Consider the following 56,217-nt stretch of genomic DNA (forward strand, 5'->3'; position numbering starts at 1 on the left):
AGGAACGAACGCATCTTGCGGCTGCGGCTCGGGTGCTTGAGCTTGCGCAGCGCCTTGGCCTCGATCTGGCGGATACGTTCGCGCGTCACCGAGAACTGCTGGCCGACTTCTTCCAGCGTGTGGTCGGTGTTCATGCCGATGCCGAAGCGCATGCGCAGCACGCGTTCTTCGCGCGGGGTGAGGCTGGCAAGGACTCGGGTGACCGTTTCCTTGAGGTTCGCCTGAATCGCCGCGTCGACCGGGATAATCGCGTTCTTGTCCTCGATGAAATCGCCAAGGTGCGAATCTTCTTCGTCTCCGATGGGCGTCTCGAGGCTGATCGGCTCCTTGGCGATCTTCATCACCTTGCGCACCTTTTCGAGCGGCATGGAGAGCTTCTCCGCCATCTCTTCAGGTGTCGGTTCGCGGCCTTGGTCGTGCAGAAACTGGCGCGAGCAGCGGACTAGCTTGTTGATCGTCTCGATCATGTGGACCGGGATACGGATCGTGCGCGCCTGGTCGGCGATCGAGCGGGTAATCGCCTGGCGGATCCACCAGGTCGCATAAGTGCTGAACTTGTAGCCGCGGCGGTATTCGAACTTATCGACCGCCTTCATCAGGCCGATGTTGCCTTCCTGGATCAGGTCGAGGAACTGCAGGCCGCGGTTGGTGTATTTCTTCGCGATGGAGATCACGAGACGCAGGTTCGCCTCGACCATTTCCTTCTTGGCGATACGCGCCTCGCGCTCGCCCTTCTGGACCATGTTCACGATGCGGCGGAATTCAGGCAGGGCCATGCCGGTGGCGCTGGCGATGTCGCTGATTTCCGTGCGAATACGGTCGATCGCATCGCCTTCCTTCTCGGCGAAGGCAGCCCACTTCTTGTCCTTGAGACGACCGTCCATCCAGTTGTCGTCGAGCTCGTTGCCGATATAGGCGTCGAGGAAGTCGACGCGCTTCACCTTATGGCGTTCGGCAAGGCGCAGCATCTGGCCGCCGAGCGCGGTGAGGCGACGGTTGAAGGCGTAGAGGTTGTCGACCAGGAATTCGATCTTGGTCGCGTGGAACTGGACGCTCTCGACCTCGGCGGTGAGCTGGTCGGACAGCGCTTCGTACTTCTTTTCCTTGGCGGCCGGGAAGGTCTCTCCGCGGCCCAGGACCTCGACACGCTCGGCCTGGAGCTTCTCGAACTTGCCGAAGAGGTCCTTGATGCGGGCGAAACGTTCGATGGCGTCGGGCTTGAGGGCCGCTTCCATCTGGGCGAGCGACATGGTGTTGTCCTCGTCCTCGTCCTCGTCCGACTTCGAGGAACCTTCCTCGCCGTCTTCGCCTTCGGAATCCTCGTCCGAATCGTCGTCATCGTCGTCCCGGATGGTGGGGCCGGCGGTCTCTTCCGAGATCTCGCCGTCGTCATCATCGTCTTCGGCGTCGTCGTTGAGCTTGTCGGCCGGAGGCTCCTTGGACAGCATGGCGTCGAGATCGAGGATCTCGCGCAGCTGCATTTCCTCGTTGTTGAGCGCTTCGGACCACTGGATGATCGCGTGGAAGGTAATCGGGCTTTGGCACAGGCCCATGATCATCATGTCACGGCCGGCCTCGATACGCTTGGCGATGGCGATTTCGCCCTCGCGGCTGAGCAATTCGACCGCACCCATTTCGCGCAGGTACATGCGGACCGGATCGTCGGTCCGGCCTTCCGAAGCGGCTTTCTTAGCAGGCGCCTTCTTGGCGTCCTTTTCCTTGGCCGACGGGGCAGGCGCGATTTCCTCGACCTCGTCCTCGGGCTCGGCGTCCTCGTCATGCTCGACGATCTGCACGCCCATTTCGGAAAGCGCGGACTGGATGTCCTCGATCTGGTCGGAACTCATCTCGCCCTGGGGCAGCGCGTCGTTGAGCTCGTCATAGGTGACGTAGCCCTTTTTCTTCGCCTTTGTGATGAGCTTCTTGATCGACGCCTCGTTGAGATCGATCAGGGGTGCGTCGTCCTTGTCGCCAGACTTCGATTTGGTGGCCATAAACTGCAATCGGTCCGTTTTATGCGTCGCCTTCGGGCTGGTTGCCCTCGGCGCCTGAATTCGTGTTGGCCGGCTTAGCGGCCTTTCGACTTGCCATTTTTCCGAGTCGTGCCTCGAACTCGAGCTTCCGTTTCAACAAACGCTGTTGTTCGGCGAAAGCTCCCTCGGGGTCGGTCTCGAATCGCGCAGTCGCCGCAGCGAGCGCAGCTTCGAGGGCCGGTCTTTCGACCAGCAACGACACGGCTTCAGCCAGATCCTCGCGCGCATCAACCGGGTCTGTGCCTTTGTCGAGAAAGGCGAAATAAGTGTTTGCCGGTGGGGCGGGAAGGCCTCCGGGCAGGGATATGGGCGATTCGGCGTGCGAATCAAGCGTTTCCGCAGCGGCAATCAACGAATCTATCGCAGGGCCGACATTCCGGTCACTCGCGGCAAAGCGAGAAAGCGCCGCTTCATGGCTCAGGATAGTATCTGGAAAGCGCAGCAATCCGTGGATGACCGCTACCGCGAGCGCATCGCGCGACCCGCCCGCCATGGCCCTTTTGAGCCGCGCTTCGGTCTCAGGCGAAAGGCGCGGGGGAGGGGCGTTGAAGCCGCCCTTCTTCCACTCGCCCCGCGGCTTGAATTCGCGTGGTGCTCGCGGTGGAAAGGCAAAGGCGGAGAAGCGGTCGAGCAGTTCCTTGCGGTAAAGCGCGCGAATATCGTCGTGCTGGATTGTCTCGGTATGCGCGAGCAGCCGCGCTTTGAGGCCCGCCTTCTCTTCCGGCGAGGTGAGGGGTTGGGCGTCGCGCTCGAACGCCCAGAGCGTATCGAGCAGGCTGGCGGGCGAGGACAGCAATTCCTCCATCGCGCCAACGCCGCTTTCCTTGAGGAGGTCGTCCGGGTCCTTGCCCGCGGGCATGCGGACGATGGAGAGCGAATGGCCGGGCCGCAGCATGGGCAGGACGCGCCCGATCGCGCGCATGGCAGCGCGCTGTCCGGCGTTGTCGCCATCGAAGCACAGGATCGGCCGCTCGACCTGACGCCAGAGCAGCTCGATCTGGTTCTCGGTCAGGGCCGTTCCGAGCGGGGCGACTGCTTCGGCGATGCCTGCGTTGGCAAGCGCGATGGCGTCCATATAGCCTTCGACCACAACGATCCGTCCGCTCTGGCGCGCGGCGGGAGCGGCGCGGTGGAGGTTGTAGAGCGTGCGCCCCTTGTCGAAGAGCGGCGTATCGGGACTGTTGAGGTATTTGGGCCCGTAGGCGTCGCTGTCGAGGATACGGCCACCAAAGGCGATCACCCGGCCGCGCGTGTCCTGGATCGGCAGCATAAGGCGACCGCGAAAACGGTCGTAGGGATCCTTGTCCTCGACCTCGATCCGCATACCCGCCTCGATCAGCATGCGCTCGTCGAACTGCGAGAGGGCGGATTTCAGCGCCTGCCGGTCCTCCGGCGCGAAGCCGAAGCCGAATTCGCGCACCACGCTATCGGAAAAGCCCCGCCGCTTGAGATAGGCTCGCGCTTCCGCTCCTTGCGGAGTGGCCAGTTCGCGTACGAACCATTCCTGCGCTGCGGCGGTGACATCGTGGAGGCTGGCGCGCTTCTCGGCGCGTTCGGCCGCGCGCGGATCGGGGGCGGGGACTTCCATCCCAGCCTCAGCAGCCAGTTCCTTCACCGCGTCCATGAAGGGCATGCCTCGCTGGTCGGTCAGCCAGCGGATTGCATCGCCATGCGCTTCGCAGCCGAAGCAGTGGTAGAAGCCCTTCTCGTCGTTGACGTAGAAGCTGGGCGTCTTCTCGTTGTGGAACGGGCAACAGGCCTTGAACTCACGCCCCGCCTTGGTGAGGCGCGTGGTCCGGCCGATCACGGCGGACAGCGTCGTCCGCATGCGCAATTCGTCCAGCCATTGGGGTGAGAGGGCCATCGGCCCCCTCTATAGCGACAGGGCGATGATCGCTAGTTCGCGGCCGGTGCCTCTGCCGGTTTTTCTTCCGCAGGGAAGGGGCCCATTGCGCTGATCTGGTTGCCCATAACTTCCAGAAGAAACGCATCTGCGGGTCCAGCCGGGGGCTGGGTGGTCTGCCACCAGAAGGTGACGGTCGAACCCTGCTGCCAGTCGGGCGTACCAGTGACGCGCCAGATCAGCCGGCCATCGTCGACAGTCACGCCGACCGCGTCCTCGCTGCCGAAGGCGGTCTGAGCCTGGCTGCGCGAATAGCCGATGGAGCCATTAAACCCGTGGGCGCGCTCCGTAGTCCTAAACAGGGTGGGCGGGGCTTCCACGACCTCGGGCCCCGAAGTCGGTTCCGCGGCGCTGACGCCGTCGAGGGTAATCTGATGGACGAAGGTGTAGACCGTGCCTTGCGGCATTTCATCGGGGAGGCACTCCTTAACACCTTCGGGGCAGGCCACATAGCTGACGATGCGACCGATCTCACCGCCGCCTAGCATCAGGGGGGCTTCCGGCTCGGGACCCTGCGGGCCTTCGATCTTCGCGCCGAGGCTGTCGATGTCGAGTTCCGCAGGCACGAGAGTGCGCGGTTCAGCAACTGTCGGGGAGGGCGTAGGCGTCGGTTCGGGTTCGCTCTGCGAACAGGCCGCGAGCGCCAGCGGAGCGATCAGCAGGACGCGCTTCACGATAGGGCCTCCTTAACGAGGCCGCTCGCCTTGGTCATGTCGAGCGTCGCGCCATGGCGCGCCTTCAGCTCGCCCATGACCTTGCCCATGTCCTTCATGCCGTCGGCACCCGTATCGGCCTTGATCTGGGCGATGGCCGCGCGGGTTTCCTCCTCGCTCATCTGCTGGGGCAGGAACTCCTCGATCACGACGAGCTCGGCCTTTTCCTTTTCGGCCAGCTCCTGTCGCCCGCCGTCTTCGTACATGGCGATCGATTCCTTGCGCTGCTTGGCCATCTTCATCAGCACGTCGGTGACGAGTTCGTCGTCCTCCGGCTTCTTGTCGGCGGTGCGCAGTTCGATGTCGCGATCCTTGATCTTCGCGCCGATCAGGCGGAGCGCGGCGGTGCGTTCCTTGTCCTTGGCCTTCATGGCGGTCACGGTCTCGGACTGGATTTTTTCGCGGAGCATTGTGTCTCTTCTATTGTCTAAGCTGTGGAAGTTTCTCGGCCCATGTAATGGAAGGCCGCAGAAAGCCAAGTGTTCCACCGCATGGCGGCTTGACGGGAATCGCTGCGGTCCCTAGCGGCTGGGACTTAGCACACATCGCTGGAAACCCCTGACCCGGAGCGCCCCATGGCCCTGTCCGCATTCTCGCACGCGCAACCCAAAGGCGCGACTGGCGTCATCGTCTTTGCGGATGGTACCTGTATTTGGGGGAAAGGCTTTGGTGCCAGCGGAAGCGCGGTAGGCGAAGTCTGCTTCAACACCGCCATGACCGGCTATCAGGAGGTGATGACCGATCCCTCCTACGACAGCCAGATCGTCACCTTCACCTTCCCGCATATCGGCAATGTCGGCGCGAACGAGGAAGACGTCGAAAGCCGCGGTCTCGGCGCCGTAGGCCTGGTGGTACGGCAGGACGTCACCCGCCATTCCAATTTCCGCGCCCGCGACGAGTTCGTCGAATGGTGCGTGCGTCATGGCAAGATCGGCTTGTCCGGCGTCGACACGCGCGCGCTGACCCGCCGCATTCGCATCCAGGGCGCCCCTAACGCGGTGATCGCGCACAATCCGCGCGGCCAGTTCGACATGAAGGCGCTGAAGAAGCAGGCCGCCGAATGGAGCGGTCTCGAAGGCCTGGACCTCGTGCCCGGCGTGACGCGCGACGCGCATGAGGAATGGAAGGGCGGTTACTGGCAGCTTGGCACAGGCTATTCTGAGGCCGACAACGCCAAGCCGCATGTCGTCGCCATCGACTATGGCGCGAAGGATAACATCTTCCGCAACTTCGTGAAGGCGGGTGCGAAGGTGACGGTGGTCCCTGCGCGCACGAGCCTCGAAGATATTCTCGCGCTCCAGCCGGATGGCGTGTTCCTCTCCAACGGTCCGGGCGATCCGGCGGCCACGGGCGAATACGCCGTGCCGGTGATCAAGGGCCTGCTGGACCGCGACATCCCGCTCTTCGGTATATGCCTCGGCCACCAGATGCTGGCACTGGCGGCGGGTGCGAAAACGGCCAAGATGTTCCAAGGGCACCGCGGTGCGAACCATCCCGTGCAGCGGGTCGGGGAGGGCTGGGGCGAGAGCACCGGCCTCGTCGAGATCACCAGCATGAACCACGGTTTTGCCGTCGACGCCGAGACACTGCCCGAAAACGTCCAGCAGACGCATGTCTCGCTTTTCGACGGGAGCAATTGCGGCATCTCGATCCGTGGCAAGAAGGCCTTCGGCGTGCAATACCATCCCGAAGCTTCGCCGGGGCCGCAGGACAGTTTTTACCTGTTCGAGAAATTCGTGGGGATGTTGGGATGACGGGTTTGACGCGCTTGGCAAAAGGCACGTTTGCTGCCGCTCTTGTTTTCGGCCTTGGCGCCTGCGGAAACGACGCCGAAACGCAGGTAAGCCGCAACGCCGATGGGATGCCGCAGGGCGACACCGGCTGGCAGGTGCGCGAGGAAGGTGAAGGTCTTCGCATGCGGCGCCAATTCGACCAATTGACGCTTGTCTACGCACTCGAACCCAAGACCGGCGGTGTGGGCGCGACGCTGACTGCGCGCGCTGCTCCCTGTCTTGGCGGTAAGGGCGAATTCGAAGTGGAAGACAAATTTACCCCGCTCTCCGCCGACGAGGCCAGCGAACTCACCGATATCCGCGATCGCATGGAAGGCCTGGTAGGCCGGGTCGCGGATCGCTGCGATATTCCGGACAAGGTCCGCAACCAGATCACCGCCGGTTTCGACGGCCTGTTCTTCCGCACTTCCGGCCAGCGCGCGGCCGTTTCCGGCTCCTAGACGAAAGCTCCCATGCCCAAACGCACCGACATCTCCTCGATCCTCGTAATCGGCGCCGGCCCGATCATCATCGGCCAGGCGTGCGAGTTCGACTATTCCGGCACACAGGCGATCAAGGCGCTGAAGGAAGAGGGCTACCGGGTCATCCTGGTCAACTCGAACCCGGCCACGATCATGACCGATCCGGAAATGGCCGACGCGACCTATATCGAGCCGATCACGCCCGAAATCGTCGCCAAGATCATCGACAAGGAACGCCCCGACGCCGTCCTGCCGACGATGGGCGGGCAGACCGCGCTCAACTGCGCGCTCGCGCTGTTCAATAACGGCACGCTGGAAAAGTACGGCGTGCAGATGATCGGCGCCAACGCCGACGCAATCGACAAGGCGGAAAACCGCCAGCGTTTCCGCGAGGCGATGGACAAGATCGGCCTCGAAAGCGCGCGCAGCGGCGTAGCCAACACGGTCGACGAGGCCTTCGCGGTTCTGGAGCGTACGGGCCTCCCCGCCATCATCCGCCCCAGCTTCACGCTCGGCGGGACGGGCGGCGGCATCGCCTACAACAAGGCCGAATTCGACAAGATCGTGCGCGAAGGTCTCGACGCCTCGCCCACCACCGAAGTCCTGATCGAGGAATCGCTCCTCGGCTGGAAGGAATTCGAGATGGAGGTGGTGCGCGACCGCAAGGACAATTGCATCATCATCTGTTCGATCGAAAACGTCGATCCGATGGGCGTGCATACCGGCGACAGCATCACCATCGCGCCCGCGCTGACGCTGACCGACAAGGAATATCAGATCATGCGCACCGCCTCGATCGAGGTGCTGCGTGAAATTGGCGTGGAAACAGGCGGTTCGAACGTACAGTTCGCAGTCAATCCAAAGGATGGCCGCCTGATCGTGATCGAGATGAACCCGCGCGTTTCGCGGTCCTCGGCGCTGGCATCGAAGGCCACCGGCTTCCCCATCGCGCGGGTGGCCGCAAAATTGGCCGTGGGCTACACTCTAGACGAGATCCAGAACGAGATCACCGGAGCTACCCCTGCCAGCTTCGAGCCGACCATCGACTATGTAGTGACCAAGATCCCGCGCTTCGCCTTCGAGAAGTTCAAGGGCGCGAAGAATGAGCTTTCGACCGCGATGAAGTCGGTCGGCGAGGTCATGGCCATCGGCCGGTCCTTCGCGGAATCGATGCAAAAGGCGCTCCGGGGCCTCGAAACCGGCCTCGACGGGTTCAACCGCGTGCCCGAACTCGAAGGCGTCAGCCGCGAGAAGATTACCGCTGCGCTCAGCCAGCGCACGCCCGACCGCATCCTCAAGATCGCGCAGGCGTTCCGCGAGGAATTCACGGTCGAGGAGATCAACCAGATCACCGGTTTCGATCCGTGGTTCCTGCGCCAGATCGAGGCGATCATCTACGAAGAGAAGATGCTCGGCCATAACGGCCTGCCGCGCGACGAGGCGGAAATGCGCCGCCTCAAGGCCATGGGGTTCTCCGACAAGCGCCTTGCAACGCTGGCCGTGCGGTCTGTTGGTGTTGCGGGCGGCCTCGCCGAAACACAGGCGCGCCGGTCGGGCCTCCTTCACGATGCCCTGCGCGCCATGGCCGGTGCCACCAGCGAAGAGGAAGTCCGCAAGCTGCGCCACAAGCTGGGTGTCTATCCGGTCTACAAGCGCATCGACAGCTGCGCGGCCGAATTCGAAGCCATCACGCCCTATATGTACTCGACCTACGAAGCGCCCAGCTTCGGCGAGGCGGAGGACGAGGCCGATCCGAGCGACCGCAAGAAGATCGTCATCCTCGGTGGCGGCCCGAACCGGATCGGGCAGGGCATCGAGTTCGACTATTGCTGCGTCCATGCCTGCTTCGCGCTGGCCGAAGCCGGGTTCGAGACCATCATGGTCAACTGCAATCCGGAAACGGTCTCGACCGATTACGATACCTCCGACCGCCTCTATTTCGAGCCGCTGACCGAGGAAGACGTGCTCGAGATCATGCGCGTCGAAATGTCCAAGGGCGAAGTGGTGGGCGTGATCGTCCAGTTTGGCGGGCAGACCCCGCTCAAGCTTGCCGCAGCGCTCGAACGCGAAGGCATTCCGATCCTCGGCACCTCGCCCGATGCGATCGACCTTGCCGAAGATCGCGAACGTTTCGCCAAGCTGGTAAATAAGCTCAACCTCAAGCAGCCGCTCAACGGCATCGCCAAGAGCCGCGACGAAGCCGCCGCTGCCGCCGCTCGCATCGGCTATCCGGTGCTTCTGCGCCCGAGCTATGTGCTGGGCGGTCGCGCGATGGAGATCGTCGACAGCGAACCGCAGCTCGACGATTACATCAACACCGCCGTCAACGTCTCGGGCGACAGCCCGGTGCTGGTCGACCAGTACTTGCGCGACGCGGTGGAGTGCGATGTCGATGTCGTCTCGGACGGCAATGAAGTGCGCATCGCAGGCGTCATGCAGCATATCGAGGAGGCCGGCGTGCACTCAGGCGACAGCGCCTGCACCCTGCCGCCCTACAGCCTGCCCGCCGACATCGTCGAGGAAATGGAACGCCAGGCCAAGGCGCTGGCCGAAGCGCTTAGCGTGCGCGGCCTGATGAACGTCCAGTTCGCGGTGAAGGACGGCGAGGTCTACCTGATCGAGGTCAACCCGCGCGCCAGCCGCACCGTGCCTTTCGTGGCCAAGGCCATCGGCCAGCCGGTCGCCAAGGTCGCCGCGCGCGTGATGGCGGGCGAACCGCTGTCGAACTTCGAGCCCTTCGATCTCAAGCCCGACCACATGGCCGTGAAGGAAGCTGTCTTCCCCTTCGCGCGCTTCCCGGGTTCCGATCCGGTCCTTTCGCCCGAAATGAAGTCGACCGGCGAAGTGATGGGCATCGATCGCGGCTTCCCCGCCGCCTTCTACAAGTCGCAGCTGGGAGCGGGGATGACGCTGCCGACCGGCGGAACCGTGTTTGTGTCGGTGAAGGACAGCGACAAGGACGTCATCCTGCCCGCCGTGAAGACAATCCTCGACCAGGGCTTCAAGGTCATCGCCACCGGCGGCACGCAACGCTTCCTGTCCGAACAGGGGCTGGAGGTCGAGCGGGTCAATAAGGTCGCCGAAGGGCGCCCGCACATCGTCGACGCCATTATCGACGGCGAAGTGGCGTTGATCTTCAATTCGACCGAGGGCTGGCAGTCGCTGCTGGACAGCCAGTCGATCCGCGAAGCCGCGCTTGAAAAGAAGCTGCCCTATTATACGACCGCCGCCGGAAGTCTTGCCGCGGCCCGTGCAATTGCGGAGGTTTCGACCGAGCAGCTTGAAGTGCGCTCCCTGCAGGACTATTATAGCTCCTAAGAACTAGACGCGTACCCTTCCTCACATTCGGCCATCAGAGGTTCCGCACTTCGCGGACCGGGGTCGAATTGTCCGGGGAGGGACGCTTTGCAGGAAGGACAAAGGGGTCCCATGGATAAGGTGCCGATGTTGGCCGAGGGCTATGAGAAGCTGACCGCAGACCTGAAGGTCCTGCGCGCCGAGCGCCCGAAAATCGTCGATGCAATCGAGGAAGCGCGCGCGCATGGCGACCTTTCCGAGAACGCGGAATACCACGCGGCCAAGGAGCGCCAGGGCCAGGTCGAAGCCATGATTGGCGACCTCGAAGACAAGATCAGCCGCGCGCAGATCATCGACCCGACCACGCTTTCGGGCGACAAGGTGATCTTCGGGGCGACCGTGACCCTGCTCGACGAAGAAGACAAGCCGGTGAAGTACCAGATCGTCGGCCAGACCGAAGCCGATGCGAGCAAGGGCCGCATCAGTTACACCTCGCCTATCGCGCGCGCGCTGATCGGCAAGCAGGTGGAAGAAGAGGTCGAGGTCACCGTGCCGAGCGGCGACAAGTTCTACCTCATCGACAAGATCGAATTCGTCTGATCGAGCGGGCGGTTGCTGCGCGCACCGCCTTTCACAGACAGCCTTCGCTAATCAGGTGTTGGAGAGCCGGCCCGTCTTTTTCGGGGCGGGCTTCGCCTGTTCGATCTCGCGCACCATCGCCCAATTGGTGATGTCGACGCCGTCGATTTCGAAGGTGCGCTTCTTCATCGCCGTGTAGCCTGCGCTTTCGAAGGCGGGCTTGGCGATTTCGCTCGCCTCGGTGAAGAGGTGGGTGATCCCGTGATACTTGGCGTAGAGCGCGGCCGTCGCCAGCAGGCTGGAGGCAATGCCTTCGTCCGTATGGTCGGGATGGCAATAAAGGTGGTCGAGATGGCCGGTCAGCTCCAGCATCGCATAGGCGACGGGCGTATCGTCCTCGTCGGTGGCGATGAAGATCTGGGTGCCGGCATCGGCCTGCGCCTGGTAGACTTCGGGGCCGGCGAAATTGGCCAGCCAAGCCTCCACCTGTTCCTCGGTATAGGCTTCCGGTCCGATGGCCCCGATCGCCGCGCGGCCGAGCTCGGCGAGCGCTTCGGCGTCACCTTCCTCGAAAGAGCGGATCGAATAGGCCATCGGTTCTCGGGTCCTTATGCGTCCGGATCGAGCAGCTTGTGCAGGTGGACGATGACGTATTTCATTTCCGCATCGTCGACCGTGCGCTGGGCGTTGCCGCGCCAGGCGCTCTCTGCGTCGTCATAGGTGGAGTAAACGCCGGCGACGTGGATGCTTTCGGGATCCGAAAAGGTGACGCTGCGCGGGTCGGTCACGCGGCCGCCCATCACCAGGTAGAGCGTCTGCTTGCTCTCTTTTTCTTCCATTGGTCCGTTCTTCCGTTTGGGGAGGGAGATAACGGCCACGCCCCATAGCGGAAGCGGCGCGACAGGCAACCCTGTCACGCCGCTACGCGAAGTTGGTTTAGGAAGAGTTTAGTTGGTCAGGCGCGCACGAAGATCGCGATAGGCACGCGACGATTTTCGGCTCGCACGGCGACCGCTCGACCGCAGGCTGTCGCCCATCGAGTCGAGGCGATAACCGGCGTCACGCTTCAGGCGACGGCTCTGCGTACCGGCCGCGTCGGTCATATCTTCGAACTTGTCGCCTGCCCCTTCGATCATCGAAAGACCGTAGGCGAGCGCAGTATCGGCGGCGTAAGACGCCCACGAGCCGCCACGACGGCCAAGTTCGCGGCCACGGCGCGTCATCGCACCAATGGCGAGACCGACGGCAACGGCACCGGCGACGGTGGCAACCGGGTGCTTCTTCGCGAATTCAACGGCGCTGTCGGCAACGTCCTTGGCCTGGTCCATCAGCGACCGCTCTTCGTTGCGGCGTTCGCCTGCTTCGATGCGGGCGCGCAGCTGATCACGCTTTTCCTGATCGGTCAGCTGACTGTCGGCGCTGATGGGGGTGACGTTGGTCTGCGGGGTTTTGGCGGTGTCTACCATTGGGTACATCCTTGAATAAGTGTTCGATAAACCAACGGGTTTACCGACCCAATCGTTCCTCCAACTCGTCGCGGAGGTCCCACCCGCTGTCGTCTTCCTCGTCCTCGTCGTCCGGCGCAAGGCCGAAAGCAGAGAGGATCGGATTGCGTGCGAACCAAACAACCACCGCCGCAATCAGGGCTGCAAGGGCGCCCTTATTGTCCTCGGCCACCTCGATGGCTTCCTCGTACAGATCCATCGCGCCTTCGGTGACACGATCCATGGCCCTCTGGCCCAGGCCCTTGTGCGCGAAATCGGCCTTGATGTGCTGGATATCGGCGTCGACGAGCGCACGCGCGGAATCGCGCAGGTAGCGGTCGGCAAGCATCTGCGCCTTGCGGTCACTCATCGCCCTTCTCCTTTTCCGCAAAGGCATCGCGAATATCGTCGATCCGGCCCTTGAGCATTTTCAGGAGGACTACGCCGATGACCAGCAGCGCGATGGTGACGATGGCCGTCGCGATCCACGGACCCACGAGGGGAACGAGGGCGATAACCAGACCGACCACAAAGGCGATCAGGGCAAGGTGGAAAACGCCAAAGGCACCAAGCCCGATGGCAATGGCGCCCTTTAGACGGTTGGCGGTATAGCTAGCGCGGCTCTTCTGATAAGCGATCTCCGCCTCGGCATAGGTTTTGCCGTCTTCGAAAAGCGCGAGGACATCTTCGGCGAGCGAAGGGCCATGAGCACCTTCATCCTCCTCGATGTCCTCGTAATCGTCGGGCAGGTCGAGCGGACCTTCGTAGTCCGCCCGTTCCCTGGTGTCTTCGTCCCGCATCATTTCCCCTGTTATCGCTAGATCTTAGCGACGGAAAAGACGCGAGAGCATGAAGCCGGCGACAGCAGCGATGCCGATGGCCGTGCCCGGGCTTTTGCGAACGAACGCGCGGCCGTCTTCGACCAGATCATCGACGCTCTTTTCGTCGAGCTTCGCGGCGTAATCGTTGAGCGCACCCGAGGCGCTGCGGGCGTAATCGCCATATTTGGCGCCGAGCTTTTCATCGACCTGATGGGCGTTTTCGCTGATCGAACGGCTGAGCGAGCGCAGGCCTTCACTAGTCTTCACCTTGCCTTCGGTGGCGAGTTCCTTGCCCTTGACCTTGGCGTCGGTGCCATAGGTCTTGGCATCGCTGACCCAGTCCTGGCTCTTGCCCTTGGCCTGGCCGCGATAGGCAGCAGCGCGTTCCTTTCCTTCGGCCTTGAGCGCGGCAGCGCCCGCCTTGGCTTCTTCCAGAGCGGCGTTGAAGCGGCTCTTGGCTTCGGCGCGGTGCGGATTGGTTGCGGTGGTTTCGGTTGCGGTAACGGTGTTGGTCACGGGGACTGTCTCCTTGGCTGCACCCTTCTTCGCCACGGTCTTGCGCGGCTTCTTCGCGGTGCTGGTTTTTGTCTTGGGGGTGGTCTTGGGCTTTTTCGGCGCGCCCGACGCGGTGTTTTCTGCCATTGCTCTCGTCCTTGCCCTCAATTCGTATTCATTTCCCGGCGGTTGGCGTGAACCGGGGGTTCTATGGTGCAACGCAACTTGCGCCGTGATGTTCCGACGCATAGAGCGCTTTCCGAGCCCTCGATCTGGGGGTGTTTTACTGAATTACAACACCTGTCACCGGAGTCCATCCTTCCCATGACCGCCATCATCGATATCCACGCCCGCGAAATCCTCGACAGCCGGGGCAATCCCACGGTGGAGGTCGATGTCTTGCTCGAGGATGGCAGCTTCGGGCGCGCCGCCGTGCCCTCGGGCGCGTCGACCGGTGCGCATGAGGCGGTGGAACTGCGCGATGGCGACAAGGGCCGCTATCTCGGCAAGGGCGTGACCAAGGCGGTGGACGCGGTGAACACCGAAATCCGCGACCTTCTGGTCGGCAATTTCGACGCCGAGGACCAGCGCGACATCGACTTGTCGATGATCGCGCTCGACGATACGCCCAACAAGGGCCGTCTCGGCGCAAACGGCATCCTCGGCGTCAGCATGGCGACCGCCAAGGCCGCCGCCAATGCGCGCGGCCTGCCGCTCTACAGCTATATCGGCGGCGTTTCCGCCCATGTCCTTCCCGTTCCGATGATGAACATCATCAACGGCGGCGAGCACGCCGACAATCCGATCGACATCCAGGAATTCATGGTCATGCCGGTGGGAGCGGACAGCCTCGCCGAAGCCGTGCGCTGGGGCGCGGAGATCTTCCACACGCTCAAGAAGAAGCTGAGCGAGAAGGGTCTTGCCACCGCCGTAGGCGACGAGGGCGGCTTCGCCCCGAACCTTGCCGGCACGCGCGACGCGCTCGACTTCATCATGGCCTCGGTCGAACAGGCTGGCTTCAAGCCGGGTGACGATGTGGTGCTGGCGCTGGACTGCGCGTCGACCGAGTTCTTCAAGGACGGCAAGTACGAAATCTCGGGCGAGAACCTGTCGCTCGACGGGCATGAGATGGCCGAATATCTCGACAAGCTGTGCCGCGACTATCCGATCCGCTCGATCGAGGACGGCATGGCCGAAGACGATTTCGAAGGCTGGAAGGCGCTAACCGACCGCATCGGCAATTCCGTGCAGCTGGTGGGCGACGACCTGTTCGTAACCAACCCCCAGCGCCTGCGCGAAGGCATCGACCAGGGGCTCGCCAATTCGCTGCTCGTGAAGGTCAACCAGATCGGCACGCTGACCGAGACGCTGGACGCCGTCGCCATCGCCAACCGCGCGAGCTACACGGCCGTCATGTCGCACCGTTCGGGCGAGACCGAGGACGCGACCATCGCGGACCTCGCCGTGGCGACCAATTGCGGGCAGATCAAGACCGGCAGCCTCGCGCGCAGCGACCGGCTTGCCAAGTACAACCAGCTGATCCGCATCGAGGAAGAGCTGGGCGACAGCGCGTTCTACGCGGGCCGCGACTGCTTCGGAAAAATCGTCTGCTGACCGGTTAATCGCCCGCCCGGTTTTTCGGGTGGAACCAGTATTGCCACACGCCCCAGCCGTTGATGAGCAGCAGCAGGCCGTTCATCGCGGCCAGCGGCATCGCGTCCTCGGTGAGCCCGATATAGATCCAAAGCGCCGAAACAGCGCAGAACAGCACGAAGCCCCATGCGGTGGCCCGGCGTCCCATGTCGAAAGCAATCATCGACGCGGCGGCCACCGTTCCTACGGACGCGATCCATTCGATGGGTCCGTTCATGCTTTACTCTTCCTCATGTTTGCCACGACGAACCTGGCAGGTTAGCGTTCCAAAACTGCTCTTTGTGGGAGAGGGGCCTTGAGCGGATTTCCGGTCCATCCTGACGAGGTCACGCCTGCATGGCTGTCCGAGACACTCGGCGCACGCGTCCGATCGGTCACGTGGGAGCCGATCGGGACCGGGCAAGTCGGCGATAGCGTGCGATTCCATCTCGACGTCGAGGGCGTCCCGGACACGCTGGCAGGCAAATTCCCCGCCGCCGACGAGACCAGTCGCGGGACGGCGGCGATGTTCGGGCTTTATCGCAAGGAGGTTGAATTCTACCGGCAGGCAGCCCCGCTGCTCGACGTACGCGTGCCGCAAACCTTCGCCGCGGAAGCGAGCGAGGACGGGGCCAGCTTCGTCTTGATTTTCGAGGACCTCGGCCCCGCGCGTCAGGGGGACCAGATCGCGGGCTGCACGCTGGAGGAAGCGAAATCAGCCATCGCGCAAGCCGCTGCGATCCATGCGCCGAGTTGGAGAAGGCCGGAGATTCTCGATGCTGGGTGGATCCAGCCTCCCGAAGACTTGGGCGCGAAGGTCGGCGCCATGTACCCGCAGGCGCAGGCGCTCTTTCGCGAACGCTATGCCGATACGCTCGAGCCGACTTACATGATCGTCTGCGAGCAATTGGCGGAACATGCTGCGACTTATTTCCGGCGCGACCCCGACATTCAATGTCTCGTCCACGGGGATTTCCGGCTCGACAACATGCTGTTCGATATCCGCGGCGGTTCCGAGCCCATCGCCATCCTCGACTGGCAGACGGTGACCATCGGCAAGGCGATGACCGACATCGGTTATTTCCTCGGCTGCGGGATCGGGCAGTTGGGTCTCGATCACGAGGAGGAACTGCTCGACCTCTATCTCGCCGAAATGGCGGCAAGGGGTGTGCACCTGACCCGCGCGGACCTTGCCGAGGATTACCGCGTCGGCATCCTGCACGGCGTTTCGACCGCCGTATTCAGCGCCGCCTTTGTCGAACGCACCGAGCGCGGGGATGCCAACTTCCTGTCGATGGCGCGCGGGGCCTGTGCGCTGGCCCTGAAGCATGACAGTATCGCTGCGTTGAAGGAGAAGGGTTGATGGCGCTTTCCAAGGGTGACGAATATCCCATCCACCAGACCGCGGAGCCTGTGGCCTATGCGGGCACCGACCGCAATTTCTACGACCGCTACTTCTTCAACGGCTACGCGCCCGATGGCAGCGGGTTCTTCGCGCTGGCGCTGAGCGTTTACCCCCATCTCGACGTGGCGGACGCGCATTTCAGCTTCATCCGGGGCGGCACCCAATATTGCCTGCACGCCAGCGCGGAAATGGGGATGGAGCGGATGGCCATGCGGGTTGGGCCCATCTCTATCGAGGTCGTCGAACCGCTTCATGCGTTGAAGGTCACCATCGAAGAATCCGATGGCATCGCGGGCGAATTCACCTTCACCGGACGCGCCTTCCCGATCGAGGAGCCGCGCTTCACCCACCGCATCGGTCCGCGCGCCTTCATGGACTACACGCGCATGACGCAGAACGGCCATTACGAGGGCTGGATTGCCGTCGATGGCGAGCGGCACGAGATGGTCGACGGCACCGCCGGCACGCGCGATCGCAGCTGGGGTGTGCGGCCCATCGGCGCGCGCGATTCCCAACCGATGCCCGGCGCGCCTATGCCGAGCTTCTTCTGGCAATGGACGCCGATCAGCTTTCGCAACGGCAGCCTGTACTTCCACGTCAACAACGACACGCATGGCCGCGCCTGGAACACCCGCGCCGCCTGGGCGCCAGACGGGGCCGATGCCTCCGATATTGCCGAGGGCCACGGCGGCATGCGCACGCGCCTTTTGCCCGACACCCGCTGGCCCTCGGGCGGCACGCTGTCGCTGGCGGTCATGGGCGCGCCAGAGCAGGTCACTTTCGAATCTCTCGGTCGCTTCCAGATGCGCGGGCTGGGCTACACCCATCCCGAATGGGGCCACGGCATGCACCACGGCCCCTTGCGCGTGGAGCGCGAGGATATCGATCTAGCAGGCCTCGATCCGCTAGCGCCGGAGAACCTCCACGTGCAGACGCTGGTGCGCGCCACCGGCAATGACGGCAGCGACGGGATTGGCGTCTTCGAACAGCTCATCCTCGGTCCCTTCGCCCCGCTGGGACTGACCGGGATGGTGGACGGCGGTGCCTAGGCGGCGAAGCGCCCCTGAAGGTCGAGCAGGGCCAGAGCCGCCTTGGCCGCCTCGCCGCCCTTGTCCTTCTTCGACGGGTCTGCGCGCACGAGCGCCTGTTCCTCGTTTTCGACCGTAATGATGCCGTTGCCGATGGCAATCCCGTCCATGGTCAGCGCCATGATCCCGCGCGCGCTTTCGCCGGCGACGATCTCGAAGTGATAAGTCTCGCCGCGGATCACCACGCCGATGGCGACGAAACCATCGTAGCGGCCCGTTTCGGCAGCCATGGCGATGGCGCCGGGAATTTCGAGCGCTCCGGGAACGGTCAGCACTTCGACGCTGTGGCCCGCTTCTTCCAGAGCGGCCTTGGCGCCTGCCACCAGCATGTCGTTCAGATGATCGTAGAAACGCGCTTCGACGATAAGGAAATTGGCCATGGGGATCACTCCGGAATGGGCATATGGTCGACGATATTGAGGCCATAGCCTTCGATCGCGACGACGTTGGGTTGCGAATTGCTGAGCAGGATCATGTCCTCAACGCCCAGGTCGGCAAGGATCTGCGAACCGATGCCGACATTGCGCTCGGCCTCGCTCTGGCCATAGCCGCTTGCCGGGCGGCCGGTGATGATGACGATCACACCCGAACCGTGTTCGCCCATGACCTGCATCGCGCGCTGGAGGGTGCGCTTGCGGGGGCCGGGCTTGCCGAGCACGTCGTCGAAGATCGAGATCGGGTGGACACGGGTGAGGGTGGGGTGGCCTTCGCTGACCTCGCCTTTCTGCAGGACGTAGCTCTCGCTGCCGTCGACGGTGTTGCGATAGGTCAGCATGCGCCAGGCGCCGCCGTAATCGGAATCGAAGGTGTCTTCCGCCGTACGCTCGACGAGATGGTCGTGACGCATGCGGTATTCGATGAGGTCGCGGATCGTGCCGATCTTCATGTCATGCTTGCGTGCGAAGCTGACGAGATCGTCGAGCCGGGCCATGGTCCCGTCGTCCTTCATGATCTCGCAGATCACGCCGGAGGGGTTGAGGCCGGCAAGGCGAGAGATGTCGACCGCGGCTTCGGTATGGCCGGCGCGGACCAGCACGCCGCCGTCGCGCGCGGTCAGCGGGAAGACATGGCCGGGCGTGACGATATCGTCCGGGCCCTTGGTCGGATCGATGGCGACCGAGACGGTGCGCGAGCGGTCGGCCGCGCTGATGCCGGTGGTCACGCCCGTCTTCGCCTCGATCGAGGTGGTGAAGGCGGTCTGCATGCTCTCGCGATTGTCGCGGCTCATCGGCTCGAGGCCGAGAGCTTTCACCCGCTTGCTGTCCAGCGAAAGGCAGATGAGGCCGCGGCCATGCGTGGCCATGAAGTTGATCGCGTTGGGCGTGGCCATCTGCGCGGGAATGACGAGGTCGCCTTCGTTCTCGCGATCCTCGTCATCGACGAGGATGAACATGCGGCCGTTGCGCGCTTCGTCGATGATCTCTTCCGCACCGACGATGACCGGGGTCTCGTCGTTCTCATCAAGGAAGGATTCCAGCTTACCGAGCGTTTCGGCGGTCGGGTTCCAGCTGTTCTCGGTGCAATCGCGAAGGGTGTTGGCATGGAGGCCTGCGGCGCGGGCAAGGCCGGCGCGGGTCATCAGGCCATTGCCGATAAGCGTGCGGACTTTTTCGATCGTGTTCATGCAGCGAGTGGCTATCACATCACAATGTGATGCGCAATGCGTGGCGCACATTGGATGTGAAGGCGCGCAATCCAGTCGCGGATGGCGGGGCGCTTCAAGGCTGAAAAAGAGAGGAAATGGTGGACGCACTAGGGCTCGAACCTAGGACCCGCTGATTAAGAGTCAGCTGCTCTACCAACTGAGCTATGCGTCCACACTCACGGTCAGATTTCCGTGTCCCGCCCGGTGTTGCGGGCGTTCCCCGACTCGGGGGAGGCGCTCATATAGCGGCTGTTTCGCGGAAAAAAAGCGCTAATCGCAAATTTATGCAACGTCGCGGTTTTTCAGAAGCGAAATTCCGGTTTCGCGCAGGCGGATCGTCGCGCCGAACGGGTCGCTCGGATTGTCGAGGATGTCGACGATCTTGCCGTATTCAAGGGCCCGCAGAGCCGCGAAGGCCTCGTGCAAGGGGAGGCCCGTCATGCGGTGGATGTCCCACACGGTGGTTTCTTCGCCCGCCTGTTCGCGCTGGCACAGGCCAAGCAGGACCTCACGGCACGCGCCGTCGCCCGCGTGCTTCGCAAGCTCTTCGCATTCCAGTGGATCACGTGCAGAAGTATTGGCGCCTGGTGAGAGGCGTGTCGGTTCGACCAATGTTGCGTCCCTTTTTATCAGCAGCGCCGGCGCCTCTCAATTCACTGGCAGCTGCGTCTTCAATTCTTTCGTATAGTTAATTCTTCGCTTTTTGTCAGTCACTCGTTCGGGTGACACGACCTCGGAAGTGCGTTTTGTCTTCCAGAAATACGCCTAAGGGCGTCTCTTTTTGGCGATTGCTGCACTGGTGAACGCATACGTATGCGTGAATGATGGTCGAAGCTCAACCTCCGACCAGACCAGTCCGCGGCGCACTGCGATTCCACCTGTGAATCATCATCAGCACGCCAATGCAGATCATATTGGTCATCATCGAGCTGCCGCCGTGGCTGATGAAAGGCAGGGGGATGCCGACCACGGGGGCAAAACCCATGACCATCAGTAGATTGATCGCAATGTAGAAGAAGATCGTCGCGGTCATGCCCGCGGCAAGCAGCTTGGAAAAGCGGTCGTTCGCGGCCTTGGCGACCTTGAGTCCCCAGAACAGGATCAGGCCGAAACAGGTAAGGATGAAGAGCCCGCCAACGAAGCCCCATTCCTCGGCCATGGTGGCGAAGACGAAGTCAGTGTGCGGTTCGGGCAGGTAGTTGAGATGGCTCTGCGACCCTTCGTTGAAGCCTTTTCCGAAAAGTCCACCCGAACCGATCGCGATTTTCGATTGGGTGATTTGGTAGCCGTCGCCCAAAGGATCGTTCTCTGGATCAAGGAAGGTCAGCACGCGCTTTTGCTGATAAGGTTGCAAGCCTACAAAAAAGGCGACCGGGAGCAGCGCCAGCCCCGCAATACCCGCCGTGACAAACCAGCGCAGCGGAAGACCCGCCAAGAACATCACCACGAAACCGCCGAATGCAATGGCAAGGCTGGTGCCGAGATCGGGCTGCAGAAGGACGAAGGCGATCGGCAACAGGATGATCGCAGCGGCCGGCATGAGGGCCCGAAAACTCGGGACCATACCGACGGGAAGGCCGCCATAGTAATGTGCCAGAGCAAGAACGGCTGCGGGCTTCATCAATTCGGACGGTTGTATCCGGATTGGTCCCGCCTCAAGCCAGCGCTGGCTGCCACCCTGAACCTGCCCCATCACTTCGACAGCGAGGAGTAGAAGGAGGATCGCGATGTAGCCCGGATAGGTGAGCATCTGCACGGTCGGTTTGTTGAACCGAGAAATGACTACCGCCATCGTGAAAAGAATTGCGAAGCGCAGCAGGTGACCACGCGCATAAGCATCGAAATCGCCCGCCGCGGCGGATGTCAGTACCAGTGCTCCGAACCCGATCAGGGCGAACAGCGGGAACAGCATCATCCATGGCTGGCGCGCAACGGGCGCTGGGACGATGCCGCTCACTGGCCGCTATCCGGCACAGGGGCGGCCACTTCGGCCGAGGTGGTTGGCGGTCGCGAGCCTTCGTTGCGCGAAGAGGTCGGCTGCGTCGCGAGTTCTTCCGACTGGCGCTGCGCAAGCCGCGCTTCGGCGACGACCTGGTCGAAGATCTGGTCGGTGCGCTGGGGCACGGGTTCGACCACTTCGCCTGCCGCTTGCGCATAGGCACGGTATTTCGCGTCGAGCCGTTGCTGGGCGGTGCCGCCCCATTGCTCTTCCAGAGGCCGCAGGGCTTCCATGCCCTTGGCCGGGTCGAAGAGGAAGGTCATCACGTCGCGCGCAATCGGGTAGGCCGCGCCCGAGCCGCCGCCATGCTCGATCACCACGGCGCCTGCGTATTTCGGCTTGTCGAAGGGGGCGAAGAACACGAACAGGCCGTGGTCGCGGTATTTCCACGGGCCGGTCTTGCCGTTCGAGATGCTGAGCGAGACGACCTGCGCCGTACCGGTCTTGCCGGCCATCTGCACGCCTTCGATCGGCAGTCTTGCACGGCCCGCGGTGCCGGGACCGTTGACCACGTCGCTCATCGCCTTGCGGACGTAATCGATCTCGCTGGCCGAAAAATCGAAATGCTCGAACTCAGGACGAGGATCGTCCATGCGCAGGTGTGGAACGACTTTGTAGCCCGTCGCAAGCCTTGCGCTCATCACCGCCAGCTGGAGCGGGTTTACGAGGTAATAGCCCTGTCCGATCGACGCGTTGACCGTGTCATAAGGCTGCCAGGCCTGATCGTATTTGCGCTGCTTCCAGGCCGGATCGGGTACGGTGCCGTAGAACTGGCTTGTAACCGGCAGCTCGAACTCTTCGCCAAGCCCCATTTTGTGCGCCCATTCGGCCACTTTCTCGAAGCCGATCTGCTGCGCGAAATGGTAGAAATAGCTGTCGCACGACTGGTAGATCGCCTTGGCCATGTCGACGCGGCCGTGGTTGCTCCAGCAGTTGAAGAAGCGGTTGCCGATACGGCGCCCGCCACCGCACATGATAGCCTCTTCCGGCTTCACACCGGCGTCGAGGAAGGCCATGCAATGCATTGGTTTTACAGTCGAACCTGGCGGATAAAGCCCCTTTAGGACCTTGTTGCGCAGGGGCACGCGTTCGTCCTCGCGCAGCATGGAATATTCGACGCGGCCAATGCCGGCGGAAAAGCTGTTGGGGTCGAAGCTGGGCATGGAGGACATGCACAAGATGTCCCCGCTTTCGCAGTCCATCACCACGCAGGACCCGCTTTCCAGACCGATGCGTCGGGCGGCGTAATCCTGCAGCGGGCCGTCGATCGTGAGGCGCACGGGCGCGCCCTGCTTGTCCTCGCGCGTTTCGAGATCGCGCACGATGCGGCCCGAGGCCGTCACCTCGACGCGGCGTGCGCCCGGCTTGCCCTGAAGCTCCTTCTCGAACTGCGCCTCGAGCGCGTCCTGTCCGATTTTATAGCCAGGTGTGATCAGGATTGGATCGGGGTTCTCTTCGTAATCCTCGGCCGACGCCGGGCCGACATAACCGATGAGATGGCCCACGCTCGCCCCGGTTGGATAGAAGCGGGAGAAGCCGCGCTGCGGCACCACGCCCGGCAGGTCTGGCAGGCGCACGCTGATGGCGGCGAAATCCTCGTAATCGAGGCCGGTCGCCACTTCGACAGGCTGGAAACCGCGCGCCTCTTCAACTCGCTTGTTGATGTCGGCGAGAGCGTTCTCGGACAGGTCGAGAATGCCGGCGAGCTGCATGAGCGTCGCCTCCACATCGTCCATCCTGTCGGGAATGACATCGACGCGGAAATCGGCCCGGTTGGAGGCGAGAGGGGCACCGTTGCGATCGAGGATCCAGCCACGCCGTGGCGGAATGAGCGACAAATTGACGCGGTTGCTTTCGGACTCCAGCACCCAGCGTTCGTTCTCGGCAATGCCGATATAGGCCATGCGCGCGGCGAGGATCGTCCCGATACCGCCCATGCCTGCGCCGATCACGAAAGTGCGGCGGTCGAAGGCGTTGTCGAGCGTCGTCTGGCTGACCAGATCGCGCGGTTTGGCGCCGATCCTCTTGCGGCGAAACAGACCCATCAGACGCGCCTCCAGCGCCTCAGGCGCAATTCGTCGAGCCGCGCGACGAAGCGGGCGATGACGGGGAAGACGAGGATGGTCAGGACAATCTGCGGCACGAGGGCAACCAGCGAGGGAAGGGTCGGCGAGGCGCCCGAAAGCAGCCAGCCGGCGAGGAGATAGAGCAGGCTCAATATACCCGCCGTGAACCAGTCCTGCCAGAAGGCACGCCACGGCCAGCGCATCTCGATGGCCTCGATGATAAGCAGGGTCATCGACCAGGTCATGATGGCGAAGCCGAAGGGCTGGCCGCTGAAGAGATCGTCGAACAGGCCGAGCGGAAAGCCTGCCCAGACGGGCAGCAGACCGGGGCGCACCAGACGCCAGGCCAGCAGGACGACGAAGCCGAGCGGCGGCACCATCGGCAGGGCAGCGGCAATCGCAAAGATCGGCAGGATCGAGGCGACCAGGATCGACGCCCAGGGAATGATATTGGCGAGCAGCGGCGAATGGGAGCGGTTGATGCGACTGCCATAGGCATCGCTGCGGGCGCGCGGTTCGATCCGCTCCATCAGTCGCCCAGCTCCTCTTCGATCGGGGTCTGTGCGCCCAGCGCCGCTTCGGGTTCGAAAATCGCTTCCACCGCGACATAGTCGGTCGCCGCAGGATCGCTGACGATCCGGGCAAGGCCGCCGTCGTCGGTCAGTTCGGTCACGATGGCAACCGCGATGCCGGGCGGGTAATAGCCGCCTGCGCCACTGGTGACGAAGAGGTCGCCCGGTTGCAGCGGATTGATGCCGAGATTGATGAGCTTGATCCGCAGCAGGCTGTCCCCGCGCCCTTCGGCGAAAGCCACGGTCTCGTCGCCGGCGCGGCGGACGGGCAGCACGCTTTCGCTGTCGGTCAACAGCAGGACGCGCGAGGAAGTGCTGCCGGCTTCGAGAATACGGCCCACCACGCCGCGCGGACTGCGCACGGGCATGCCGACCATCACCCCGTCATCGGACCCTGCGCCCAGATAGGCGAAGCGTCGCGTGCTCGAAGCCGAGGAGCCAACCAGCCGCGCCACGGCAACGGGTTTGCGCTCTTCTTCCTGCAGGTCGAGCAGGCCCTTCAATCGCACATTCTCCTGCCGCAGCGCTTCGGCTTCCGCGAGTCGGATGCGGGCGAGCTGCATCTCGCGCTTGAGTTCGGCGTTTTTCGATCCTGCCCGGTAATAGCCGCTGACCGAATCCCACAGGGACTTCGTCCCCGTGCGGGCCGCGGCCGCGGTCTCGGTAGCCGGGCTGACAGCATCATTCGCCGCACCGCGCGGGCCGCCGAACAGGTCTGGCTGGAAGAACGAAATGCCGAGCAGGACGGCGCCGATGAGCGCACCGGCACCGGCCACGATGTAGCCCGTGAACAGATTGTATTGCGCCCGCTTGGAATAGCTGGAGCGCCGCTGGCCACTCGGCGCCATTGCCGTACCCCCTTATGCGGTCATCAAGACGCCGCGATAGATCGGGTCTTCCATAGCACGGCCCGTGCCCACCGCCACACAGGAGAGCGGATCTTCCGCAATCGTGACGGGCAGGCCGGTTTCCTCGCGCAGGTATTCGTCGAGGCCGCCGATCAGCGCGCCGCCGCCGGTGAGCACGATGCCCTGGTCGACGATATCGGCCGCCAGTTCCGGAGCCGTGTTCTCGAGCGCGATGCGCACGCCTTCGATGATGGCGCCGATGGGTTCCGAAAGCGCTTCGGCGATATGGCCCTGGTTGATCGTGATTTCCTTGGGCACGCCGTTGACGAGGTCGCGGCCCTTGATCGTGATCTGCTCGCCGGTGCCGTCTTCGGGCTGGCGGGCAACACCGTAATCCTTCTTGATTCGCTCGGCCGTGCTGTCGCCGATCAGCAGGTTGTGGTGTCGTCGGACGTAAGAGACGATGGCTTCGTCCATCTTGTCACCACCGGTACGGACCGAGGTGGTGTAGGCAAGGCCGCGCAGCGAGAGGACGGCGACTTCGGTGGTGCCGCCGCCAATGTCGACGACCATCGAGCCGACCGGTTCGGTCACCGGCATATCGGCGCCGATCGCGGCGGCCATGGGCTCGAGGATAAGGTAGACCTGCGAAGCGCCCGCGTTCGAGGCGGCGTCGCGAATGGCGCGGCGCTCGACCGAGGTCGAACCCGAGGGCACGCAGATGGTGATTTCGGGATAGCGCATCAGGCTCTTGCGGCCGTTCACCTTGCGGATGAAGTGCTTGATCATTTCCTCGGCCACGTCGAGGTCGGCGATCACGCCGTCGCGCAGCGGGCGGATGGCTTCGATGGAATCGGGCGTCTTGCCCATCATCATCTTCGCATCGTCGCCCACGGCCTTGACGCGCTTCATGCCGTTGACCGTCTCGAGCGCAACCACGCTCGGTTCGTTGAGGACGATGCCCTGGTCCTGTACGTAGACAAGCGTGTTGGCGGTGCCGAGGTCGATCGCCATGTTCTGCACGCCGAATTTGAAGATGTTGTTCCAGAGGCCCATTTTCGTGTCGTAATCCGTATGATGCGTGGGGTCAGTCGAGGGTTGCGAGTCGCCGCTGTCGTGAACCCGGGGGGAAACGGTGGCGGTGCCTTAGCTTTATTACGCGCGGAAAGCCAAAAATTTCCTCACTGCTTGCGGGGGATAGGCAAACAAGTTGCCTCGGATTCCTCGCGCTTCGTCGCTATGCTTGCCGGTCCATGCCCGAAATACGCCGCCTGCCCGACACATTGGTTAACCGTATCGCCGCCGGCGAGGTGGTCGAGCGCCCCTCTTCCGCGCTCAAGGAACTGGTCGAGAACGCGATCGACGCGGGCGCGACGCGGATCGCGGTGAAGCTGGTCGAGGGCGGACTGACCAGCCTTGAAGTGACCGACGATGGCTGCGGCATGGGGCCGGACGAGATGGCGCTTGCGCTTGAACGGCACGCGACGTCCAAACTGCCGGACGATGCGATCGAGCAGGTTTCGACGCTGGGCTTTCGCGGCGAGGCGCTGCCGAGCATCGCCAGCGTGGCGCGGTTCACGCTCGAAAGCCGTCCGCAGGGAGCGGAGCAAGGCTGGAAGCGCGTGGTCGATCACGGCGAGCTGGTGGCCGAAGGGCCTGCAGCCCTGCCGCCGGGAACGCGGGTGCGGGTGGAAAACCTCTTTGGCAAGATCCCGGCGCGCCGCAAGTTCCTGCGCACGCCGCGCAGCGAATACGCCGCTTGCCTCGACGTGGTGAAGCGCCTCGCCATGGCGCGGCCCGATGTCGCGATCACGCTCGACCATGGCGACCGCCGCATTCTCGGCCTGCAGGGCGGGGAAGGGCTGGCCAACCGCGTTGCGCAGGTCGTGGCGCGCGAGTTGAAAGAGAACGGCGTCGCCATCGATCTCGACCGCGGGACCATGCGTCTCACCGGCATTGCCGGCCTGCCGACCTACAACCGCGGGATAGCCGATCACCAGTATCTCTTCGTCAACGGCCGTCCGGTGAAAGACCGGCTGCTGACCGGCGCGGTGCGCGGGGCCTATTCCGATATGCTCGCGCGCGACCGGCACGCGGTGCTCGCGCTGTTCCTCGACCTGCCGCCCGAAATGGTGGATGTGAACGTCCATCCGGCCAAGACCGAGGTGCGTTTCCGAGATTCGCACGCGGTGCGCGGTTTCATCGTGTCAGGCCTGCGCAGCGCGCTCGCAACGGGCGACAAGCGCAGCGCGCAGACGCCCGATGCCTCCGCCATGTCGCGCTGGCAGCAGGAGCCTGTCCGCGAGGAACCCGCCCCGGCGCTCCGCTCGATTTTTGAGGGGCGCGACTGGTCGGCCCCGCAGACGCGTGTTTCGGAGGCAGGTGCGGCGTGGCGCGGCTACGAAGCCGAGGTCATGGCCGAGCCGCGTGGCCGGGCGGAAGAGGCCGCTCCCGCCCCGGCGGCAGAGCAGGATTATCCGCTCGGCGTGGCGCGTGGGCAAGTGGCGAACACCTATATCGTGGCCGAGGCGAGTGACGGGCTGGTGCTGGTCGACCAGCACGCGGCCCACGAACGCCTCGTCCTCGAACGGCTGAAAGCGGCGGGCGCGGAAGAAGCGGTGGCGCGCAGCCAGGCGCTGCTGATCCCCGAAGTCGTCGAGCTGGAAGAAACCAGCTGCGACCGGCTTGAGGAGGCCGCCGACACGCTAGCCAAGCACGGTCTCGCCATCGAACGGTTCGGCCCCTCCGCCATGCTCGTGCGCAGCCTGCCGCACGCCATCGCGCGCACCGATCCCGAAAAGCTGCTGCGGGACATCGACGACGACCTCGCTCTCAATGGCGAGGCCCTGCATCTTGGCGAGAAGCTCGACCTCGTGCTCGCCACCATGGCCTGCCACGGCTCGGTCAGGGCAGGGCGCACCTTGCGCGTCGACGAAATGAACGCCCTGCTGCGCGAGATGGAGCGCACCCCGCGCTCGGGCCAGTGCAACCATGGGCGGCCCACGTGGGTTAAGCTCTCGATGGAAGACGTCGAGAAACTGTTCGGGAGGCATTGATGCGTTGGTTTCCGGTTCTTGCCCTTGTTGCTCTCGCAGCCTGCGACAGCACCACGCCGGCCGAGGAAGAAGCGGCGCGCCAAGCCGATGTGGCCGAGGTCGAGGCCAATCAGGAGCCTCCCCCCGAAGAACTCGTGCTCGACCCGATCCGCTATCCCGAAATCGAGAAGCACAATCTGTATGGCGCCGGTTGCAGCTTTGCGCCCGATGGCGGCGGGCTGGGAGCGGTGGCGCTGGCGATGGCGGACGAGGGCTACCTTATCCGCAAAGGCGAATTGGTGACGCTGGCGGCGGACAAGGGGAGCAAGGAGCTACCCTATCTCGCGCGGCGCAAGTATGACGGTCGCGAGTATTCCTTCACTCTCGACCTCGATGAGGCGGGAGGTGAGCAGAGCGGCTACGAGACTACCGACTATCGCGGCACTCTGACCGTGCGGGACGGCAGCAACCGAGTGCTGTATCGGGCCGACGGACTGACCCAGTGCGGGGCGTGAACTAGTCCGAACCTTCCGGATCGCGCGTTCGCATCAGCGCGTTCGAAACCATTTCCAGCACCATCTCGTCCTTCTGGTTGAAGGTACGGATGCGGCTCTTGAAAATGCCCATTTCGGGGCGCGAGGCGCTGCGGCGTTTTTCGATGATCTCGGTTTCGCAGCGCAGCGTGTCGCCGGGATAGACCGGCTTGATCCAGCGCAGCTGGTCGACCCCGGGCGAGCCAAGACCAGCGGATTTTTCGTTCATCATGTTCTCGACCATCATTCGCATGGTCATCGAGCAGGTGTGCCAGCCGCTGGCGGAAATCTTGCCAAAATGGGTCTGCGCGGCGGCCTCGTCAGAAAGGTGGAAAGGCTGAGGATCGTATTTCGAGGCGAACTCCAGCACCTCCTCGCGTGTTACCTCATACCCGCCGAAGCTACGGGTCAAGCCGATCTCGAGATCTTCGTAGAATATCATGGCCCCGTGCTTGGACTAGACCATGGGGCGGAGCAACATCCAAATCGCCATGCCGATCATGGCGAGGTTCTCCGTCAGCGACACGAAGCCCAGCGGCACGTTGGCGCTGCCGCCGACGCAGGCGCATTTGATGGAGCGTTTCTGGACATAGACGGCATAGAAAACGCTTACCGCGCCAATAGTGCCGATGAAGAGCGCGATCGGAATCGACAACCATGGAAGGATACGGCCAGCCATGAGCACGGCGGCGGTCGCCTCAAGGAACGGGTAGGCGTAGGCATAGGGTACCCAGCGTTTGCCGAGCAGGTCGTAGCCCACGAACATGGTCGAGAATTGCTCGACATCCTGAAGCTTGAGCATGGCCAGCATCGCCATGGAGAACGCCACGAACCATTCGGCAGCGCGGATCGTCAGCGGCGAGCCGTAGACGAAGATGCTGAGCGCGATGGCCAGCGCTGCGCCCACCGCAAAGACCGCCAGGACCGGCGTGTAGCTCGTATCGCTGGCCGTTTCCTTGTCGTGGCCAAAATGCTTGCGCAGGTCGGTGTAGCCGCCGATCCGCTTCCCTTCGATGAAGCTCTGCGGGGTCGTCTTCACGCCGTGCTGTTCCTTGAAGGCATCGGTCGCCTCGCGCGTGGCCAGAGGATGGTCCTCGACCGTGTAGCCCTCCCGCTCGAGCAGCCACTTGGATTTGATGCCATAAGGACAGACGTGCTTGTCCATCGCCATGCGGTAGAGTTTCGCGGTCTTGGTCATGACTGTAATGTCAGGCCCGGAAGCTGGGTTTCAACCCTTCAGGGCCGAAATCCGGGATCACGCGGTAAAAGGCGGTGAAGAGGCTGAACAGTCCGAACAGGATCAGGCCGACGGCAACCCAGACATAGATATAGCTCATATCGCGAAGGGCCAGTATCGCCTCCCCGAGACCACGAATGCGATCTTCCTCTCCGGCAAGCGCGCCACGCGTCATCGACCACCCGATCAGAAGGAAGACGGCCGCGCGGGCAAGGTGACCGATCCGTCCGATGGGATTGACGATGGCTGGAGCGTGACGACTGATGCGATGCATGAAATGCGCGGTCACTGCGGTCTTCGCCTGCATGAAAGCGCCGGTCAGGAACCCCAGGCCAATCAGCAGAATGAGAATCCATCCGGTGTCGTACTGCAGGATCGATCCCGCCATCGCCTGCCCACCGCTGTCGCCCTCGGTCGATGTGCGCGTCCAGGTCGCGAACTGGAAGCAGGCATAGGCCAGAAACAGGTGGGCGACCGCACTCGCAGCATCGCCGATGCGCTTGAGGATGCCGGTGAAGTCGGTGCCCCGGTGCTGGATATCGCTGATGGCGCACATGAGACGGAAGGCGACGTAGGCCAGCAGTCCCACGGACATAACCCAGAGGATCGGCGTGCCGAAAGGCACTTCCTGCAAATAATCGTAAACAGCGCTTCCGCCGCCTTCGGCATCACCCCTCGTGCTGAGCGCGATATAGCCCAGCAGGATATAGGTGATGCCGCGAGCGGCGAAGCCAGTCCGGACCAGCCAGCTGAACTTTTCGGACTTGTCGATCATGGCTGCCGGTTCCTGTAATTCCGCGCGTCAGGCGCGGAACTTGGGGACGCCCGCGTCGCTGTCGAGGTCCGGGATAATCCGGTAGCGGGCCAGCACGAGGCTGAAGAGACCGAACAGCATCAGGCCGATGGCGGTCAGCGTGAAGATGAAGCCTTCGCCCGCGAGGCTGGCGACTGCCTCGCCCAGCGTCTTCACCTGGCCTGCGCCGCTCGACATGAAGCCCGCCTTGAAGAGCGACCAGCCGATAACGGTGTAGACCACGCCGCGCGCGACATAGCCCGCGCCGCCCAGCCAGCGTGTGGCCGAAGGCGCCTGCCCGCTGATGCGGTTCATGAACTCGCCCGTGATGCCTTTCTTCACTTGGAAGATGGCGGCGATGAAGAAGGCGATGCCGAGCAGGCCGAGGATCGTGCCGCCGAAGTCCATCGAGAGGACGCCCGAGGCCGCTTCCTGCGCGCCTCCGCCTCCGCCTGAGCTGCCCTGCGCCGCTTCACCCGTGTCGCGTCCGGCGAACTGATAGGCGGAATAAGCAAGTGCGAGGTGAGCAATGCCGCTACCCGCATGGCCGATGCGCTTGGCCCAGCCTTTGCCGTCGCTGCCCTGATTCTCGATATCGAATAGCGGCGAGCAGAAGCGGAATAGCGCATACGCCAGAAGGCCAATTACCATGATCCACAGGATCACATTGCCGCCGGGAAAATCATTGATCGCACGGAAGATGCCATTCGTGCCCTCGGCAATCTTGCTGGCGCTGGTCAGCGCGATGAGGCCAAGCACGAAATACAGGATCGCACGGCTGAAATAGCCGACGCGCACGAGCCAGCTGAACTTTTCGGATTTATCTACCACCAGGAAAACTCCCCTTGTTTTGAGAGCCTAACGGCAGGGGAGGGCGATGCGTTCCGCTTCGTGCTCAATCGCTTGTGGACAATATATCCAGAAGAGAGCCCGAAAGCGGGTCGCCGGCTTCGGCCTGCGGCAGGCCGACGAGCTGGCGCAGCAGCGGCGCGAGCTGCGTGTTCGCGAAGATCGGCGTCGTTACGCCATCATGGAAGGCCGGGCCGTTGGCGATGAAGAGTGCCTGCATTTCCGGCGCGAAGGGGTCGAAGCCGTGGTTTCCCCCGGTCCAGGAAGAGGTCGGAGCGGAGCGAGCGATCGTCCAGCCGGTTTCGGGCAGGCAGAAATAGGGCGGGATTCGCTCATGCGTGCCGTACTGATAGCGCGCCGGGATATTTTGCTTTGCCCAGCAGGTCATGTGCTCATGCTCGGCGAGGATGGCTTCGCGAAATTCGCTTGTCTTGCCCTCGGCTGGCTCGAAGGTGGCGTAGGCTCCGGATTCGACGAGGCGGTAGAGCGAGCTGTCGAGGACATCGTCGAGAGCGATCACGCGCTCCGAACTGGTTGCCGCCATGCCGTGGTCCGACACGATCACGAGATTGGCCGGCTGCCCGAGGCTTTCCAGCCCATCCACCAGCATGGCGATATGCGCATCGACATCGCGCAGCGCCGCGTTCACTTCCTCGCTGTCGGGCCCGCCGTCATGCCCGGCGCTGTCGACCGTGTCGAAATACAGGGTGAGGAATTCGGGCCGGATGTCTGCCGGACGGCGCACCCAGTCGAGCACCGAATTGACCCGCTGCGTGTTCGAAACCTGCATCGAAAACGCCTGCCAGTCGCTTGGCAGGATGCCGTCGGTAACGGGGCCATAGCGCACCGCCGTGCCGCCCCAGGGAACCGCACTGCCGGGCCAGAACATGGCCGCCGAGCGAATGCCCGCTTCCTCGGCCTCGACCCAGACGGGCTTGGCCTGGTTCCACCAATAGGGATCGACCGTCGCCATGGTGAAAGGCTCTTCGGGCTTGCCAGCATCCTCCATCCGGTTGGCAGTGATGCCGTGCTGGTCGGGCACGAGGCCGGTCACCAGCGTCCAGTGGTTGGGAAAAGTCTTGCTGGGAAAGGAAGGGCGCATCGCCGCGCGCACGCCGCCCTCTGCAAGGCCGCTGAGCGTGGGCGTGATGCCGCGGTCGAGATAGTCGGGATGGAAGCCGTCGATAGATACAAGAATGGTCACCGGCTCGCGTACTTCCGACTGAACGGCCGAGACGCTTTCAACCTGCGGGGCGCAGGCGGCGAGGGTGGTCGCGGTGGCGAGGGCGAGAGCGGTGACCAGTTTCTTCATCGAGCGCGTGTCCTCAGACGTTGAACTTGAACAGCATCACGTCGCCGTCCTTGACGAGGTATTCTTTGCCTTCCTGGCGCAGCTTGCCCGCATCGCGCGCACCGCTTTCGCCGCCCAGCGCGATGTAGTCCTCGTAAGCGATCGTTTCGGCGCGGATGAAGCCGCGTTCGAAATCGGTGTGGATCTCGCCCGCTGCCTGCGGAGCCTTGGCGCCTTCGGGGAACGTCCAGGCCCGCGCTTCCTTGGGACCGGCGGTAAAGAAGGTGTTGAGGCCAAGGAGCTTGTATCCCGCCTTGATCACGCGGCTGAGGCCGCTTTCCTCAAGGCCGAGTTCGGCAAGGTATTCGGCGCGGTCTTCGGCTTCCATCGCGACCAGCTCGCTCTCGATGGCTGCCGAAACGACAACCGCCTGCGCGCCCTCGGCCTTTGCCTTTTCGAACACGAGATCGGAGAAGGCGTTGCCCGTGGCCGCGTCTTCCTCGCCCACGTTGCAGACATAGAGCACCGGCTTGGCGGTGAGCAGCTGCGCCTGCCGCAGCACGCGTGCTTCTTCTTCGTCATTGGGTTCGGTCAGGCGAGCAGGCTTGCCGTCGCGCAGCAGGGCGAGGGCCTGTCCCAGCACGCTGGCGATGATCTTGGATTCCTTGTCGCCCGCCGTGGCGCGCTTTTCGGCCGCCGGCACGCGCTTTTCGAGGCTTTCGAGGTCCGACAGCATCAGCTCGGTCTCGACCACTTCGGCATCGGTGATCGGATCGACCTTGTTGGCGACGTGCTGGATGTCGTCATCCTCGAAACAGCGCAGCACGTGGACGATGGCATCCACTTCGCGGATGTTGCCGAGGAACTGGTTGCCCAGACCCTCGCCCTGACTTGCGCCCTTCACGAGACCCGCGATGTCGACGAAGGCGAGCTGCGTCGGGATGATCTTGGCCGAACCGGCAATGGCGGCGATCTTGTCGAGCCGCTCGTCCGGCACGGAAACCTGGCCGACATTCGGCTCGATCGTGCAGAATGGATAGTTCGCGGCCTGTGCGGCCTGCGTTTCGGTCAATGCATTGAAAAGGGTGGACTTGCCCACGTTGGGCAGGCCGACGATCCCGCAACGGAAACCCATCGATAACTCCGGAAAATAAGTGTTGGGCGCGCCCTTAGCGGTTCAGGCGCGCAAGGGGAAGCGCGCTGTAGGCCGGGCGGCGGCTCGACAGGGCAGGATCGGGTGATAGGGTGCGCGGCACAGACAGAGGGGAGATTATCATGCGCCACTTCGCCTTCGCCGCATCGCTCGCGCTGACCACCGCGCTTACTGCCGCACCGGCCAGCGCCGAGGACCGGCTGATCGACGTCAGCACGAAGGTGGAAGAAGGCACGATTACCCTCACCTTGCCCAAGCCCGATTCTGACGGGGTGGCGGGCCGATATCTCTATGTCGCGCAGGTCGAGACCGGCGTAGGGTCGGCGGCGACCAATGTGGATCGCGGCGCGCCGCTCGCCACCGGCATCATCCGCTTTCGCCGCATGGGCAAGAAGGTCGTCGCCGAACTAGAAAACACCCGATTTTATGCGCCTTCCGGAAGCGCGGCGCAGCAGGAATCGGTCGAGAACAGCTTTCCCACGGCAACCTTGTGGGTGGGCGAAATCGCCGAGACCGCGAAGGACGGCAGCATCAGCTTCGACATCGCCCCCTTTCTCGCGATGGATCATTTCGGCTTCGCACAGCAACTGGGCGAGGGGTATGCGCTGAACAAGGAAGGCTCGCTGGCCGACCCTGCACGCGTTCGCGTTTTTCCCGAGAATGCCGAGTTTTCGGCCATGCTGACATTCACCGCCAAGGATGCCCCGGCGGAACTCCGGAACGTGTCTCCCGCAAGCGGCACGATCGCCCTGTGGGTGCGCCATTCGCTGGTAGAGCTGCCAGCGCAGCCCATGTCGGTGCGCACCGACCCATACGGATTTGCCTTTTCCGTCCCGCGCTACGATTTCTCTGCGCCGCTGGGCCGCTCAATGCTGACCAAGCTGGCGGAACGCCACCGGCTCGAGAAAACCGACCCCACCGCGGCGCGTTCTCCGGTGAAGGAACCGATCGTCTATTACGTCGACGGTGCAGCGCCCGAGCCGGTGCGGCAGGCCCTCATAGACGGCGTTGGCTGGTGGGCCGAAGCGTTCGACGCGGCTGGTTTCGTCGATGCCTTCCGCGTCGATGTGCTTCCGGCCGATATCGACCCGCTCGATATGCGCTACAACGTGGTGAATTGGGTCAACCGGGCGACACGCGGGTGGTCCTATGGCCCGAGCATCATCGACCCGCGAACCGGCGAAGTCCTGAAAGGCAGCGTGATGCTCGGCTCGCTACGGGTGCGGCAGGACATTTTGATTTTCCAGGCGCTGGTCGGTTCAGGCCTAACCGATACGGGCGATCCCAACGACCCGGTTCCCGCGGCGCTTGCCCGTATCCGCCAGCTTGGTGCGCATGAGGTCGGACATACGCTGGGCTTGGCGCATAACTTCGCCGCCTCGTCGCAGGGGCGCTATTCGGTGATGGACTACCCCGCGCCGCGCGTGACGCTGGTCGACGGCCAGCCCAGCATTGCCGATGCCTATGGCGTTGGCGTGGGCGAATGGGACAAATTCGCGATCCGTTACCTCTATGCGGCACGAACGGACGAAGAGGCCCGCGAAATGGTGCGCGAGGCGCAGGCGAGGGGGCTGCGCTTCGTGGGCGATGCCGATGCGCGCGGGACCGGTGCAGCCAATCCCGAAGGTTCGCTCTGGGACGATTTCGCCGACCCCGTGGCAGAGCTTGCCCGCATCATGGAAGTGCGCCGCGTCGCGCTGGCGCGCTTCGATGTGAACGCGATCCCCGGCGGTCAGGACTTGCCGAGCCTGCGGCGCGCCTTCGTCCCCATTTGGTTGCTGCACCGTTATCAGGTCGAAGCCGCGGCAAAGGCCTTGGGCGGTGTCGTCGCTCCCCACGGGTTAGCCGGTGATGCCGTGGAGGTTGCGCAGGTGTCCGGTGCTGACCAGCGCGCCGCGCTCGATGCTTTGATGGCGGCACTCTCGCCCGAGGCGCTGACGGTGCCTGCGCGGCTGCAACCGCTGCTGTCATACGGCCCGGCAACAGATTACGATTATTCAACCACGATCGAGGTCATGCCGACAGCCGGTGGCCCCGTGTTCGATACCTTGCGTGCGACCGAGATCGGCGCGGTGCATGTGCTCGACAGCCTGCTCGACCCGCAGCGACTCAACCGGCTCGAAATGCAGCATGCCTCCGATAGCGAGGTGCCTTCCGCGCACGATGTGACCACGCGGCTTCTGGCGCGGGCGGACGGGCTTGCGGCAGAGGGCGCGGTGGGGCGCCGGATCGCCACGACCATTGCGCTCGACCTTGCGCGGACTGCGCGAGAAGGCGGCCTCTCGCGCTCAATTGCGCTGCAGATCGACGGCCAGCTCGCGCGCTGGGGCGAGCGGCTTGTGAATAGCAGCGGCGGGAGCGAGGAGGCGGACTGGCGCCGCGGCCTCGGCGCGCTTCTTTCCGATAGCGATAAACTCGCCGCGGCGCTGGAGGACAAGGCTTTGCTGCCCGATGTGCCGCCGGGCATGCCGATCGGCTGAGGACCTGGTCAGGCGTTGTGAACGGCGCGCACCAGCGGGCCGAGGCGGCTTTCGCCCAGCCATTCGACCTGCGTCTTTGCGCTGACTTCGTTGATGGCGGTCTGCGGGATCGCGCCCCCGCTGACCGGCAGGCGGACGGGGCGCGTCCCGGGCGGCATGGCGAGTACGCGGGCCATGGCGCGCGGGATATCCATCGGGTCGGCGCTGCGGCCCGAACCGTCCTCCTCGCCCATTCGCGCGACCACTTGCGGATAGCCGTCGAGATGGATCGCCTGCGCGCGCGATTTCAGTTCGGCTGAATAGCGGTTGCGGTTGACCCAGACCTTGGTCGGATAACCGCCCGGCTCGATCACCGTCACGCCGATACTGTGGGGCACGAGCTCGTAGGCGAGTTGCTCGCCCATCGCCTCCACCGCGAACTTGGTGGCGGAATAGTGCCCGGCATAAGGCACGATGACGCGTCCAAGCTGGCTGGAAATGTTGAAAATGTGACCGCTGCCGCGCGCCCGCATATTGGGCAGGACCGCGCGGACGAGGCGGTGGTAGCCGAAGACATTGGTGTCGAAGGCGAGGCGGGTGGCCTCCATGTCCTGCACTTCGACCGGTCCGGTGATGCCGATGCCGGCGTTGTTGACCAGCACATCGAGCCCACGCCCGATCTCGCGCTCGGCCGTGCTGACCGCGTCGGCGACCTCATTGTCGAGCAGCACGTCCAGCCGCATCACGCGGATGTCGAGTTTCTCGTCGCTGGCGAGTTGCTTCAGCTCTTCGGCTTCGGGGCGCGGAGTGTTGCGCATGGTGGCGAAGACGGTCGCACCGGCCCGTGCGAAATGTTCCGCCGACAGCCTTCCGAAGCCTGACGAACAGCCGGTGATGAGGATCGCCTTGCCCGAAAGATTTGGGGCGGGGGCCTCCACCTTGTCGGCCTGCGCAGCGCGCGCAGTGGCAGCGATGGCTCCAGTGGCAGCAACGCCAGCAAGCAGGGTGCGGCGGTCGAAATTCGGCATCACGGTCTCCTCTCGTGAGGAGACGTTAGCAGATCAATCCTGCATCCGCAGCGCGATATCGTTCATGAAGCGCACGTCGTCGCCCTTGGCGAGCCATTCGGCCTCCGCGCCCATCGCACCGAGCATGTCGGCAAGCGCGTCCATCTCGCTCTTGGCATAATTGCCCAGCACGTGGCCGGTCACGCGGTCCTTGCTGCCGGGATGGCCGATCCCGATCCGCACGCGGCGGAAGTCGGGGCCGAGATGCTGGTTGATCGAGCGCAGGCCGTTGTGCCCCGCAAGCCCGCCGCCGCGCCGGACCTTCACTTTGAAGGGCGCAAGGTCGAGCTCGTCGTGGAAGACGGTCAGGTCCTCGATGTCGAGCTTGTAGAAGCGCATCGCCTCGCCCACCGCGCGGCCGCTTTCGTTCATATAGGTCGCAGGCTTCAGGAGGACGATCTTCTCGCCGCCAATACGGCCCTCCTGCACCCAGCCGGAGAATTTCTTCTGCACGGGTCCGAAGCCGTGGATTTCGGCCAGGGCGTCGCACACCATGAAGCCGATATTGTGCCGGTGCATCGCGTATTGCGGTCCGGGATTTCCGAGGCCTGTCCAGATTTGCATGGGTGCCACCTAACCTGACGGTGCTGAAAAACAAGAACGCCGGCCTCTCTCGAGACCGGCGCCTTGGTGATTTCTCGGATAGAAAAGAGCTTATTCGCTCTTGTCTTCCTGTTCCTGAGCGGCGTCTTCGTCTTCGCCCTGCTCGGTGGCCGGAACGTCCTGCGGATCGACGTCGCCTTCGCCCTCTTCGCCTTCAGCGCCTTCGCTCTTCTTGAGCGCCGACGGAGCGACGAGGGTGGCGATGGTGAAGTCGCGGTCCGTGATCGCGCTCTCGCTGCCTTCCGGCAGCTTCAGTTCGCTGATGTGGATCGAATCGCCGACTTCCTTGCCGGTGACGTCGATTTCGATCTCGCTCGGGATCTTGTCCGCTTCGCAGACCAGTTCCAGCTCGTGACGGACAACGTTCAGCACGCCGCCCTTCTTGAGGCCCGGGCTACCTTCTTCGTTGGTGAAGACGACCGGAACGCTCACATCGACCTTGGCGCCCTTGCCGAGGCGGAAGAAGTCGACGTGCTCGGGGCGGTCGTTGACGGGGTGAAGCGACACGTCCTTGGGAAGCGTCTTGACCTTTTTGCCACCCAGTTCGATCGTGACGATCGAGTTCATGAAGTGGCCGGTGCCGAGCTGCTTGACCAGCTCCTTGGCTTCGACGTGGATCAGTGTGGGTTCTTCCTTGCCGCCATAGATCACGGCGGGGACACGGCCTTCACGACGCAGTGCACGGGAGGCTCCCTTGCCTGCCCGTTCGCGCGTCTCGGCCGGAAGTGTCAGAGCATCGCTCATGTCGCTTACCTTTCGAATGCGATTGATATGTTCGGTCCGCCACGCCTCCAGGGATGACCATGACGCCGAAGCGCGCGCCTATAGCGGGGCGGGGAGGAATTGCAAGGCAAAAGCCCCCCGCCTCGGGTGAGGCGGAGGGCTGTTTCGGTGAGCGGCCTGCGAAGGGCCGGTTTACTGGATGCGCGTGATCGCGATGTCCCGCTCGGCCAGATAGTCCTGCACGCTTTTCTCGCCCGCAAGGTGCCCGGCGCCCACCGCCATGAACACGGTGCCCGGCGAGTCGAGACGCTCGTCGATCCAGCCCGCCCAATTCGCGTTGCGGACATAGAACAAGCGCTCCATCAGCAGGGGGTCGGTCTCGGCGCCTTCCTGAAGCATGGCAGCAAGCTCGTCGATGTCGCCGACCTTCCATTCCTCGATGATGCGGCCGAGCATGGCGACGCTTTCGTCGGGGTTCTCGACCGACTGGATCAGGTACGGGACCTGCTTGTCGAGCGGCAGGGAATCGAAGATGTCGATCTGGTACTCGGCCGTCTCCAGGGCCGCGCGACCGGTGCCTTCGGGCACGGTGGCCTCGAGTATCTTCTCGACGCCGTTGTCACCGTCGACGCCAGCCTTCTGCAAGGTGACCTGCAAGACGGTGATGGCGGCGAACCAGGGCTCGAAACGGTCGAGGGCCTCTGCCGGAATACCGGTCTGGGCGAGCCCGGCCTCGTATTTCGCGCGCTGCTCGTCACTCATCAGCCCGCGCAAAGTCTGGCCTTCGGGCAGCATGGCCTTGCTCATCACCATCGGCGCGAGCGCGCTCATGCTCTCGGGCGTCATGTCGACTTCGGTCACCAGCGTCTGCGAAGAGGTGATGGCTTCGGCGACGAGGCCGCTGTTCCAGTCGATATCGGCGGGAAGGGCATGGACCGTCCCGAAGATGTAGATCGTGGTGTCCTCATCGGCCACCTTCCACAGCGCGGGGCCATCGCCGGTCGGCACGAAAGCGGGCTCGCTTGCGGCCACGGTTCCGGCGTCGGCATAGGTCGCACAGCCCTGCAGGCCGAAAGCGAGCGCGGCGGCGCAGATCGTGGTCTTCAAAAGGCGCTTTGCGTCAGTCATTCTCTTCTCTCCTGTTAGGCGCCTACTAAGCGTCGCGTATCCCTGTTGGAAATACGTAAAGATCGTAATTGCTTCGTATCTAAGACAATAGCGTTGGGTCGTGGCATTCACACCCGAACCTGTTGCACTGCGGCATTGACCCGTTTTCGCCCTTGCGCCATTGCGCGCCGCATGGACCGTAATCCGCAAAAATCCTTCCAGGACATGATCCTTGCGCTCCACGATTTCTGGAGCGCGAACGGGTGCCTCATCCTGCAGCCTTACGACATGCGTATGGGCGCGGGTACCTTCCACACCGCCACCACGCTGCGCGCCCTGGGGCCGGAGCCATGGAACGCGGCCTTCGTGCAACCATGCCGCCGCCCGACCGACGGGCGCTATGGCGAGAACCCGAACCGGCTGCAGCACTATTACCAGTACCAGGTGATCCTGAAGCCGAGCCCGGCGAACATCCAGGACCTCTATCTGGAGAGCCTGCGCGTGATCGGCATCGATCCGCTGAAGCACGATATCCGCTTCGTGGAAGACGACTGGGAAAGCCCGACGCTGGGCGCATGGGGGCTTGGCTGGGAAGTCTGGTGCGACGGGATGGAAGTCACACAGTTCACCTATTTCCAGCAGATGGGCGGCTTCGACTGCAAGCCGGTCGCGGGCGAGTTGACCTACGGCCTCGAACGCCTCGCCATGTACATCCAGGGCGTGGACAACGTCTACGATCTCGACTTCAACGGCCAGGGCGTGAGCTATGGCGATGTCTTTCTCGAGAACGAGAAGCAGATGTCGAAATGGAACTTCGAAGTCGCCGAGACCGATGCGCTGTTCGACCTGTTCAACAAGGCCGAGGCCGAGTGCAAAAACGCGCTCGCGCACAATGTCCCCATCGCCGCTTACGAGCAGGCGGTAGAGGCCAGCCATATCTTCAACCTGCTGCAGGCGCGCGGCGTGATCAGCGTGCAGGAACGCGCCAGCTACATGGGCCGCGTCCGCGACCTCGCACGGGGAAGCTGTGAAGCACACATGGAAAAGGAAGCGCCCGTGTGGGCCGAAAAATATCCGGAGTGGTCGAAATGAGCGCTCTAGCACCACCTCCGTTCGGCCTGAGCCTGTCGAAGGCCAGCCGCAACGTTTCGCCTGCGCTTCGACAGGCTCAGCGCGAACGGGCGTTTGTTCGGGGGGCGGGCAATGTCTGACTTCCTCCTCGAACTGCGCAGCGAAGAAATCCCCGCCCGTATGCAGGCTGGGGCGCGCGCCGAACTCGAAAAGCTGTTCCGCCGTGAGATGGATGCCGCCGGTGTCACGACGGGCGAGATTACCGTCTGGTCGACCCCGCGTCGTCTTGCGCTGATCGCGCGCGGTCTGCCCGAAGCGACCGAGGCAGTCAGCGAAGAACTGAAAGGCCCTCCGGTCGGAGCGCCCGACCAGGCACTCGAAGGTTTCTGCCGCAAGGTGGGGGTCGAGAAGGGCGATCTCGAAACGCGGGAGGTGAAGGGCAGGGCGACCTACTTCGCCGTGAAAAACATTCCCGGACGCGCGACACGTGATCTGCTCGCCGAGGCAATCTCCGCAATCATCCGCGATTTCAGCTGGCCCAAGTCGATGCGCTGGGGGGCTGCTTCGATTTCGACCGAGAGCCTTCGCTGGGTTCGCCCGCTGTCGGGCATCGTCGCGCTATTGGGTGACGACGTGGTCGAATGCGAGGTGCACGGCGTCACCTCCGGCTCGGTCACTCTGGGCCACCGCTTCCACCATTCGGGCGACATCACCATCGGCAATGCCGACGACTACGCGATGAAGCTGCGCGCCGGTCACGTCATCGTCGACCATGAAGAACGGCAGAACCTCATCCGCTCGGGCGCGGCCAAGGTCGCCACCGAAGCTGGCCTCAAGCTGGTCGAGGACGAGGGCCTCGTTATCGAGAATGCAGGCCTCACCGAATGGCCGGTCCCGCTGCTCGGCCGGTTCGAGGAAGATTTCCTCGAGGTCCCGCCCGAAACGATCCAGCTCACCGCGCGCGTGAACCAGAAGTATTTCGTCTGCGAGGACGAGGCTGGCGAACTCGCCAACGCCTTCATCTGCACCGCCAATATCGAGGCGGAAGACGGCGGCGCGCGCGTGGTCGACGGCAACCGCAAGGTCCTCGCCGCCCGCCTGTCCGACGCGCGCTTCTTCTGGGATGTCGACCGCAAGAAAACCCTCGCCGAACACGCCAAGGGTCTGGAACGCATCACCTTCCACGAAAAGCTGGGCACCGTTGCCGATAAGGTGGACCGCGTGGCGAAGCTCGCCCGCTGGCTGGCCGAGGAAGGCATCGTCAAAGATGCTGAGCCGGACATGGCCGAGCAGGCTGCGCGCCTCGCCAAAGCCGATCTCGTCACGGAAATGGTCGGGGAGTTTCCCGAACTGCAGGGCCTGATGGGCGGCTACTACGCCCGCGCCGAGGGCCGGCCCGATGCAGTCGCGGACGCAATCCGCGATCACTACAAGCCGGTCGGGCAGAGCGATGAGGTGCCAACGGCACCCATAACTGTTGCTGTCAGTCTTGCCGATAAGTTGGACACGTTGGTCGGATTTTTCTCGGAAGGAGAAGAGCCAACAGGATCAAAAGATCCTTTTGCACTCAGGCGCGCGGCAATTTCCGTGCTTAATCTCCTGCTTATCAATGAGATACGCTTGAGTCTTAAAGACCTCATGCTGGTTGCAATGGAGAATCGAGCAGGGCGTCTCGGCGACGAGTTGGGATCGACTGTTGGCAGTCTGATCGTCTCCTTGAGCAACGCGAAGGTCGATGTCGCCAAAGACGTCGTAGCTGCGTGGTCTAAGGAATATGTCCGTCAAGAAATGGTCGATCGAATTGCGAAGGATGTGTTCGCGCCGGTGGCTTCCGGTATCGCTTCGCTGGTGACCTTCCTTGCCGACCGCCTCAAAGTCCAGCAACGCGAAGCTGGCGTCCGCCACGATCTCATCGACGCGGTCTTCGCGCTCGGTGGCGAGGACGATCTCGTCCGCCTGCTTGCCCGGGTGAAGGCGCTTCAGTCCTTCATGGAAACCGAAGACGGCGCCAACCTCCTCGCGGGCTACAAGCGCGCTGCCAATATCCTCAAGAAGGAGGACTGGCACGGCATCGAGGGCGAAATCGCGCGCACCGGAGAGGAAGACCCGCTCGCTCTGGTCGACGATCCCGACATGAAGGCGGTGATCGACGCCAAGATGTCCGAGCGGCACGCGGCGGAACTTTCCTACACGCCCGAACCGGCCGAAAAGGCCCTGATGGACGCTCTGGCCCATTCGGAACCGGCAGCGGCGCAGGCCATTGAAGCGGAAGACTTCTCCGCCGCCATGGCTGCGCTGGCGGCGCTGCGTGCGCCGATCGACCGTTTCTTCGATGAAGTGACGGTAAATGCGGAGGAAGAAAACAAGCGGGCACATCGCCTGGACCTGCTTGCACGCTTCCGTGCTGCAGTGCACAAAGTGGCGGACTTCAGCCGGATCGAAGGCTGACAATTTGATCTTCGGGACCGTGCTCCAGGTGCTCCACGGTTCAGACAAGCAAGGATGAACATGAACGATACGGTCTTCACCTTCGGCGGCCCAAATGCGCACGGGGCTCCGCATTCGAATGCACGACAGAAGGACAAGACCGTCACCGGCGGCAAGGGCGCGAACCTCGCCGAAATGGCCAGCATCGGCCTGCCGGTCCCTCCCGGCTTCACCATCGCCACCGAGGAATGCCTCAAGTACCTCGCCGGCGGCAGCGACTTTTCGGAGAAGCTGCGCGCCGATGTGATGGCCGCGCTCGCCCATGTCGAGAAGACGGTGGGCAAGGGTTTCGGCGATGCGGCGGACCCGCTGCTCGTTTCGGTCCGCTCGGGCGCGGCGGTGTCGATGCCAGGCATGATGGACACGGTGCTCAACCTCGGCCTAAACGACGAGACGGTCGAGGGCCTTGCGAACACCAGCGGCGACGAACGCTTCGCCTGGGACAGCTACCGCCGCTTCATCCAGATGTATGGCGATGTGGTGCTTGGCGTCGATCACGGGCTGTTCGAGGAAGCGCTCGAAATCACCAAGGAAGACAACGGCTATTACGCCGACACCGAGCTGAGCGCCGAGGAATGGAAGACGCTCGTCGCCGAGTACAAGGCCATCGTCGAGCAGGAACTGGGCAAGCCCTTCCCGCAGGACCCGGTCGAGCAGTTGTGGGGCGCGATCAGCGCGGTCTTCGACAGCTGGGATACCGAGCGCGCCAAGATCTACCGCCGCCTGAACGACATCCCGCACGACATGGGCACGGCGGTCAACGTACAGGCGATGGTCTTCGGCAACATGGGCGACACCAGCGCCACGGGCGTCGCCTTTACCCGCGATCCCTCGACCGGCGAGAAGGCCTATTACGGCGAATGGCTGGTCAACGCGCAAGGCGAGGACGTGGTGGCCGGTATCCGCACGCCGCAGTACCTGACCAAGGCCGCGCGTGAGGCCGCGGGCGCCGACAAGCCGAGCATGGAAGAGGCCATGCCTGAAGCCTTCGCGGAACTGGCACGCCTCTTCGACCTGCTCGAGAAGCACTACCGCGACATGCAGGACATCGAGTTCACTGTGCAGCAGGGCAAGCTGTGGCTGCTCCAGACACGCAATGGCAAGCGCACCGCGAAGGCCGCGCTGAAGCTGGCGGTCGACATGGTGGGCGAAGGACTGATCGACGAGAAGACCGCCATCCTGCGTGTCGATCCGATGGCGCTGGACCAATTGCTGCACCCCACGCTCGACCCCGACGCGCCGCGCGATGTGCTGACCACCGGCCTGCCGGCCTCGCCGGGTGCGGCGAGTGGCAAGATTGTACTCGATGCCGACACGGCAGAGCTTTGGGCAGGGCGGGGCGAGAAGGTTATCCTCGTCCGCGTCGAGACCAGCCCTGAAGACATCCACGGCATGCACGCGGCCACCGGCATCCTTACCGCACGCGGCGGGATGACGAGCCACGCGGCGGTTGTCGCTCGCGGCATGGGGCGCCCGTGCGTTTCGGGCGCGTCGCAGGTCTCGATTGCAAGGGAAGGGCGCACGCTCACCATCGGCAATCGCGAGCTGAAAGAGGGCGACACCATCACGCTCGACGGCGGCAACGGACAGGTCATGGCGGGCGAGGTCGCTACAATCGAACCGGAACTCGCGGGCGATTTCGGCACGCTGATGGAATGGGCCGACAAGCATCGCCGCATGCGTGTTCGAACCAATGCCGAGACCGAGACGGACTGCCGCATGGCGCGCCAGTTCGGAGCCGAGGGCATCGGTCTGTGCCGCACCGAACACATGTTCTTCGACGCCGACCGCATCAGCGCGGTGCGCCAGATGATCCTTGCCGACACCGAGGCGGGCCGCCGCGATGCGCTGGCCAAGCTTCTGCCCGAACAGCGCGCCGATTTCGTCAAGATTTTCGAGATGATGACGGGCCTGCCGTGCACGATCCGCCTGCTCGACCCGCCGCTCCACGAATTCCTGCCGCATGGCGAAGCCGAATTCGAGGACCTGGCCGCGGCTACCGGTAAGAGCGTCGAGCAGCTGAAACGCCGTGCGGGCGAGCTTCACGAGTTCAACCCCATGCTGGGCCATCGCGGATGCCGTCTCGGTATTACCTATCCCGAGATCTACGAGATGCAGGCGCGGGCGATCTTCGAAGCGGCGTGCGAGGTCGCCAAGGCGAGCGGCGAGGCACCGGTGCCTGAAGTGATGATCCCGCTGGTTGCGACGCGCAGGGAGCTCGAACTGCTCAAGGCTGTCGTCGACCGCGTTGCGGGCGAGGTGTTCGAGGCTTCGGGCTGCAAGGTGGACTACCTCGTCGGCACGATGATCGAACTGCCGCGCGCGGCGTTGATGGCGGGCGAGATCGCCGAAGTGGGCGAGTTCTTCAGCTTCGGCACGAACGATCTCACCCAGACGACGCTGGGCGTCAGTCGCGACGATGCGGGGCGCTTCCTCACCGACTATGTCGACAAGGGCATTTTCGCCCGCGATCCCTTCGTGAGCCTCGACATCGACGGGGTTGGCCAGCTGGTCGAACTCGCCGCCGAGCGCGGCCGCAAGACCCGCGGCGACATCAAGCTCGGCATCTGCGGCGAACACGGCGGCGATCCCGCCAGTATCGCGTTCTGCGAGAAGACCGGCCTCGATTACGTCAGCGCCTCACCCTACCGCGTTCCGATCGCCCGGCTCGCGGCAGCGCAGGCGAGCCTTCGCTAGTCTTTCCAGCCGGTTAACGTCAGAATCTCGAAGTTCTCGAGCACGCGATCCTGATCGTTCCTCGCGGTCAGGAAAGCGGCCCGAGCGTTCTCCAGCGCCGCCTTGCCCAACGGCGGAGCGGCGTTGGCAAGGCTCGACGTCAGGCCTTGGTCGCGCAGGTCCGACACCAACCGGTCGAGCGAACGGAAGGCCACTTCCAGGCTGCGGCTGTCGACCACCTGCCGCTTGAACAGCGCGCGCTGCATCAGCGCCGAGGCCGCCGCGTTGTCCACCAGCGGGTGCATCCGCGCTGCCGGACGGTCGGGCTCGGCCGCGATCATTGCGCGGCGCAGGTTGGCGAGGCTGCCCGCACCGATCAGCGAGGCGATCAGCATGCCGCCCTCTGCCAACGCGCTGCGCAAATGGAGCAGGGCGCCGGGAAGATCGTTCACCCTTCCGAGCGAGGCGAGGCTGACGATCAGGTCGTAAGGGCCGCCGTCCAGCGGCCGCTCCTCGTCGAGGGTGCGGACATTGGCCTCCTCTACCTGCGATCGACGACCGCGCAGTGACAGCGCAAGCGTGCCCGTCCAGTCGCCGATCACCAGCACGCGGGCCGGTTCGAACCGCATGAATTCCAGCCGGTCGAGCACATCCTCGACCATGTCGTCGACCACATACCGCGCTGCATCGCGCTGCGACTGGCGCACGAGCGCGCGGCGGAAGCCCGCCTTGCGGCGCTGACGGCTGAAAATGCGGGGAGGGGCCCTGTTATCCATTGCGCGTATCCATCGCGCGCTCCCCTGCCGCGCTTGCCAAATCCATGCAAGCCATGCAGCAGGTTCCTATGGGGAGAGTAACCACGATGGGGCGGGTGTTGCGCGATGGGATTGCGCCGATTGTGGACCTGATCTACCCGCCGCGCTGCCCTGCCTGCGGGGAAGCGACGGGCGAACAGGGCGGCTTGTGTGTCGAATGCTGGTCCGGTCTCGCCATCCCTTCGGAGCCTTCCTGCGCCGCGTGCCAGCGTCCTTTCGGGAACGAGGCTATACCCGAAGGGAGCTTCTGCGCGCCGTGCCTCGGATCGCCGCCACTCCATGACGGCATTGCGGCCGGAACGCTCTATACTGACACCTCGCGCAAGCTGATCCTCGCGCTCAAGCACGGGCGGCGTATCGGGCTCGCGCCGGTACTTGCGCGCTTGATGGCGGCGCGAATTCCGGTCACAGAAACGGAGCGTGTCATCATCCCGGTGCCGCTCCATCGTTGGCGGCTATGGCAGCGCGGCTTCAACCAGGCGGCCTTGCTGGGGCGCGAGCTGGAGAAGGCGGGCCGTGGGACGCTGCTGGTCGACGGGCTGATCCGCACGAAGCGTACGCCGAGCCTCGGGGGAATGGGAGCAAAGGCCCGGACACGAGCGCTGGCAGGCGCGATTGCGGTAAGGCACAAAAACCAGATTGAGGGGCGCGACATCCTGCTGGTCGACGATGTGCTGACCAGCGGCGCGACCAGCTTGGCCTGTGTGAAAGCCCTGAAACGTGCCGGCGCGCGGACGGTCGTGATCACCTGCTTCGCGCGGGTGCTCGATGAAGCGCTCGACCATGCCCGATAAACGAAACGCCCGGGATCCGAAGATCCCGGGCGCCACGTGACGAAATACACCGGGTCGTTTTGGTGCAGCCCCCCAGCATGCACCAGGCCCTATCCCTCATCGTTACCGGATGCGCCGCATATAAACCCCCATGCGGCTGCGGATCCGGGACCCCCTGAACCTGGCGCTCTGCTGGCACCGTCGTTCCGGTGGGCAGGCCTCACATAACCTGCGATTGGGAACATCACTCAAAATGGCCGTTCATCAAACAGTCTTCTGCCGCTAGTGTCGATTTTGGACACCCCTTGTGGTGATCCTGCAACAACCTGTCGTATTTCTACAATTTATCGGAGCAATCGTGTCCACCGATCAGACTGAACGCGAAACCGGATCGCAATTCCTTCCCAAATTCGACGACAAGGGCTTGCTGAGCGCAGTCGTTCAGGACGCGGATTCGGGCGCGATTCTGATGGTAGCGTTCATGGACCAGGAGGCGGTCGACGCGACTCTGAATACCGGCATCGCCCATTTTCATTCGCGCTCGCGCGGCACGCTCTGGAAGAAGGGGGAAACCTCGGGGAACACGCTGCAGGTCGAGCAAATCCTCGTCGATTGCGACCAGGATGCGCTGGTTCTGCGGTGCCTCCCGGCCGGCCCGACTTGCCATACCGGCGCGGTGAGCTGTTTCTATCGCAGGCTGGAAGACGGTATTCTCCAACCCGTCAAGTCTTGACGCTTACGTAAACGTTGATCTATTGGCATGGGCATGACCCAGCCGCTTCCGCATGCCGAAAACGATCGTCGCCACGCCGGCGCCCACCTCGAACGGCCCGACAAGCTCGAACGCGAACAATTCTCCATCTCCGATCTCACCAGCGAGTTCGGCTGCACGGCGCGCGCCTTGCGCTTTTACGAGGACGAAGGGCTTATCGCTCCCTCGCGCGTGGGGTTGACGCGCATCTATTCCAAGCGCGATCGCGCGCGGCTCGCGTGGATCATGCGCGCCAAGAACGTCGGTTTTTCGCTGACCGAGATCCGCGAAATGATCGACCTTTACGATCTCGACGATGGCCGTGCCGAACAGCGCCGCGTGACGCTGGAAAAGTGCAAGAAGCACGTCTCCAAGCTGAAGGCCCAGCGCGCCGACATCGACAGTTCGATCAAGGAACTGACCGAATTCATCTCGCTTGTTGAAGAACAGCTGGACTGAAATTTCCTCCCCCGGCGAGACGCCGACCAAACGACACTCTCTCCAAGGACTTACAATGCCCACCTACACCGCACCCACCCGCGACACGCGCTTCATCATCAACGAAGTGCTCGACCTTGCCAGCTACGGCAATCTTCCCGGCTTCGAAATGGCAACGGACGATGTGACCGATGCCGTCATTAACGAAGGCGGCAAGTTCTGCGCCGAGGTGCTCGCGCCGCTCAACCGCGTGGGCGACGAGCATGGCTGTGTGCGAAACGAAGACGGTTCGGTGACCACGCCTCCGGGCTTCAAGGAAGCCTTCGACCAGTTCCGTGAGGCGGGCTGGGGCACGCTCGCGCATGACGAGCAGTTCGGCGGGCAGGGCATGCCGCACGTCCTCGGCTTCGTGATGGAAGAATTCATCTCCAGCGCCAACCAGGCTTTCGGCATGTATCCGGGCCTTACAAACGGCGCGATTTCGGCGCTGGTGGCCAAGGGTTCGGACGAGCAGAAGGCAATGTACCTGCCCAAGATGGTCTCGGGCGAATGGACCGGCACCATGAACCTGACCGAGCCTCATTGCGGCACCGATCTCGGCATGATCCGTACCAAGGCCGAGCCGCAGGGTGACGGCAGCTACTCCATCACCGGCACCAAGATATTCATCTCGGCCGGCGAACACGACATGAGCGAGAACATCATCCACCTCGTCCTCGCGAAGACCCCGGGCGCGCCCGACAGCACCAAGGGCATCTCGCTCTTCGTCGTCCCGAAGTTCCTCGTGAACGAGGACGGCACTCCGGGTGAGCGCAACGGCGTGATGTGCGGCTCGATCGAAGAGAAGATGGGCATTCACGGCAACTCGACCTGCGTGCTCAACTACGACGGCGCCAAGGGCTGGATGGTCGGCGACGAGAACAAGGGTCTCGCCGCCATGTTCATCATGATGAACGCCGCGCGCCTCGGGGTCGGTATTCAGGGTCTTAGCCAGGCCGAAGTTGCTTACCAGAACGCGGTCGCCTATGCGCTCGACCGTCGGCAGGGCCGCGCCCTGACCGGCCCGGCAGAGCCCGAAGCGCAGGCCGATCCGATCTTCGTCCACCCCGACGTGCGCCGCATGCTGATGGACGCCAAGGCTTTCACCGAAGCCATGCGCGCTCTTGCCCTGTGGGGCGGCCTGCTGGTCGACCTGACGCACAAGGCGCAGACCGAGGAAGAGCGCGCCGAGGCCGATCTTCTGCTTGGCCTGATGACCCCGGTCATCAAGGGCTACGGCACGGACAAGGGCTATGAAGTTGCCACCAATATGCAGCAGGTCTTCGGCGGCCATGGCTACATCGAGGAATGGGGCATGAGCCAGTTCGTCCGCGACGCGCGTATCGCCCAGATCTACGAAGGCACCAACGGCGTGCAGGCTATGGACCTTTGCGGCCGCAAGCTCGCCCAGAAGGGCGGCGCCGCGGTGCAGGCCTTCTTCAAGCACGTGGGCGAGGAAATCTCCGCCGCCAAGGAAGTCGACGAGCTGAAGGACATGGCCGAGGCGCTGGAAAAGGCGCTGGGCCAGCAGCAGGCATCGACCATGTGGTTCATGCAGAACGCGATGCAGAACCCCAACCACCTCGGCGCGGGCGCGCATCACTACATGCACATCATGGGCATCGTGACGCTCGGCCTGATGTGGCTGAAGATGGCCAAGGTCGCCGCATCGAAGCTTGCCAGTGCGGGCGACGACAAGGCGTTCTACGAACAGAAACTCGCCACCGCGCGCTATTACATGGACCGCTACCTGCCCGACGCCGGCGCGCTGCGCCGCAAGCTCGAAGCGGGCAGCGACAGCCTGATGGCACTGGGCGAAGACGCCTTCCAGACGGCCGCCTGATTAACGCGAGACACAAGAAAGGGCGCCTTCCGCGAGGAGGGCGCCCTTTTGTCTGGTCTAAGTCAAAGCGGTTATTCGGTCGGCAGGAAATCCGGCACCGACAGGTACCGCTCGCCCGTGTCGTAATTGAAGCCCATCACGCGAGCGCCAGCATCCAGTTCCGGCAGTTTCTTCGCAATCGCCGCCAGCGTCGCGCCGCTTGAAATGCCGACCAGCAGGCCTTCCTCGGCCGCACAGCGCCGCGCCCATTCCTTGGCGTCTTCCGGTTCGACCTGGATCGCACCGTCGATGCTGTCCGTGTGGAGGTTTTCGGGCACGAAGCCTGCGCCGATGCCCTGGATCGGGTGCGGGCCGGGATCGCCGCCGCTGATGACGGGGGAGAGAGTGGGCTCGACTGCATAGGCGAGCATTTCGGGCCAGGTTTCTTTCAGCACCTCGGCGCAGCCGGTGAGGTGGCCGCCGGTGCCGACGCCGGTGATCATCACGTCGATGGGTTCATTGGCGAAATCGGCGAGGATTTCTCGCGCGGTGGTGCGTTTGTGGACTTCGAAGTTCGACGGGTTGTCGAACTGGCTCGGCATCCATGCGCCGTCGGTGCTTTCGACCAGTTCTTCGGCGCGGGCGATAGCGGCTTTCATCCCGCCTTCCTTGGGGGTGAGGTCGAAGGTTGCGCCATAGGCCAGCATCAGGCGGCGACGCTCCATGCTCATGCTTTCGGGCATGACGAGTACCAGCTTGTAGCCCTTGACTGCGGCGGCCATCGCAAGGCCGATGCCGGTGTTGCCGCTGGTCGGCTCGATGATCGTGCCGCCGGGCTTCAGCTTGCCGGCCTTTTCCGCATCCTCGACCATGGCGAGGCCGATGCGGTCCTTGATCGATCCGCCGGGATTGGCGCGCTCGCTCTTCACCCAGACCTCGTGGTCGGGGAACAGGCGCGCAAGGCGGATGTGCGGCGTGTTGCCGATGGTTTCGAGGACGGACTGGGCTTTCATGGCAATTGCTCCTGGAGTTCTTCTTCCGGGGGTGTTTTTCGAACGGGTTGTTCTTGCAATTCCTCAGGCGGGTCGAAGGTCCGGGTCGTGCGAAGAACGGGAAAGATTTTCGCCCACATGGCGACTGTGATGATGGCGCCGGTGCCGCCGGTCACGACTGCCGCGACCGGGCCGATGGCGTAAGCGAGGCTGCCCGAAAAGAAGTCGCCAAATTCATTCGAGGCGCTGATCGTCAGGAGGCTGACCGAGGACACGCGCCCACGCTTCTCGTCGGGGGTGTGGAGCTGGATCAGCGACTGGCGGATATAGACGCTGAACATATCCGCCGCGCCCACGATGAAGAGCATGGCGAGGCTGAGCGGCATGGAGGTCGAGAAGCCGAAGATGATGGTCGCCAGTCCGAAGAGGGCTACGGCCCACAGCATCTTGGGCCCGACATTGGTCTTGAGCGGACGGAAGGAGAAATAGAGCGCGGTCAGCGCCGCGCCGACGGCAGGGGCCATGGCGAGCTGCGCGAGGCCGGTCTCGCCGACTTGCAGGATGTCGCGGGCGTAAACGGGGAAGAGCGCGGTCGCCCCGGCGAGGAAAACGGCGAAGAGATCGAGCGTGATCGCGCCCAACACCATCTTGTTGCGCACCACATAGCGCAGGCCTTCGACCATGGCGTGGATCGGGCGCTGGTTCTGCGGACGTGGAGGCTGGGGGACCTTGCCGATGAAGGATAGCGCGGTGATCGAGACGAGGAAGAGCGCGGCTGCCGTGATGTAAGGCAGCGACGGGAAGATCGCGTAGGTGTAGCCACCCACAGCCGGCCCCACGATCATGCCGACCTGCCACGAGATGCTCGACAGGGCGATTGCGTTGGGCAGGATCGCCTTGGGCACGAGATTGGGGGCAAGGGCCGACAGCGCCGGCCCGGCAAAGGCGCGCGCGATGCCGAGCAGGATCGCGACGCCGAATATCCACGGCAGGCTCACCGCGTCGGTCCAGGTGAGCCAGGCCAGAAGGCCCGCGCACACCAGTTGCAGCAGAACCGTCAGCCGCCCAAGATTGCGGCGGTCGAAATGGTCCGCCGCCCAGCCGCTGAACGGCGTGAGGATGAACAGCGGGACGAATTGCAGCAGGCCGATCAGCGCCAGCTGGCCCGAACTTTCGGCAACGCTCATCCCGCTGTCGCGCGCGATGTTGTAGGTCTGCCAGCCGATGATCAGCATCATCGCGTATTGCGCCAGCGTCATCGACAGGCGCGATAGCCAGTAGGCGCGGAAGTTCGGGATTCTGAGAGGCGAAGTCTCGGGAGAGGGCGCGGTTTTGGACGTCACGCCAAACGCATGGCAGGCGCCCCTTCGCTTGTGAAGAGACGCCTGCTTGCTCGTTTAGAAACGAATGTTGGTGCTTCCCCTCAGCGCAGCTTGCGCAGGCGCGGGTTGGGCTGGAGCGTATCGATCATGGCGAGGAAGTCGTCGACGCGGATGATGCGCTCGAACTGGAAGCCGGCGCGGTTGTCGCGGCACCAGATGCAATAGGCTTCGATGCGGCCGATGACCGGCAGGCGCACGACCACGCGTTCCCCGCGACCGATGCTTTCCGCATCGTCGATCATGAAACCATTGGCCGAGATATTGGCGATATGCATCCGCATGTCGCCCTTGCCGTAATGCTCGGCAATGACCGGGTGATCGACCGGGTGCCGCGCCATGCGGCGCTGGTCGGTTACGCTGAGTTGTGCTCCGGCGCTCATGCGGTGTGAACCCTTTTTGATGTTCTCGTGACCCACACCGTAATGGCTCATAAAGCCAAATAATTGGTAAACCGGGTTGCAAGTTTTCGCGAGAGAGCGCCCGCTAACTATCGGTCAACGGCAGATAATCGCGTGTTTCTTCTTGCCGAGCGAAAGCTTTGCCTGGCAGCCATCTGCCACTTCGACGAGGTATCCCGGATCGGTCACCGCCTCGCCATCGAGCTTCACCGCCCCTTCGGCGAGCTTGCGCTTGGCTTCCTTGCCCGACGCGCAGAAGCCGAGGCCCGTCAGCACCGCGCCGATGCGCATGCCTTCCGCGCCGACCGAGATGCTGGGCAAATCCTCTCCCGCGCCGCCGCCGGCGAAAGTTTCCGCCGCCGTGCGCTCCGCAAGATCGGCCGCTTCGGAGCCGCGGACAAGCGCGGTCACTTCGTTAGCAAGGATGGTCTTCGCCTGGTTTATCTCCGCGCCCTCGAGGCTTTCGAGGCGGGCGATCTCGTCCAGCGGCAAGTCGGTGAAGAGGCGCAGGAAACGGCCCACATCGCGGTCGTCCACATTGCGCCAGTACTGCCAGAAATCATAGGCGGGCAGCTGCTCTTCGTTGAGCCACACGGCGCCCGCCGCGGTCTTGCCCATTTTGGACCCGTCGGCGGTGGTCAGCAGCGGCGTGGTCAGGCCATAAAGCTCGCGCCCGTCCATGCGGCGCGCCAGTTCCATGCCGTTGACGATATTGCCCCACTGGTCGCTCCCGCCCATCTGGAGACGGCAGTCGTAACGCTGCGCCAGCTCGCGGAAATCGTAGGCCTGCAGGATCATGTAGTTGAATTCGAGGAAGGTCAGCGGCTGCTCGCGGTCGAGGCGCAGCTTGACCGAATCGAAGGTCAGCATGCGGTTGACCGTGAAATGCGGACCCACATCGCGCAGCAGATCGATATAGCCGAGTTGGCTCAGCCACTCGTCATTGTTGACCATTACCGCATCGGTTGGCCCGTCGCCGAATGTGAGCAGACGCTCGAACACCGTGCGGATGCCGGCGATATTCGCGTCGATCCCCGCATCGTCGAGCATCTTGCGACTTTCGTCCTTGCCCGAGGGGTCGCCCACCTTGGTCGTGCCGCCGCCCATCACCACGATCGGCTTGTGTCCGGCCTGCTGCAAGCGGCGCAGCATCATGATCTGCACCAGGCTGCCGATGTGGAGGCTCGGCGCGGTAGCGTCGAAACCGATATAGCCGGGCACGATTTGCCGCGCGGCAAGACCGTCCAGTCCTTCCGGATCGGTAATCTGGTGGATATAGCCGCGCTCTTCGAGCAGACGCAGGAGTTTGGATTGGTAGGTGCTCATGATGGAGCGCCCGCTAGCATGGGGATTTGGCTTTGGAAACGCATGAACTGGAAGCGCACACGGCCTATCCGCCGCTTGAGGTGACTTCCGTCGCGGCGCGGATTGTGTCGCGGGACGAGAACTGGCTGCGCCTGCGCTGGCGTATCGAGGGCACGGGCAAGCTGGTGGTCCCGCCGTTCGCAGGCAAGGGCAGGGCGGACGAGTTGTGGCGCACGACCTGTTTCGAGCTGTTCCTCAAGCCCGAAGGCGGCGAGGCCTATTGCGAATTCAATCTCTCTCCGTCCGAACGCTGGGCGGCTTATGACTTCTCGACCCAGCGCGACGGGATGGAAAACCGCCCGGTCCCGCGCGAGCCGGAATGCACCATGCGGCAGGGCAGCAGCTTCGCCGTCTTCGACGCCGCGATTCCCGCAGCCGCACTTCCACAGCAAGACTGCGCCGCCGGTTTGACCTGCGTGCTGGAGGAAGAGGGCGGCATCAAGAGCTTCTGGGCGCTCTGCCACCCCGGCGATCAGCCCGATTTCCACGATCCCGCTTGCTTCACCGCGCGGCTTGCTGCACCGACAACCGCATGAAATTCGGCATAGATCGTCTCCTCACCGAAAGCGAACTGCGCGCGCCTCTCGAAGGCAAGCGGGTCTCGCTGATAGCCCATCCGGCATCCGTCACAGCGCAGCTCGAGCATTCGCTCGACGCGCTGATCGAACGCGGGATCAACGTCACCTCGGCCTTCGGTCCGCAGCATGGCCTCAAGGGCGACAAGCAGGACAATATGGTCGAGACTTCGGACGAGACCGATCCGCGTTACGACATCCCGGTCTTCAGCCTCTATGGCGAAGTGCGCCGCCCGACCGGGCAGGCCATGTCGACGGCCGATGTGTTCCTGTTCGACCTGCAGGATCTGGGCTGCCGCATCTACACCTTCGTCACCACGCTGCTCTACGTGGTGGAGGAAGCGGCGAAAACGGGCAAGTCGGTCTGGGTGCTCGATCGGCCCAACCCGGCCGGCGGCCCGGTCGAAGGGACGCTGCTGCTGCCCGGGCAGGAAAGCTTCGTCGGCGCCGCGCCGATGGTGATGCGGCACGGCATGACGATGGGCGAGATGGGCCACTGGTTCATCGACCACTTCGGCCTCGACATCGATTACCGCGTCATCCCGATGGAAGGCTGGAAGCCGGGCAAGGCGCCCGGGTACGGATGGCCGCAGGAGCGCATCTGGATCAATCCCAGCCCGAACGCCGCCAGCCTCAACATGGCCCGCGCCTATGCCGGCACGGTGATGCTGGAGGGCACGAATTTGAGCGAGGGGAGGGGGACCACACGCCCGCTGGAAGTGCTGTTCGGCGCGCCCGATATCGACGCGCTTGCCGTGCTGGAGGAAATGAAGCGCCTGTCGCCGATGTGGCTGCGCGGATGCCGCCTGCGCGAATGCTGGTTCGAACCGACCTTCCACAAGCACGCAGGAACGCTCTGTAACGGCTTGATGATACACGCCGAAGGCCAGTTCTACGACCATCACGAATTCAAGCCCTGGCGCTTGCAGGCGCTTGCTTTCAAGGCGAT

Annotated in this window: 53 protein-coding genes and 1 tRNA gene (2 of these 54 running past the window's edge); 19 read left to right on the forward strand and 35 right to left on the reverse strand. The window is 63.7% G+C overall.

Features of this window, described 5'->3' with window-relative positions:
• The 4 genes in view from rpoD to K3148_RS11840 are tightly spaced (at most 32 nt apart) and all read right to left on the reverse strand, a layout consistent with a single transcriptional unit that may run on beyond the window.
• Positions 1-1,994, reverse strand: partial view of an RNA polymerase sigma factor RpoD gene (gene rpoD, locus K3148_RS11825; protein WP_221424970.1) — the 5' portion only. Its footprint begins 10 nt before the window's first position; 1,994 of the gene's 2,004 nt are visible here — the first part of the coding sequence; it begins with the start codon at positions 1,992-1,994; its stop codon lies beyond the left edge, outside the window.
• A 19-nt stretch (positions 1,995-2,013) separates the two neighbouring features.
• Complete coding sequence (dnaG, locus tag K3148_RS11830; RefSeq protein WP_221424971.1) at positions 2,014-3,897, reverse strand: DNA primase; 1,884 nt, start codon at positions 3,895-3,897, stop codon at positions 2,014-2,016.
• Between the two features lie 32 nt (positions 3,898-3,929).
• A complete protein-coding gene (locus K3148_RS11835) occupies positions 3,930-4,610 on the reverse strand; it encodes a hypothetical protein (RefSeq protein WP_221424972.1) in 681 nt (226 codons plus the stop codon).
• A complete protein-coding gene (locus K3148_RS11840; protein WP_221424973.1) occupies positions 4,607-5,059 on the reverse strand; it encodes a GatB/YqeY domain-containing protein in 453 nt (150 codons plus the stop codon). The genes K3148_RS11835 and K3148_RS11840 overlap by 4 nt, the downstream gene beginning before the upstream one ends.
• Before the next feature lie 165 nt (positions 5,060-5,224).
• Between K3148_RS11840 and carA the strand changes: the two genes are divergently transcribed.
• The 4 genes from carA to greA all read left to right on the forward strand — a co-directional run bounded on the left by carA (position 5,225) and on the right by greA (position 10,800).
• Positions 5,225-6,403, forward strand: coding sequence for a glutamine-hydrolyzing carbamoyl-phosphate synthase small subunit (gene carA / locus K3148_RS11845; RefSeq protein WP_221424974.1), 1,179 nt, complete (start codon positions 5,225-5,227; stop codon positions 6,401-6,403).
• Positions 6,400-6,882: a hypothetical protein gene (locus K3148_RS11850; protein ID WP_221424975.1), complete on the forward strand. Its 483-nt coding sequence runs from the start codon at positions 6,400-6,402 to the stop codon at positions 6,880-6,882. Before carA ends, K3148_RS11850 begins: the two co-directional genes overlap by 4 nt.
• Before the next feature lie 12 nt (positions 6,883-6,894).
• Entirely contained in the window at positions 6,895-10,221 is a 3,327-nt protein-coding gene (gene carB, locus K3148_RS11855) for a carbamoyl-phosphate synthase large subunit (protein WP_221424976.1), read from the forward strand.
• 111 nt (positions 10,222-10,332) lie between these two features.
• Positions 10,333-10,800, forward strand: coding sequence for a transcription elongation factor GreA (greA, locus tag K3148_RS11860; protein WP_221424977.1), 468 nt, complete (start codon positions 10,333-10,335; stop codon positions 10,798-10,800).
• Between the two features lie 51 nt (positions 10,801-10,851).
• Here the strand turns inward: greA and K3148_RS11865 are convergent, their stop codons facing one another.
• From K3148_RS11865 to K3148_RS11890, 6 genes are all read right to left on the reverse strand, one after another.
• A complete protein-coding gene (locus K3148_RS11865; RefSeq protein ID WP_221424978.1) occupies positions 10,852-11,373 on the reverse strand; it encodes a GNAT family N-acetyltransferase in 522 nt (173 codons plus the stop codon).
• 14 nt (positions 11,374-11,387) lie between these two features.
• The gene (locus K3148_RS11870; RefSeq protein WP_221424979.1) at positions 11,388-11,618 is read right to left on the reverse strand and encodes a DUF4170 domain-containing protein; all 231 of its coding nucleotides are present in this window, start codon (positions 11,616-11,618) and stop codon (positions 11,388-11,390) included.
• A gap of 108 nt (positions 11,619-11,726) precedes the next feature.
• Entirely contained in the window at positions 11,727-12,245 is a 519-nt protein-coding gene (locus K3148_RS11875) for a hypothetical protein (RefSeq protein WP_221424980.1), read from the reverse strand.
• A gap of 40 nt (positions 12,246-12,285) precedes the next feature.
• On the reverse strand, positions 12,286-12,633 hold the full coding sequence (locus K3148_RS11880) for a hypothetical protein (RefSeq protein WP_221424981.1): 348 nt from the start codon (positions 12,631-12,633) through the stop codon (positions 12,286-12,288).
• The gene (locus tag K3148_RS11885) at positions 12,626-13,066 is read right to left on the reverse strand and encodes a phage holin family protein (RefSeq protein WP_221424982.1); all 441 of its coding nucleotides are present in this window, start codon (positions 13,064-13,066) and stop codon (positions 12,626-12,628) included. Before K3148_RS11885 ends, K3148_RS11880 begins: the two co-directional genes overlap by 8 nt.
• 21 nt (positions 13,067-13,087) lie before the next feature.
• Positions 13,088-13,726, reverse strand: coding sequence for a hypothetical protein (locus K3148_RS11890; protein ID WP_221424983.1), 639 nt, complete (start codon positions 13,724-13,726; stop codon positions 13,088-13,090).
• Between the two features lie 177 nt (positions 13,727-13,903).
• On the opposite strand from K3148_RS11890, the gene eno reads away from it, so the two are divergent.
• The gene (eno, locus tag K3148_RS11895; RefSeq protein WP_221424984.1) at positions 13,904-15,193 is read left to right on the forward strand and encodes a phosphopyruvate hydratase; all 1,290 of its coding nucleotides are present in this window, start codon (positions 13,904-13,906) and stop codon (positions 15,191-15,193) included.
• Positions 15,194-15,197: 4 nt separating this feature from the next.
• On the opposite strand, the gene K3148_RS11900 is transcribed toward eno, so the two are convergent.
• A complete protein-coding gene (locus tag K3148_RS11900) occupies positions 15,198-15,449 on the reverse strand; it encodes a hypothetical protein (RefSeq protein WP_221424985.1) in 252 nt (83 codons plus the stop codon).
• 78 nt (positions 15,450-15,527) lie between these two features.
• Between K3148_RS11900 and K3148_RS11905 the strand changes: the two genes are divergently transcribed.
• Entirely contained in the window at positions 15,528-16,574 is a 1,047-nt protein-coding gene (locus tag K3148_RS11905) for an aminoglycoside phosphotransferase family protein (protein WP_247711572.1), read from the forward strand.
• The gene (locus K3148_RS11910; RefSeq protein WP_221424986.1) at positions 16,574-17,665 is read left to right on the forward strand and encodes an Rv3169 family protein; all 1,092 of its coding nucleotides are present in this window, start codon (positions 16,574-16,576) and stop codon (positions 17,663-17,665) included. Before K3148_RS11905 ends, K3148_RS11910 begins: the two co-directional genes overlap by 1 nt.
• Here the strand turns inward: K3148_RS11910 and ribH are convergent.
• The 9 genes from ribH to K3148_RS11955 all read right to left on the reverse strand — a co-directional run bounded on the left by ribH (position 17,662) and on the right by K3148_RS11955 (position 25,890).
• Complete coding sequence (gene ribH / locus K3148_RS11915) at positions 17,662-18,084, reverse strand: 6,7-dimethyl-8-ribityllumazine synthase (RefSeq protein WP_221424987.1); 423 nt, start codon at positions 18,082-18,084, stop codon at positions 17,662-17,664. The two genes, K3148_RS11910 and ribH, sit on opposite strands and share 4 nt — an antisense overlap.
• 5 nt (positions 18,085-18,089) lie before the next feature.
• Positions 18,090-19,328, reverse strand: a complete 1,239-nt coding sequence (ribB, locus tag K3148_RS11920; protein WP_221424988.1) for a 3,4-dihydroxy-2-butanone-4-phosphate synthase — start codon at positions 19,326-19,328, stop codon at positions 18,090-18,092.
• A gap of 117 nt (positions 19,329-19,445) precedes the next feature.
• Positions 19,446-19,521 (reverse strand) — tRNA-Lys (locus K3148_RS11925).
• Positions 19,522-19,631: 110 nt separating this feature from the next.
• On the reverse strand, positions 19,632-19,961 hold the full coding sequence (locus tag K3148_RS11930; protein WP_221424989.1) for a hypothetical protein: 330 nt from the start codon (positions 19,959-19,961) through the stop codon (positions 19,632-19,634).
• Between the two features lie 223 nt (positions 19,962-20,184).
• Positions 20,185-21,306, reverse strand: a complete 1,122-nt coding sequence (gene rodA / locus K3148_RS11935; protein WP_247711573.1) for a rod shape-determining protein RodA — start codon at positions 21,304-21,306, stop codon at positions 20,185-20,187.
• The gene (mrdA, locus tag K3148_RS11940; protein WP_221424990.1) at positions 21,303-23,393 is read right to left on the reverse strand and encodes a penicillin-binding protein 2; all 2,091 of its coding nucleotides are present in this window, start codon (positions 23,391-23,393) and stop codon (positions 21,303-21,305) included. The genes rodA and mrdA overlap by 4 nt, the downstream gene beginning before the upstream one ends.
• Positions 23,393-23,944: a rod shape-determining protein MreD gene (locus K3148_RS11945; RefSeq protein ID WP_221424991.1), complete on the reverse strand. Its 552-nt coding sequence runs from the start codon at positions 23,942-23,944 to the stop codon at positions 23,393-23,395. Before K3148_RS11945 ends, mrdA begins: the two co-directional genes overlap by 1 nt.
• On the reverse strand, positions 23,944-24,834 hold the full coding sequence (gene mreC / locus K3148_RS11950; protein WP_221424992.1) for a rod shape-determining protein MreC: 891 nt from the start codon (positions 24,832-24,834) through the stop codon (positions 23,944-23,946). Before mreC ends, K3148_RS11945 begins: the two co-directional genes overlap by 1 nt.
• Before the next feature lie 12 nt (positions 24,835-24,846).
• Positions 24,847-25,890, reverse strand: a complete 1,044-nt coding sequence (locus K3148_RS11955; RefSeq protein WP_221424993.1) for a rod shape-determining protein — start codon at positions 25,888-25,890, stop codon at positions 24,847-24,849.
• Between the two features lie 197 nt (positions 25,891-26,087).
• Here K3148_RS11955 and mutL point away from each other — a divergent pair, with 197 nt between their 5' ends.
• Positions 26,088-27,890 carry a DNA mismatch repair endonuclease MutL gene (gene mutL / locus K3148_RS11960; RefSeq protein WP_221424994.1) on the forward strand — a complete coding sequence of 601 codons (1,803 nt, stop codon included), beginning with the start codon at positions 26,088-26,090 and terminating at the stop codon, positions 27,888-27,890.
• On the forward strand, positions 27,890-28,384 hold the full coding sequence (locus K3148_RS11965; protein WP_221424995.1) for a hypothetical protein: 495 nt from the start codon (positions 27,890-27,892) through the stop codon (positions 28,382-28,384). Before mutL ends, K3148_RS11965 begins: the two co-directional genes overlap by 1 nt.
• A 1-nt stretch (position 28,385) precedes the next feature.
• Here the strand turns inward: K3148_RS11965 and K3148_RS11970 are convergent, their stop codons facing one another.
• The 6 genes from K3148_RS11970 to ychF form a co-directional block, all read right to left on the reverse strand.
• Complete coding sequence (locus K3148_RS11970) at positions 28,386-28,844, reverse strand: MaoC family dehydratase (RefSeq protein ID WP_221424996.1); 459 nt, start codon at positions 28,842-28,844, stop codon at positions 28,386-28,388.
• A 15-nt stretch (positions 28,845-28,859) separates the two neighbouring features.
• A complete protein-coding gene (locus tag K3148_RS11975; RefSeq protein WP_221424997.1) occupies positions 28,860-29,600 on the reverse strand; it encodes a MauE/DoxX family redox-associated membrane protein in 741 nt (246 codons plus the stop codon).
• A 10-nt stretch (positions 29,601-29,610) separates the two neighbouring features.
• Complete coding sequence (locus K3148_RS11980; RefSeq protein WP_221424998.1) at positions 29,611-30,414, reverse strand: DUF1206 domain-containing protein; 804 nt, start codon at positions 30,412-30,414, stop codon at positions 29,611-29,613.
• Between the two features lie 27 nt (positions 30,415-30,441).
• Positions 30,442-31,263 (reverse strand): DUF1206 domain-containing protein, encoded by an 822-nt coding sequence (locus K3148_RS11985; protein WP_221424999.1) that lies wholly within the window; start codon positions 31,261-31,263, stop codon positions 30,442-30,444.
• A 64-nt stretch (positions 31,264-31,327) separates the two neighbouring features.
• Positions 31,328-32,593, reverse strand: coding sequence for an alkaline phosphatase family protein (locus tag K3148_RS11990; protein ID WP_221425000.1), 1,266 nt, complete (start codon positions 32,591-32,593; stop codon positions 31,328-31,330).
• Between the two features lie 13 nt (positions 32,594-32,606).
• A complete protein-coding gene (gene ychF, locus K3148_RS11995) occupies positions 32,607-33,707 on the reverse strand; it encodes a redox-regulated ATPase YchF (RefSeq protein ID WP_221425001.1) in 1,101 nt (366 codons plus the stop codon).
• A gap of 140 nt (positions 33,708-33,847) precedes the next feature.
• Between ychF and K3148_RS12000 the strand changes: the two genes are divergently transcribed.
• The gene (locus tag K3148_RS12000; protein WP_247711574.1) at positions 33,848-36,205 is read left to right on the forward strand and encodes a zinc-dependent metalloprotease; all 2,358 of its coding nucleotides are present in this window, start codon (positions 33,848-33,850) and stop codon (positions 36,203-36,205) included.
• 8 nt (positions 36,206-36,213) lie between these two features.
• Here the strand turns inward: K3148_RS12000 and K3148_RS12005 are convergent, their stop codons facing one another.
• The 4 genes from K3148_RS12005 to K3148_RS12020 form a co-directional block, all read right to left on the reverse strand.
• Positions 36,214-37,212: an SDR family oxidoreductase gene (locus tag K3148_RS12005; RefSeq protein ID WP_221425002.1), complete on the reverse strand. Its 999-nt coding sequence runs from the start codon at positions 37,210-37,212 to the stop codon at positions 36,214-36,216.
• A gap of 33 nt (positions 37,213-37,245) precedes the next feature.
• A complete protein-coding gene (gene pth / locus K3148_RS12010; protein ID WP_221425003.1) occupies positions 37,246-37,815 on the reverse strand; it encodes an aminoacyl-tRNA hydrolase in 570 nt (189 codons plus the stop codon).
• A gap of 90 nt (positions 37,816-37,905) precedes the next feature.
• Positions 37,906-38,598, reverse strand: coding sequence for a 50S ribosomal protein L25/general stress protein Ctc (locus tag K3148_RS12015; protein WP_221425004.1), 693 nt, complete (start codon positions 38,596-38,598; stop codon positions 37,906-37,908).
• A 171-nt stretch (positions 38,599-38,769) separates the two neighbouring features.
• Positions 38,770-39,705, reverse strand: a complete 936-nt coding sequence (locus K3148_RS12020) for a TraB/GumN family protein (RefSeq protein WP_221425005.1) — start codon at positions 39,703-39,705, stop codon at positions 38,770-38,772.
• A 171-nt stretch (positions 39,706-39,876) separates the two neighbouring features.
• Here K3148_RS12020 and K3148_RS12025 point away from each other — a divergent pair, with 171 nt between their 5' ends.
• From K3148_RS12025 to ppdK, 3 genes are all read left to right on the forward strand, one after another.
• Entirely contained in the window at positions 39,877-40,776 is a 900-nt protein-coding gene (locus tag K3148_RS12025; protein ID WP_221425006.1) for a glycine--tRNA ligase subunit alpha, read from the forward strand.
• A gap of 111 nt (positions 40,777-40,887) precedes the next feature.
• A complete protein-coding gene (glyS, locus tag K3148_RS12030; protein ID WP_221425007.1) occupies positions 40,888-43,203 on the forward strand; it encodes a glycine--tRNA ligase subunit beta in 2,316 nt (771 codons plus the stop codon).
• 60 nt (positions 43,204-43,263) lie between these two features.
• Positions 43,264-45,939, forward strand: a complete 2,676-nt coding sequence (gene ppdK, locus K3148_RS12035) for a pyruvate, phosphate dikinase (protein WP_221425008.1) — start codon at positions 43,264-43,266, stop codon at positions 45,937-45,939.
• On the opposite strand, the gene K3148_RS12040 is transcribed toward ppdK, so the two are convergent.
• Entirely contained in the window at positions 45,936-46,694 is a 759-nt protein-coding gene (locus K3148_RS12040; protein ID WP_221425009.1) for a class I SAM-dependent methyltransferase, read from the reverse strand. The two genes, ppdK and K3148_RS12040, sit on opposite strands and share 4 nt — an antisense overlap.
• A 53-nt stretch (positions 46,695-46,747) precedes the next feature.
• Here K3148_RS12040 and K3148_RS12045 point away from each other — a divergent pair, with 53 nt between their 5' ends.
• The 4 genes from K3148_RS12045 to K3148_RS12060 all read left to right on the forward strand — a co-directional run bounded on the left by K3148_RS12045 (position 46,748) and on the right by K3148_RS12060 (position 50,577).
• Positions 46,748-47,527 carry a ComF family protein gene (locus K3148_RS12045; protein WP_247711575.1) on the forward strand — a complete coding sequence of 260 codons (780 nt, stop codon included), beginning with the start codon at positions 46,748-46,750 and terminating at the stop codon, positions 47,525-47,527.
• A 337-nt stretch (positions 47,528-47,864) separates the two neighbouring features.
• A complete protein-coding gene (gene hisI / locus K3148_RS12050) occupies positions 47,865-48,239 on the forward strand; it encodes a phosphoribosyl-AMP cyclohydrolase (protein ID WP_221426713.1) in 375 nt (124 codons plus the stop codon).
• A gap of 27 nt (positions 48,240-48,266) precedes the next feature.
• On the forward strand, positions 48,267-48,716 hold the full coding sequence (locus K3148_RS12055; RefSeq protein ID WP_006832064.1) for a MerR family transcriptional regulator: 450 nt from the start codon (positions 48,267-48,269) through the stop codon (positions 48,714-48,716).
• A gap of 55 nt (positions 48,717-48,771) precedes the next feature.
• Complete coding sequence (locus K3148_RS12060) at positions 48,772-50,577, forward strand: acyl-CoA dehydrogenase C-terminal domain-containing protein (RefSeq protein WP_221425011.1); 1,806 nt, start codon at positions 48,772-48,774, stop codon at positions 50,575-50,577.
• 71 nt (positions 50,578-50,648) lie between these two features.
• Here the strand turns inward: K3148_RS12060 and cysK are convergent, their stop codons facing one another.
• The 4 genes from cysK to tyrS form a co-directional block, all read right to left on the reverse strand.
• A complete protein-coding gene (cysK, locus tag K3148_RS12065; RefSeq protein WP_221425012.1) occupies positions 50,649-51,569 on the reverse strand; it encodes a cysteine synthase A in 921 nt (306 codons plus the stop codon).
• A complete protein-coding gene (locus tag K3148_RS12070) occupies positions 51,566-52,891 on the reverse strand; it encodes an MFS transporter (RefSeq protein ID WP_282099583.1) in 1,326 nt (441 codons plus the stop codon). Before K3148_RS12070 ends, cysK begins: the two co-directional genes overlap by 4 nt.
• Positions 52,892-52,971: 80 nt before the next feature.
• The gene (locus tag K3148_RS12075; protein ID WP_221426715.1) at positions 52,972-53,310 is read right to left on the reverse strand and encodes a PilZ domain-containing protein; all 339 of its coding nucleotides are present in this window, start codon (positions 53,308-53,310) and stop codon (positions 52,972-52,974) included.
• Between the two features lie 114 nt (positions 53,311-53,424).
• Positions 53,425-54,654 carry a tyrosine--tRNA ligase gene (tyrS, locus tag K3148_RS12080; RefSeq protein WP_221425013.1) on the reverse strand — a complete coding sequence of 410 codons (1,230 nt, stop codon included), beginning with the start codon at positions 54,652-54,654 and terminating at the stop codon, positions 53,425-53,427.
• Positions 54,655-54,686: 32 nt separating this feature from the next.
• Between tyrS and K3148_RS12085 the strand changes: the two genes are divergently transcribed.
• Both K3148_RS12085 and K3148_RS12090 read left to right on the forward strand, forming a co-directional pair.
• Complete coding sequence (locus tag K3148_RS12085; protein WP_221425014.1) at positions 54,687-55,229, forward strand: DOMON-like domain-containing protein; 543 nt, start codon at positions 54,687-54,689, stop codon at positions 55,227-55,229.
• A protein-coding gene (locus K3148_RS12090) for an exo-beta-N-acetylmuramidase NamZ family protein (protein WP_221425015.1) crosses the window boundary here: on the forward strand, positions 55,226-56,217 show its 5' portion. Its footprint extends 211 nt past the window's final position; the window shows 992 of its 1,203 coding nt (coding positions 1-992); the start codon lies at positions 55,226-55,228; the stop codon falls past the right edge of the window. The genes K3148_RS12085 and K3148_RS12090 overlap by 4 nt, the downstream gene beginning before the upstream one ends.

Source organism: Qipengyuania aurantiaca (genome assembly GCF_019711375.1).
Lineage (GTDB): Bacteria > Pseudomonadota > Alphaproteobacteria > Sphingomonadales > Sphingomonadaceae > Qipengyuania > Qipengyuania aurantiaca.

Excerpts from the sequence above, each read along its gene's own strand:
- K3148_RS11990 (WP_221425000.1), bottom strand. The coding sequence starts at position 32,593 with ATGAAGAAACTGGTCACCGCTCTCGCCCTCGCCACCGCGACCACCCTC.
- K3148_RS11980 (WP_221424998.1), bottom strand. The coding sequence starts at position 30,414 with ATGATCGACAAGTCCGAAAAGTTCAGCTGGCTGGTCCGGACTGGCTTC.
- K3148_RS11850 (WP_221424975.1), top strand. The coding sequence starts at position 6,400 with ATGACGGGTTTGACGCGCTTGGCAAAAGGCACGTTTGCTGCCGCTCTT.
- tyrS (WP_221425013.1), bottom strand. The coding sequence starts at position 54,654 with ATGAGCACCTACCAATCCAAACTCCTGCGTCTGCTCGAAGAGCGCGGC.
- glyS (WP_221425007.1), top strand. The coding sequence starts at position 40,888 with ATGTCTGACTTCCTCCTCGAACTGCGCAGCGAAGAAATCCCCGCCCGT.
- K3148_RS12020 (WP_221425005.1), bottom strand. The coding sequence starts at position 39,705 with ATGACTGACGCAAAGCGCCTTTTGAAGACCACGATCTGCGCCGCCGCG.
- K3148_RS11910 (WP_221424986.1), top strand. The coding sequence starts at position 16,574 with ATGGCGCTTTCCAAGGGTGACGAATATCCCATCCACCAGACCGCGGAG.
- carB (WP_221424976.1), top strand. The coding sequence starts at position 6,895 with ATGCCCAAACGCACCGACATCTCCTCGATCCTCGTAATCGGCGCCGGC.
- K3148_RS11975 (WP_221424997.1), bottom strand. The coding sequence starts at position 29,600 with ATGACCAAGACCGCGAAACTCTACCGCATGGCGATGGACAAGCACGTC.
- ribH (WP_221424987.1), bottom strand. The coding sequence starts at position 18,084 with ATGGCCAATTTCCTTATCGTCGAAGCGCGTTTCTACGATCATCTGAAC.
- ychF (WP_221425001.1), bottom strand. The coding sequence starts at position 33,707 with ATGGGTTTCCGTTGCGGGATCGTCGGCCTGCCCAACGTGGGCAAGTCC.
- K3148_RS11870 (WP_221424979.1), bottom strand. The coding sequence starts at position 11,618 with ATGGAAGAAAAAGAGAGCAAGCAGACGCTCTACCTGGTGATGGGCGGC.
- K3148_RS12060 (WP_221425011.1), top strand. The coding sequence starts at position 48,772 with ATGCCCACCTACACCGCACCCACCCGCGACACGCGCTTCATCATCAAC.
- K3148_RS12040 (WP_221425009.1), bottom strand. The coding sequence starts at position 46,694 with ATGGATAACAGGGCCCCTCCCCGCATTTTCAGCCGTCAGCGCCGCAAG.
- K3148_RS12000 (WP_247711574.1), top strand. The coding sequence starts at position 33,848 with ATGCGCCACTTCGCCTTCGCCGCATCGCTCGCGCTGACCACCGCGCTT.
- K3148_RS12075 (WP_221426715.1), bottom strand. The coding sequence starts at position 53,310 with ATGAGCGCCGGAGCACAACTCAGCGTAACCGACCAGCGCCGCATGGCG.
- K3148_RS11900 (WP_221424985.1), bottom strand. The coding sequence starts at position 15,449 with ATGAACGGACCCATCGAATGGATCGCGTCCGTAGGAACGGTGGCCGCC.
- ribB (WP_221424988.1), bottom strand. The coding sequence starts at position 19,328 with ATGAACACGATCGAAAAAGTCCGCACGCTTATCGGCAATGGCCTGATG.
- mreC (WP_221424992.1), bottom strand. The coding sequence starts at position 24,834 with ATGGCGCCGAGTGGCCAGCGGCGCTCCAGCTATTCCAAGCGGGCGCAA.
- K3148_RS11890 (WP_221424983.1), bottom strand. The coding sequence starts at position 13,726 with ATGGCAGAAAACACCGCGTCGGGCGCGCCGAAAAAGCCCAAGACCACC.
- carA (WP_221424974.1), top strand. The coding sequence starts at position 5,225 with ATGGCCCTGTCCGCATTCTCGCACGCGCAACCCAAAGGCGCGACTGGC.
- mrdA (WP_221424990.1), bottom strand. The coding sequence starts at position 23,393 with ATGGGTCTGTTTCGCCGCAAGAGGATCGGCGCCAAACCGCGCGATCTG.
- eno (WP_221424984.1), top strand. The coding sequence starts at position 13,904 with ATGACCGCCATCATCGATATCCACGCCCGCGAAATCCTCGACAGCCGG.
- mutL (WP_221424994.1), top strand. The coding sequence starts at position 26,088 with ATGCCCGAAATACGCCGCCTGCCCGACACATTGGTTAACCGTATCGCC.
- K3148_RS11945 (WP_221424991.1), bottom strand. The coding sequence starts at position 23,944 with ATGGAGCGGATCGAACCGCGCGCCCGCAGCGATGCCTATGGCAGTCGC.
- K3148_RS11885 (WP_221424982.1), bottom strand. The coding sequence starts at position 13,066 with ATGATGCGGGACGAAGACACCAGGGAACGGGCGGACTACGAAGGTCCG.
- pth (WP_221425003.1), bottom strand. The coding sequence starts at position 37,815 with ATGCAAATCTGGACAGGCCTCGGAAATCCCGGACCGCAATACGCGATG.
- greA (WP_221424977.1), top strand. The coding sequence starts at position 10,333 with ATGGATAAGGTGCCGATGTTGGCCGAGGGCTATGAGAAGCTGACCGCA.
- K3148_RS12025 (WP_221425006.1), top strand. The coding sequence starts at position 39,877 with ATGGACCGTAATCCGCAAAAATCCTTCCAGGACATGATCCTTGCGCTC.
- cysK (WP_221425012.1), bottom strand. The coding sequence starts at position 51,569 with ATGAAAGCCCAGTCCGTCCTCGAAACCATCGGCAACACGCCGCACATC.
- K3148_RS11880 (WP_221424981.1), bottom strand. The coding sequence starts at position 12,633 with ATGAGTGACCGCAAGGCGCAGATGCTTGCCGACCGCTACCTGCGCGAT.
- ppdK (WP_221425008.1), top strand. The coding sequence starts at position 43,264 with ATGAACGATACGGTCTTCACCTTCGGCGGCCCAAATGCGCACGGGGCT.
- K3148_RS11955 (WP_221424993.1), bottom strand. The coding sequence starts at position 25,890 with ATGGGCCTCTGGAACAACATCTTCAAATTCGGCGTGCAGAACATGGCG.
- K3148_RS12015 (WP_221425004.1), bottom strand. The coding sequence starts at position 38,598 with ATGAGCGATGCTCTGACACTTCCGGCCGAGACGCGCGAACGGGCAGGC.
- K3148_RS11875 (WP_221424980.1), bottom strand. The coding sequence starts at position 12,245 with ATGGTAGACACCGCCAAAACCCCGCAGACCAACGTCACCCCCATCAGC.
- K3148_RS11965 (WP_221424995.1), top strand. The coding sequence starts at position 27,890 with ATGCGTTGGTTTCCGGTTCTTGCCCTTGTTGCTCTCGCAGCCTGCGAC.
- K3148_RS12005 (WP_221425002.1), bottom strand. The coding sequence starts at position 37,212 with ATGCCGAATTTCGACCGCCGCACCCTGCTTGCTGGCGTTGCTGCCACT.
- K3148_RS12055 (WP_006832064.1), top strand. The coding sequence starts at position 48,267 with ATGGGCATGACCCAGCCGCTTCCGCATGCCGAAAACGATCGTCGCCAC.
- K3148_RS12045 (WP_247711575.1), top strand. The coding sequence starts at position 46,748 with ATGCAGCAGGTTCCTATGGGGAGAGTAACCACGATGGGGCGGGTGTTG.
- K3148_RS11970 (WP_221424996.1), bottom strand. The coding sequence starts at position 28,844 with ATGATATTCTACGAAGATCTCGAGATCGGCTTGACCCGTAGCTTCGGC.
- dnaG (WP_221424971.1), bottom strand. The coding sequence starts at position 3,897 with ATGGCCCTCTCACCCCAATGGCTGGACGAATTGCGCATGCGGACGACG.
- K3148_RS11865 (WP_221424978.1), bottom strand. The coding sequence starts at position 11,373 with ATGGCCTATTCGATCCGCTCTTTCGAGGAAGGTGACGCCGAAGCGCTC.
- K3148_RS11840 (WP_221424973.1), bottom strand. The coding sequence starts at position 5,059 with ATGCTCCGCGAAAAAATCCAGTCCGAGACCGTGACCGCCATGAAGGCC.